This window comes from Pseudorhodoplanes sp. (assembly GCF_059499825.1).
In genome coordinates this window covers 1-56,604 of the sequence record NZ_JCABZI010000013.1, presented here as the reverse complement: position 1 = coordinate 56,604, position 56,604 = coordinate 1, and the positions used below count along the sequence as shown (strand labels likewise).

The following is a 56,604-nucleotide window of genomic DNA, read 5'->3' as shown; positions in this document are numbered from 1 at the left end:
CGCCATTCTGTTCTTTAAACTGAAGGGGATCGGTCACGGTCCCCTTCCCATCTTGTTTTCTGTTCGGCCTAATCGAGATTCGCGGCAATACGCGTTCTGAGCGCCGCGATATCGATCTGCCGCACACTGCCTTGCCCCGCCAGATCCAGGGCATGTGCCGCTGCCGCCCCCATCGCGATACACGGTCCCATCACCCGGACGCTGGACAAGGCGGCGCTATCGCCGTCGATGCAACGGCCGGCGGCCACCACGTTGTCTGCCTCCTCCGGGATGAGCGAGCCCAACGGCACAGTATGCAGGTGATCGTCGTCGAATGGCTCCCAGGCCGTGCCATCGGCCCGGTCGTGCAGCTCGATCTGCCAGCCAGTGCGCGCAACGGCATCGGCAAACCGGGTGCCGGCGCGCACGTCGTCGACGGTGAGGTGTTGCCGACCCTTGATCCAGCGGGTCTGGCGGATACCGGGAAAGCCATAGGCGCGCACGCGCGCCTTGGAAAAAGTGTCGGGATATTCGGCCCTGAGAAATCGAACGACGTCGTCCGCCATTGCCTTGCCAAGGAGCGCGTTGTGGGATGCTGCGATCGGTTCCAGCGGGGTTTCCACATGCGTCAGGTTGATCAGCGAAATCCCACGGCCGGGAAAGACGAACGAAAATCCATCCCGCCGGACCAGACCATATTTCCCGCCCTTTTCTTTCAGGCGCGCGATCATCTCCGGACGCGCCGGATGGTTGGCCTCATCGATGCCTTCCAGCACTACCATCTGGCTGCCATAGAGCGGACCGTCCGCATTCTCCCGACAGGCGAAGCCGGCTTCAAAGGTCAGCGCCGCATCGCCGCTGGCATCGACAAATCCCGTCGCGGCGACCGTGACATCACCGTACCGCGTCGCAAATTCGATCGAACGGACGCGGCCACCATCCCGCACGACGTGGCGCATGACCGCCCCGAGCAGGACCGTGATATCGGCCTTGCGGACCGCCTCTTCGATCCAGCGCGACAGCGCGATCTCGTCATACATAACGACGGTGGTGTTGGAGGGACCGCCGCGCAGGTAGTGCAGCGCACCCTGCGCGCCGAGATCGCGGAGAATGCCGTCAGCGATGCCGTGGGTTATCTGGCGGCCATTATAGCCATTGGCGAACAGACCGCAGAACGTGCCGATGATCGAATTCACCGCCTGCCCGCCGAGCGCCGGCAGGCTATCTGCGAGTACGACCTTGCGGCCGAGAGCCGCCGCCTCCAGTGCCGCAGATACGCCGGCGATCCCCGCACCAACCACGCAGATGTCGGCTGTGACGGCTTGCGCACTTCGGCCGCTACTGCGCACGATCCGGGTTGCGGTCGAAAAGTCACGATTGGCTGCCATGGCATACTCCCCGGCACGCGTTCTAGATCACCGCGCCCGGCATTGGAACGCCGATACCGGCGCGGGCTTAAGGGACGTCGCCAAGCCCAGCCTCGAGAGCGGGCACAGCGAGCGGAGCTTGGCGCTACCGGCGCCGCGGGCAGTTCCTGCGTTAACCGCCCGTTATCCTCAATCGGCGATTAATATCGCTTGCCCATCGCGTATGACGCGTCCGGCGCCGACGCCTCGAGTGACTATCGTGCAAGCCGCTGAACCAAAGTCACGATCACTGAAGACCGCCTCGGTCAACCTGCGCGACCTCACGATCCTGATTGCGGATCCGGGCACCTATACCCGACGGGTTGTCTACGGGATGCTGCGCGGCTTTGGCGCCAATCGTATTCTCGAGGCTGCAGATGCGGCGGACGTTCTCTCCGCATTAATGCAGCAAAAGATCGATATTCTGATCCTCGATGCCAAGCTCCCGCCCCAGGACGGCCTCGCCGTCACGCTGGCGATCCGCCGTAATCCGGATAACGAAAATCGAACGCTGCCGATCCTGATCATGACCAGCGACGCCCAGCAATCGACGGTGAAAGAGGCTCGTGACGCCGGCGCCAGCATGGTGGTAGCCAAGCCGATGTCGCCGACGACGCTTTATGACCGCCTGGTCTGGATCGCATTCGACCGGCGCCAATTCATCGATTGTCCGACCTATTTTGGGCCCGATCGGCGCTTCAAGATCGAAGGCTATCCCACCGGCGTCGGCCGCCGGGCCAGCGACAAGACGATCGAGGTCTCGGACGCGACCGAACCCAACCTAGAACAGGACGACATCGATAGTCTGTTTCAGGCCGCGCGCGCGGGACAGAACGAATGACCGACAAAACCCCGACGAATGTGCGCATTTTTGCGGTCAAGACCCGATTTCAGGAACTGGCGCAGCGTCCGGGCGGCGTCCCGCGCGAGGTTGCGATCCAACAGGCCGATTCGCAGATCGAGGACTTCAGAACCGAGTATGTGGATTGGGTCGAGCACGAAGTGCAGGAACTGATGAAAGCGCTCCACGCCGTGGAGGGCGGGCAAGCGGACCAGGGGCAGGTCGAGGTGATTTATCGGCGCTGCCGTCAGTTGCGTGACACCGGCACAACCATGGGTCTCAGCCTGGTCAGCTTCATTTCCGACAATCTGTGCAGGGTACTCGACACCGTGAAAAACGGCGCGCCCTACGACGCCGAAGTGATCCAGTGCCACATGGATGCGCTCCTGCTTGCCAGGCAGGACGCCTATCGCAAGCTGGGACCCGAGCAGGTGCCGGAGATGACCAGCGGACTTCACCGCATGCTGGAACGCGCAAATCGCAGCCTGGCAGGGAAAAGCGGATAAAGCGAAGCTGACGTTTGGCTCGACTTCCTAGAAGATGATGTCGACCTCGAGCTCGGATTCCGACGGCTCCGGCAACGGCTGGAATACCGTTCCGAGCCCGTTTTCCAGCCGGTCCAGAAAGCGCTCCTTCAGGTCGGCCAACGTGATGTCGTGAATGACATCGCGACCGAACGGGACGCGCGGTCCATCGCCTGCCGCGGGAAGCAAGTTGGTCGAATCCGCATACCGCGCCAGCGCGCCGCTCAAGGCCTCGAACTCCTGCTTCAGCCGATCGAAGCTTTGCAGCGTCACGATCAACTCGCGATCGGGCCTTCCGTCGCGCGTGACGATATCGGTCACGCGGGCGACCGTGTCCTCCAACTCGCGAACGTTATCCAGAAACAGCGTCGCGAGGACGCCGAGCAAAGCTGCGATTTCCGATAGCGCGCCATCCGGCGCGGCGGTATCCGCCGGCTGGACATCCGGCTCGATACCCAACGCAGCACCGGCATTCATTTACGACAGCTTTCCCATAACCTGTTCGATTTTCTGACGCAGCACCTGAGCGGTAAAGGGCTTGATCAGATAGTTGTTGACCCCGGCCTGCGCAGCCTTGACCACGAGCTCGCGATCGCCGCGGCCGGTCAGCAGAATAAACGGCACACGCCGCACAACCGGATGCCCGCGCACGGCGCGCAGGAGGTCGAGTCCGTCCATCTCGTCCATGTAATAGTCCGACAGGATCAGGTCGATCGGTTGCAGCGAGGCGATTTCCATCGCCTTTTTCCCGTTCTCGGCTTCATGGATGAGACGGATGCCGATCTGCTCCAGGATCATCGCCGTCATCTTCCTCACGCTTTCCTGATCGTCGACCACCAGGACCTTAAGCGCCACCGCATTTGGCATTTTTCATTCTCCTCAACTCGACGGACGACACTGGGTCGGCCCTGCTCGTAGCCCAATGTCATGCAACTTTAGCGAATGTATTTCCCTTTTGCGCAGCGGCCGGCGAAGACGTCTCTACCGCAAGATCGGAGAGCTTCTCGACGTCGAGAATCAGCGCAACACTTCCATTGCCGAGGATGGTGGCTGCTGCGACCCCAGGCACCGGGCCGTAGCTTTCCTCGATGCTCTTGACCACGACCTGTTGATGTCCGCACAGCTCGTCGGCCACCAGTCCCAGCCTGGTGCCGTCGCCGGCATCCGTGATGATCACAACGCACTCACCAGACAGATCGGCGGAGGAGCCGATATGCAGCAGGTCGCCGAGATAGACCAGCGGCACAAGATCGCCACGCAGTTGCAGCATGCCGCGTGTCCCGACCAGATTGTTGATGCTGGAGCGCGGCGGCCGCAGACATTCCACAATCATCGACATCGGCATGACATAGGTTTCGCGACCGACCTTGATGACCATGCCGTCCATCACCGCAAGGGTCAGCGGCAACGAGAACTGGATGGTCGTGCCCTTGCCGCGAACCGACTGCATCGAAAGACGCCCGCCGATCTCCTGGATGTTGGTCTTCACCACGTCCATGCCAACGCCACGGCCGGATATGTCGGAGACGACATCGGCGGTCGAGAACCCCGGCATCATGATCAGATTGTTGATCTCGTCATCGGTGAGCGCTGCGTCCGCGCTCACCAAGCCCTTCTCGCGGGCTTTCTGCAGAACCTTCTCCGTGTTGATGCCGCCGCCGTCGTCACTCACTTCGATCACGATCCGGCCACCACGATGGTCGGCGGAGAGGCGGATCAGCCCTTCCTCGTTCTTTCCGGCGGCGACGCGGACCTCCGGCAGTTCAATGCCGTGGTCGACCGAGTTGCGAATGATATGGGTCAACGGGTCGGTCAGCCGCTCGATGATCGAGCGGTCCACCTCGGTCGTCTCGCCGGACAGCTCGAGCCGAATCTTCTTGCCCACCTTCTGCGCGGTTTCACGCACAAGCCGCGGCATCCGCTGGAAGACGGTGCCGACCGCTTGCGCGCGCATCGACATCAGTCCGTCCTTCAGCTCGCGGGTGTGATGAACCACCTCGTCCAGAATTTGGGAGAGCCGGTCGCTTACGCCCTCAGGCAGATCGTGAACGATCTGGCCGAGCATCGCCTGCGCGATGACAAGTTCGCCGACCATGTTGACCACGCGGTCGATCTTTTCGAGTTCGATACGTGTCGTGGTCGCCGCAGGTTTGCCAGGCCGCGCTGATCTTTCCGCAGGCGCGGCTGGTGAGGCCGACGCGCGGTCGGCCGGTGCGGGAGCCGCCTCTTGGGTCGGCTGCGGTTTCGGATCAGCCGCAGGGCGTAAAGCCTGAACAGGCACCGGCGCCGGCGTCGCAGCCGGCACCACCGGCGGGGCAACCTCCAGCACCGGAAGCGATTCAGCCGGCGCGGCCGAGCTTTCGGCAGCTACGGACTCGGCGGCGACTGCGCCGATTTCAGTGATGGCAATCTCGCAGTCGCCCACGAAATCGAAAATGTCGCTGAGCTGTTCGCGCGTCGCATCGGTGCGCAGCGTCCCGTTCCAGCTGAGATAGGCGATTTCCGGCCGCAACGATGTCAGATCCGGCAGCCGCTCGCAGTTTGCCGAGATTTCGAGGTGCCCGAGCTGGCGCAATTGCCGCATGACGAGCAGCGGATCGCTGCCATTCTTGAGCATGTCGGCATTGGGAGAGAATGCGATTTCGAACGACCGCGAGACCGGCTCTTCGGACGCAAGGTCTGCCATCACCGGCGTGAAGTCGATGCCATCGAAATCCGACATTTCGTCGGATCCGGCGTTCTCGCCATCCACCCGCACCGGAACGAAATCCAGGCCGTCGAAGTCCGCTGGGGCTTCCTCTTCACCCGAGGAATGATTGCCGAGCAAGCCCTCGAGCGACGCGCGGCAATCCTGGCCAAAACCTTCGGGAATAGTGTCGCCAGCGCGCGAAATCTGCACCAGATCGGAGAGGACGTCGCTTGATGCCAGCATGACGTCGATCACTTCGGTGGTGGCGACAAGGTCGCCGCGCCGGACCGCGTCCAATGTGGTTTCGAAGACATGGGCGAAACCAACCAGCGCCTCAAAACCGAAAATACCGGCACCACCCTTCACCGAATGCACCGCGCGGAACACGGCGTTGACGGTATCGTCGGAGCCGAGGCCTTCGCGCATATCGCTCAGGCCCTGCTCTATCAGTTGCATCCCTTCCGCGCATTCGTCGAAAAAGGTCTGCTTGAGTTGATCGAAACTCGCCATCGGCGTCGTCCTTTCCTAGCAGGCCACCTTGCGAACCGTGGCGATCAACCGCTCCGGATCGAACGGCTTCACCAACCAGCCCGTGGCGCCCGCTGCGCGTGCGATATTCTTCTTTTCGGCCTCGCTTTCGGTGGTGAGGACGAGAATCGGAGTTGTCTTGTGCTCGGGGCGCGCACGCAGCTGGCGCACGACCTCGTATCCGTCCATGCGGGGCATGTTGATGTCGGTGATGACGACGTCGACATTCTCGCGCTCGAGCATGTCGATGCCATCCTTGCCGTCGACGGCCTGAATCACGTCGAACCCGGCATCCACCAGGGTGAGCATCAGCATGTCGCGCATGGTCTTGGAATCGTCGATCGTCAGAATCCGCAGGTTGCCGATCGCAGACGCTGACTCTTCGATGATATCCATGGCCGAAGCATTCCCCTCGTCATGCGGCATCGACGCCTCCACCGGCGTTTCAGCGGCAGGTTCAGGTACTTCCTGCATGCCGAGGCTCCACTCGAGCCCGAGATCGGCGAAAGTCTGGATGAAGGCGTCCGATGGCTGATCGATCCAGACCTTGGTGTCCCGCTTGGCAGCCAGCAATATCTGGAGACATGGCAGCGTCAGCACCTCAACCTCGGACGCGTCCACCCGCACGCCGCCCACAGCCTGTGCTTCCCGTAGAATCTCTTCATGGAGCGTAATGGCGGCGGCCAGATCGAGCACCTTCGGCAGTTTCATAACCGTCCCCTCAATTCATCTCTAAAATCGTCATTGCAAATGGTCCGTCTCAACCCGCCTGTGCCATGCGCTGCGAGGCTGGCGATCCCATCTTGCCCTCGTAGGCGTCGAGAATTGCGTCAGCGACCTGGTTCAACGAACATTGGCGCATTACGGCACCGCGTTCGAATGCCACCTGCGGCATTCCGTAAATCAGCGATGATGCCTCGTCCTGGCCGATCGTCAGTCCGCCGGCCTTGCGCAATTCGAGCAGGCCATCGGCGCCGTCTTTGCCCATGCCGGTCAGAATAACGCCGATCGCGGATCGCCCGACGACACGTGCGACCGACCGGAACAGTACGTCGACCGACGGCCGGTGACCGCTTGTCGGCGGTCCGTCATCGAGTGCACAGCGATAGCCGGCTCCGGCCTTGACGACCTGCAGATGGTGGGAGCCCGGCGCAATGTAGACATGGCCCTGCTCGATCACGTCACCATCCACCGCCTCGGAGACCGCCATTGGACATTCGCGGTTGAGGCGCTGTGCGAACGCGGCGGTGAAACGTGGCGGCATATGCTGGGTGATTACGATGGGCGGGCAGTCCGACGGCAGGTTCATCAAGACCGTTTTCAGCGCCTCGACCCCGCCTGTCGATGCACCGATCGCTACGATCTTGCCGTTATGTCGCACCGTGCGAGCGGCTTTCTTGACCGCAGGAGCAGTCATGGCAGCTCGTGCGGACATGCGCGTGCGAGCGGCGGCCTTAATCTTGGCCTGCAACTCACTTGCCAGCGCCGGCAATGCGTGGGCAGCGTCGGCGGATGGCTTCGCGATGAAATCCACCGCTCCAATTTCGAGCGCTTCGAGCGTGATGTCAGCACCGGCCTGGGTCAACGTCGAAACCATGATCACGGGCATCGGCCGCAAGGTCATGATCTTGCGCAGGAACGTGATGCCATCCATGTGCGGCATCTCTACATCGAGCGTCACCACATCAGGGTTGAGTGCCTTGATGCGATCACGCGCAGCGTACGGATCGTCCGCAGTCCCGACCACTTCAATCTCGGGGTCGGAGGACAGCAAGGTGGTCAGCAGCTGCCGAATCAATGCTGAATCGTCGACGATCAAAACTCGTACCGGCTTACCCATCACCCGCCCCTAATTGTCAAAAAGCTCGATCTCGCCGGCAGGCGCCCGCGTCGACAGACGCTTTGAGTGCTCCAGCTCGTCCCGCGCAACAGCGCCGGTCGCGTCGCGGCCGAGAAGGCGTCGCACCACGCGGCCTGTGGCCGGCGAATAGTGAATTCGGCGAGGGAAACGCCCGCCTAGATCCTGAGCGACACACCGCAGTCTTTCAGCTTCGAGGTAACGCAGCGCAAACTGCGCGTTGTCGCTTCCAACCGCGATGTTGCTCTCGGTTACGTTGCCGCCACCGAACACCTTGATTTCAAGGTTCTCGCGCGAACATCCCATCTTCATCAGTTCATTGATGAGTTTTTCCATCGCGAAATTGCCGAAGCGGGTCGACTCGGGATCGCGGCCCCAGCCGCCGGTGCGTCCCTGTGGCAGCATAAAATGGTTCATGCCGCCGATCCCAAGACGCGGATCGCGAATGCACGCCGCCACGCATGAGCCCAGCACCGTAACCAGCGTCTCGTCGGCGTCCCCGGTCACGTAGAACTCTCCCGGAAAAACCTTAACCATCCATGTTCCGGCGGACGCGTCGTAAAATCGGCGCGTGCCCGCGGCCCCCGCCTCATTCCGTCCACTAGCGACCGCTCGGGCCGCTACCGCCGCGCTCATGCCTTCCTCCGGTAGGTCGTGCGGCCGATAAGCTGCAGCTCGGGATGCGTCCCGTGAAACGATTCCGAATGGCCGATGTAAAGAAAGCCACCCGGCTTGATGCTTTGGATAAACCTGTCGATCAACGCAGTCTTGGTCGCATTGTCGAAATAGATCATCACGTTGCGGCAGAAGATCGCGTCGAACTTTCCATGAAAGGGCCAGGGATCCATCAGATTGAGCCGGCGGAATGCAATCAGCGAACGGAGATCTTCGCTCGCCATCAGACTGTCCGCATTGCGGCCTTCATTCGCCGGCTCGAAATAATCGCGGTAGACGCGCGGGACACTTTCGAAGCCGGAGCTCGGGTAGATTCCTCGTGCAGCTTTGGCGAGCACATCGGTGTCGATGTCGGTCGCGAGAATGCGGATATCGTGACGTGCCCCCTTCGGCATTTCATGCCGCACCACGGATGCGATCGTATAGGGCTCCTCGCCTGTCGAGCAGCCCGCCGACCAAATCCGGAAGCGTCCATCGCCTCGATGGCCGCCTTTCAGGAACGGTTGAACGACCTGGCTGCGAAGATGATCGAAGTGATGCGACTCGCGGAAGAATTTCGTGAGGTTCGTGGAGATCGCGTTGATGAAGCTTTCCAGCTCGGCATTGTTCTCCGCGAGATAGTCGCGGTATTGCCTGAAGGCCGTAAAACCCAGGGCGCGCAATCTGCGCGAAACCCGCGTGTAGACGAGATTGCGCTTGCTGTCGGACAGCGCGATCCCGGCATGCTCGCGGGCCAGTGCCACGAGGCTGCGGAAATCCGCGTCCGAGAAGACGAACTCCCGCGGCGCGTCCGGAATGGCGACTTCCATCGATCCGATCGCGACCGCGGCGTTGTGAGGTTTCCGCACCATGATCGTCCTAGAACTCTTCCCATTCCTGTTCGGGTGACTTCGCGAGCGCGGTGTTGCCGCGGGTCATTGCGGCGGCCGGACGTGCCGCCGGCCGTTGGCCCGATTTCGAAACATGTCCACGCGAGGCGCCGGCCGACATGCGCGCGCTTGGCTGGGGCATGTCATTTCCGACCCGGAACTTGCTGACGCTCTCGGTCATCATCTGTGACTGCTCTTCCAGAGCCTTGGCGGCGGATGCATTCTGTTCCACCAGCGCGGAGTTCTGCTGTGTCACCTCGTCCATCTGGCTGAGCGCAATATTGACCTGCCCGATTCCGGTCGACTGCTCGCCGCTTGCGACAGCGATGTCCGAGACGATCTCGGCGACCTGCCGGATCGACGCGACGATCTCCGCCAGGGCGGCGCCGGCCCGGTTCACCAGATCGACGCCTTCCTGCACCTGGCTCGAAGAGTTGCCGATCAGATCCTTGATGTCCTTGGCTGCCTGCGACGACCGCTGTGCAAGGCTGCGGACTTCGGACGCCACCACCGCAAATCCGCGGCCGGCCTCGCCTGCTCGTGCGGCTTCCACCGCAGCATTCAAGGCCAGCAGGTTGGTCTGCCGCGCGATTTCGTCGATGACGCCAATGATGTCGGAAATCTGCTTCGAGCTTTCCTCGATCCGCGCCATCGCATCCACGGCCTGCGCCACCACGGCGCTGCCGCGATCGGCGACATCCTGTGTTCCAATCGCAAACTGATTGGCCTGCTGTGCGTTCTCTGCGTTCTTCTTCACCGTGGTGGAGATTTCCTCCATCGAGGCCGAAGTCTGTTCCAGGCTCGCCGCCTGCTCTTCAGTGCGCTGAGACAGATCCGCGGTCGAGGTTGCGATTTCCGTCGCGGTGTTGGTGACGTCGCGGGTCGACGCGGAAATAACGCGCATCGTGTCCTGCAATTGCGCGACGGTCGTATTGAAGTCGTCCCGAAGCTGCAGATAGCTTTCAGTGAAGCCCTCGTTCAGTCGAACCGTCAGATCGCCGGACGCGACCTGTCCGAGACCGCCTGCGAGCGCTCGGACGACGCCCGCCTGCTCTTCGGCAATGCGTTCCTGCTCGCGGGCATTGCGTTCGCGTTCGCTTTCGCTCTGCTGCCGCTGTTGCTCGCTGACAGCCTCCAGCCGACGCTTTTCGATCTCGGCGTCGCGGAAGACCAGAACCGCGCGTGCCATCTTGCCGATCTCATCGGCGCGAGCTTCATCGGGAACCACGATATCCACCTTGCCCTGGGCGAGTTCGCCCATGGTACCGACCAGACGGTTAAGCGGTCCAACGACGCCACGCCAGATTGTGAAGATGCCAAAGGCCGCGATCAGCAATCCGAGCAGGCCCAGCACCGCCATCAGGATGGTCGTGCGATACATGTCCGCTTCGATCATCTCATGGCCACGCGCGGCGGTCTGCGCATAGATTCGCGCAAGAGCTTCCATATCCTTGTTCAGGGCCGTCCGCACTTCGCGGTTCGCGTCGTTGTCGCCGTATTCGCGTGCCGCTGCAGGATTTATTTCGACGCCACGTCTAACCGTCTCCCGACGGAATTCCTGAAACTGGGCAATTCGCTTCGCAAAAGCGTCGAACTGCTCACGATCGTCGGCGCCGACGAGCGTCTGCCACTCCTTGACGATGGTCCCGATCTCATCGGTAAACTTGAGAAGACCCGCGCCGAATCTTTTCGCGGTTGCGGCATCCGGCGACATATAGATGCCTCGGGATTCCATCACCACGGCGTAGATCAGGCTGTTGACCCGTTCGACGTTGCGCGCACCGATCGATGCGGTCTCGATCTCGCGCTCGCGTTCCATGAACGAGCGCGAGTTGAAGACCGAGATGAAAGCCAGCGTCGCAATGATCAGCGTCATCGCGGTGAACAAGCCGTACAGCTTGGTTGAGATCGAGAGTTGCTTGAACATGGGGAGCCAGCCTAGTTTGCCTGCGGCCGTTCGGAATCGCCGACGGGAACAGAGAGAAGATTGTGAAGATCGATAAGCGCGATCATGGCGCTTTCGAAGGTGACCAGTCCGGAGAGAAAATCGATACGCGATGCCTGTGCGATCTTCGGGACAGGCTGAACCTGCCCCTGATCGAATGAAACGATGTCGAGGACACGATCGGCGAGCAGTCCGACCTGACGCACGCCAACCTGCACGATGATGACCACATGGATCGGTGAGGCTTCGGTCAGTCCCTGACCGAAGCGGCAGCGCAGGTCGATGATGGGAACGATGGCACCGCGCAGATTGAGTACACCGCGCACCGCATCAGGCTGACGCGGCAGGTGCGTGATCTCGGACCAGCCCTTGATCTCGCGTACCGCCATAATGTCGACGCCATACTGGTCGTTGCCGATGGCGAAACTGATGATCTGGGTCGGTACCACCGCGGCGCGCGCGGGAACAGTGTTCTGCCAGTCTCCCGTTACGGGCATTTCGGTCTGCGCTTCCTGCGCAGTCGCATTCAAGGTCATTGCAAGATTCCGCTGCTCGCCCTCTTTCTGAGGCCAATCGACAAAGTCCGACGGGGGAGAGCCAACGAGAACCGGAACAACCGCTGGGCTCAGAAGGAGGAAACCGCTTTATTTCCATGTGAAAATGCATCAAAAGCTTTATGAAACAGTTAACTACGGCCCTTGGTTGCGCGCCTCCGAAGGCCCGGATTTCGGTGATTGGCGCCGCCATCAGCACAAGCCGAAATTGCCAACGAATGGCACATTGGTTCCGACATAGAACCAATATGTTGGCAATCTAACTATTTGAAACTCCAGGGGGATCAATAAATCTCGCATCGAAGCGAGCACGCCGGCAACCGGCGCCTCAGCGCATTTGGAGGGCTTGGCCATGACCAGCAGCAGACACGGCATCCATCACGTCACGGCGATCGCCGGACCCGCTCGTCGCAATCTCGACTTCTACACCGGCACGCTGGGGCTTCGCCTCGTGAAGAAGACCGTGAACTTCGACGATCCCGGCACCTATCATTTCTATTTCGGTGACGAGGCCGGCTCGCCCGGCACCATTCTCACCTTCTTTCCGTGGGAGCATGTCGCACCGGGACGGCTCGGTATCGGCGAGACACAGGAGACGGTCTTCCGGGTACCGGAAGGCGCGATCGGCTACTGGATGCATCGCTTTGTCGACAAGGGCGTGGCCCATGACGCACCGGCGCGACGCTTCGGTGAGACCATCGCCTCGTTCCGAGACCCCGATGGAATGCGGCTCGCATTGATCGGCGTGCCGGGTATCGAGGGCGAGCCTCACTGGGGCGGCAGCGGCGTTCCTTCGGACGCGGCGATCCGTGGCTTTCACAGCGTAAACCTGCTGCTGAAGGAGGCCGCACCGACCGGCGCGATCCTGACCGATGTGCTCGGCTTCAGCGAGATCGGACGCGAAGGTCAACTCGTTCGATACAAGGCCGGCGACACCGCGATCGGCGGCATCGTCGACATCCATGAGGCCGGCGCGTTCCTGCCGGGCCGCATGGGCGGCGGCTCGGTTCATCATATCGCGTTCCGTGCCGCAGACGACGCCGAAGAACTCGCGATGGCGAAGAAGTTGGTCGAAAATCACGGCCTGCAACCGACCGAGCAGAAGGATCGCAATTACTTCCGCTCGATCTACTTCCGCGAGCCCGGACATGTGTTGTTCGAGATCGCCACCGATGTGCCCGGCTTCGCCATCGAGGAGCCGGTGGCAGCGCTCGGGCAATCGCTCAAGCTGCCCGGTGTCTATGAGAAACGCCGCAGCGAGATCGAGAAAGTTCTGCCCGCGCTTGCCTGACACACATTGCTCCTCCCGTCATCCGTGACGGGAGGAGGACCCTGTGATGTAAGAGGTTTCGTGATGACCAAACCCGCAACCGGACTTTCCTTCATCCACCGCTTCGAGCCCGGCGGGGACCGCGACATCCCACCACTGCTGTTGCTGCATGGCACCGGCGGCGACGAGAATGACCTGATCAATCTTGGCCACATGGTCGCGCCGGAAGCGTCGCTGCTATCGCCGCGTGGCAAAGTATTGGAAGGCGGCATGCCGCGTTTTTTCCGCAGGCTGGCAGAAGGCATATTTGACGAGGATGACGTGAAGCGGCGCGCCAACGAGCTTGCCGACTTCGTCCAGGAGGCGCGCAGCGCCTACGGTCTCACCGCGCCGATCGCCCTCGGCTTCTCGAACGGCGCCAATATCGCGGCGGCGACCTTGCTGCTGCGTCCGGAGGCGCTTGCCGGAGCAGTGCTGATCCGCGCCATGGTGCCGCTGTCGCAACCGCCCGTGTCTGATCTCGTGGGCAAGCCGGTGCTGATCCTGTCGGGATCGATGGATTCAATGGTTTCGGCTGACAATGCCGGGCAGTTGGCCACGCAATTGGGCAATGCGGGAGCCCAAGTGCAGCATCGCACCCTGCCCGCCGGTCACGGCCTGTCGCAGGCCGATGTCGCGCTCACGCGAGAATTTCTGGCGCACGCGGCCGGCGCGATTGTCAGCGCTGCCTAAGACCGGGTACCCTCCCGATAACAAAAAGCGTTATCGGGAGGACTGCCAGATGCTGCGGATAACTGCCGCCCTGCTCGGGGCGATATTTGCGTTCGGCTCAGCCTGGGCTCAGGATTATCCGACGAGACCGATCCGCTTCCTGCAAGGCTTCGCACCGGGCGGCAATGCCGACACGATCTCGCGCGTGCTGGCGGAAGAGATGTCGAAGACCTTCAAAAGCGGGATGGTGAACGAGGCCAAGGTCGGAGCCGGCGGCAACATCGCCTCGGATGCCGTCGCCAAGGCCGATCCCGACGGTTATTCGATCGTTCTCTTCACCACCGGCCACGTCATATCGCCAGCGCTTAACAAGTCGCTCGGCTTCGATCCGGTCGAGGATTTCTCCTTCGTCTCGACCGTGTCCGAATTTCCGTTCTTCATCGTGGTGGGAGCCGACTCGCGGTTCAAATCGGTTGCCGATCTGGTGAAGGAAGCGCGTGAGAAGCCGGGAACGCTGACGGTCGGAACTGCCGGCGTCGGCACCGGTCAGCATATGTGCTCTGAATTGTTCGGCGTATCGTTCAACAGCAAGTTCGTCCACGTCCCGTATCGCGGCGACGCCGGATCGGTGACGGCGCTGCTGTCGAACAACGTCGATTTCATCATCGCGCCAGGAACTGCCATATTCGGGCAGATCGAGGCAGGAAAATTCCGCGCGCTCGCCGTCTCCGGTAAAGAGCGCTGGCCGTCGCTGCCGAATGTTCCCACCGTTGCGGAAAGCGGCGCGCCCGGGTTCGAGGTGCTAGCCTGGACCGGAATCGCGACAACGAAAGGCGTCGCCAAGCCGATCGTCGACAAGCTGAATGCCGAAATCCGCCGCGCCATCGCAGTGCCGACGGTCTCCGAAAAACTGAAAAGTCTCGGCAGCGTACCCGTCTCAAGCACGCCCGCCGAGGTGACCGACAAGGTTCGCAACCAGGTCAAGTTGTGGAAAGAAGTCGCGGAAAAGGCCGGTCTGGAAAAACGATAACAACCCTCACGTCAGGACTATCAATGGCACATCTTGAACCGGCAGCAGCAAGCCGCGCGGACCAGACTTGGCAGACCGTCAAGATCGATCACGACGACGGCATCGCCTGGGTGACGCTGAATCGCCCGGAGAAGAAGAACGCGCTTAGCCCAACTCTTAACCGCGAAATGCTTCAGGTCCTCGACGCGCTCGAACTCGACGATCGCTGCAAGGTGATGGTGCTGACCGGTGCAGGAGAGTCGTTCTCGTCGGGGATGGATCTGAAAGAATATTTCAAGGAGGTCGACAAGGCGACGCCGGTCGAGGTGATGCGGGTGCGGCGCGACTCGATGGCGTGGCAGTGGCGGCGCCTCCAGACCTTCCCCAAGCCAACCATTGCGATGGTGAACGGATGGTGCTTCGGCGGCGCGTTCACGCCGCTTGTCTCTTGCGATCTTGCCATTTGCGCCGACGAAGCCGTGTTTGGATTATCAGAAATCAACTGGGGCATCATTCCGGCAGGCAATGTTGCAAAGGCCTTTGCCGAGAAGGTCAGCCCGGCCGATGCGGCCTATTACATGATGACGGGCGATACCTTCGACGGACAGAGAGCCAGCGCAATGCGCCTGGTCAATGATAGCGTGCCACGAGCGCAATTGCGCGAACATACGCAGGCACTGGCGCGCAAGCTGATGCAGAAAAATCCACACGTCCTGTGGGCCGTCAAGGACGCCGCCCGAAGACTTAAATCGATGTCTTGGGATGAGGCGGAAGAGTATCTCTACGCCAAGGCGCAGGCGACCTATTCGACCGACCCCGAGCAGGGCCGCAAGAAGGGCATGGATCAGTTTCTGGAAGAGAAATCCTACCGGCCAGGACTGAACAATTACCGTCGGGAGTGACAGTTTCGCGAACGGACGCGATGGGTCTCTCCTAGACCAGAAAGCCGGACGACTGTAGCCACGCGAAAGCTGCCGCCATCGCGACAACAATGGCGCCGGTCGCGAGGGCAAGCAGCAAGGCGGTCATTCTGCGCATACCAGCTCCTAGACCAGCTCGAAGATTTCGGTCTGGATCCGCCAGACCGGCACGCCGAGTTCACGTAAGGCCTGTTCTGCGGCTTTGGTCATCGGCGGCGGTCCGCACAGAAAATAGTGCAGATCACGCATATCCGCCTCCGGAAGATGTCGCGCCAGCACGTCGCGATCGACAAAGCCTTCCTCACCGGTCCATCCGGGCGGCGGCTTCTCCAACACATGGATGAGCGTCAATTCAAGACGATGCTGAAGCCTTTCAATCTCCTCACCATAAACGATCCCGTCCCAGGCCTTGTTGGCGTAGAACAAAAAGATCGGCCGCTTGCCCCCCCGCTCGGCCATGCTGCGCATCATGCTCATCAACGGTGTGATGCCGATCCCGCCGACAATGCCGACAAAGCCCGGAGCATCGGGGTTGCGATCAATCGAGAACATGCCGTGCGGCGCATCGAGATAGACAGGTTCGCCCGTCTTCACGCTTCCGATGCTACCAGTGAAATCGCCAAGCTCTTTGATGCCGAATTCGATGCGCGGCAGCATCTCGGGCGACGAAGCAATGGTGAAAGGATGCTCCCGCAGGCTGAAAGGGGAGCTCCGCAAAGTCAGCCAGGCGAACTGGCCGGGCTGAAAGCGCTTCAGCCCTTTATGCCCGTCCGGCTCCAGCGCGAGAGTCCAGGTGTTACTGCGCTCAGGGCGCACCTCGACAACGCGATAGGGTTTGCGCAATTGGCTCAGCGGCTTAAGGACGCGCATCCATACGACGGACAGCAGAAAGATCAGGGTGACGGCCAGCCACAGTGTCCGCTTGCCGGGCGCTTCGGTGTAGTAGCCGACGCCAACGATATGGCCGACCGCCGCAGCGAACCCAAGCGTAGCAAAGACCACATGCGCGTAACGCCACAACCCGTATTCGATCCGAAGAAGCTTGCGAAATTCCGAGGTTAGGATCGCCAGCAAGAACAGCACAAGCGCTGCCCGGCCGAGCGTCAACTCGAAACGTGCTTTGCGCGGGTCGAGCTCACCCAGCGCGTCCTGGTAAAAGAACCAGAGGATCAGAAAATGGGCGAGGACAAGCGTGACGGCGATAAGCGCAAGATAACGGTGAAACAGATAGATGATATCCAGCCCGAACGGCGCGCTGGCGCGTCTGTACCGGGAGGTGAGGAGAAACTGGACCGCAATCATGGCAATGCCGGCAAAGCCCAGCGCCATGGAAAAATCCCAAAGAAAGGCCTTTCCCGGCGGCATGCGTCCCACGATGAGAATCGCGAGCGGTGCCAGCACGAGAGCAAGATAGATAGCAATCCAGAGAGCAGCTCTTCCCGCCACACCACCTCCGCCAAAAAGCGGACGCCAACGTGCGCTGGCGTGGAAGGTTCAGACGAGAGCCGGCGGCACAGCGTCGCGGGAGCGATCCATCAGATCATCGCATGCCGGACCTTGGCGGAGACCCATTCGCTGACCAGCACGGTCGCGAGGATCACCAGCAGCAAAAGGCTCACCTGTGTCCAGGCCAGTGTGGACAGCGACGCCTCGAGGTTGAGTCCGATTCCGCCGGCGCCCACAAGTCCCACCACGGACGACTCGCGGATGTTTATATCCCAGCGAAACACGCTGATGCCGGCGAAGGCCGGCATGATCTGCGGCACGATCCCGTAATCCATGACTTGGGCAGGCGATGCCCCGGTCGCCTCGATCGCCTCGACCTGCGACACGTCGATCTCCTCGATCGCTTCATACAGAAGCTTCGCGATGAATCCGATCGAGCGCAGACCGATCGCGACAATCCCGGCGAGTACACCGGGGCCGAGCACCGTTACCAACAGTAGTGCCCAGATGAGGGAATTGATCGAGCGCGACGACACGATGATCAGGAGCGCAACCGGGCGCACAAGCAATGCGCTCGGCGTTGTGTTGCGCGCCGCCATGAAAGCAACCGGCACCGCAACCAGAATCGCCAGCAAGGTGCCGAGGGTCGCGATCGCCAGCGTATCCCAGAGCGGCCTCCACAATTCGTTCAGGTAGGACCAGCGCGGCGGAACCATGCGCGACCCGATATCGGCCGCCTGCTTTGGTGCATCGAGAACGAAGGCCCAGATCGTATCCCTGGTCATCACCTGCCAGCAGAACACAAACAGCGCGACCAGCAGCAGCCAGCCGAACCATCGCACAAGATCCTGCCACGGCGTGGTGCGACGCCATTCCGGAAGCCCTGCGCTGTCGCGGGTGACCGGCATTACTGGATCGCCTTGCGAATGAGGCCGGAAGAATACTCGCAGGCCATCACGATCGCGATGATGATGATCAGGATGGCGGCCGCGGTGTCGTATTCGTAACGGCTGAGCGAGGTGTTGAGCGTGGCGCCGATGCCGCCTGCACCGACGATGCCGACCACCGCGGATTCGCGGAAGTTGATGTCGATGCGATAGAGCGACAGTCCGATCAGCCGCGGCATGACCTGCGGCTGCACCGCATAATTGACGACTTGCGCCCAGGACGCGCCCGTGGCGCGAATCGCTTCGGCCTGCGATGGGTCAATGTCCTCGATATCCTCCGCCAGGAGCTTGGCCAGAAAACCGATGGTCGCGAATGAGAGCGTCAGAAATCCGGCGAATGGCCCGAATCCCACCATCGCAACGAACAGGATCGCGATGATGACTTCCTGGAAGCTGCGCGAGACCGCGATGATTGCGCGGCATGCGAGATAGACCGGCATAGGCGACAGGTTGCGCGCCGCCCCGATTCCGATCGGGATCGAGATCAGGATGCCGGCCACCGTGGACGTCACGGTCATGGTCAGGCTTTCCTGCATCCCTTGGGCAATGTCGCTCCAACGGCTGGTGAAATTCGGCTGGAGGAAACCTGACAGAAGACGCGCCCCGCGCACCGCGCCTTCCGACAGCCGCGCCCAGTTCACATCGATCGCGCCAATCGAGATAACGACATACAGCAATGCACCGCCATAGATCGCCCAGCGCAACACGCCATTGGCGATGAATGGCGGCTTCCGCCAGACCGACGGATAACGCGCCGCATTTGTGAGATCGGTCATCGCCACTCAGACCGCGACGGGCAGCTTGACGGACACGGGACCGACGTCGTCATCCTCATCCTGCGCCGCGGTCGCGGTCCAGTCCTCCTCGCCGTAGATCGTGGTGAGAACGTCCGGCGTCAGTCCATCCGCCGGACCGTCATAGACGATGGAGCCTGAGCGGAGGCCGACGATGCGCGGCAGGAACATCTGCGCCAGCGCCACGTCGTGAATGTTGACCACCGCGGCGAGATTGCGTTCGGCGCAAATTTCGCCGATCAGCCGCATGATCTGGCGCGAGGTTTTGGGATCGAGGCTCGCGGTCGGCTCGTCGATCAGCAGCAGTTCGGGATCCTGCTGCAGCGCGCGCGCAATCCCGACGCGCTGGCGCTGGCCGCCGGACAGAGCATCCGCACGTTTGTCGACATGGTCAAGCAGACCAACGCGATCCAGCGTCGCGAACGCGTTGCGCACATCCTGCGGCGGATAGCGGCGCAGGAAACTCCGCCAGAACGGCACGTATCCGAGCCGCCCCGAGAGCACGTTTTCCATAACCGTGAGGCGTTCGACCAGCGCGAATTCCTGGAAGATCATGCCCATGCGGCGGCGCATTCTGCGAAGTTCTGCCCGACCGAGGCCAGTGATCTGCCGTTCGCCGAGAAAGATCTGGCCGTTCGTCGGTTCGACCAGCCGGTTGATGCAGCGGATGAGCGTCGACTTGCCCGCACCGGAGGGGCCAATCAGACCGATCACCTGACCGGCCGGAACCACCAGATCGACGCCCTTCAGCGCCATGTCACCGGTCTTGTAGCGTTTGACCAGCCCCTCGATGCGCAGCATGAGCTTCAACTAGCCCTTGCAGTCGTATTTCACGCCGACCGCCTCGTCGCTCTCGCGGATCGGCAGCCAATGCTCCTTGTAGGTGATCGGGAGGAATTTCTGCATCGGCGGCGTCGTGGACGCGAATTCCTTGGCAAGCTCGGAGCCCTCCCACGGGTAGGTAAAGAAGGCTTCCTTCACCTTGGCCGCAAGCTCGGGCTTGAGGTTATAGGCCATGCCGTAACCGGTGGTGGGATAGGTCTTCGACTTGTAAATGGTGACGATCTGATCCTTCTTCACCACGCCGCGATCGATGATGCGGTGCATGACCTCGTTCGCCACAGCCGCAGCGGGATAGTCCTTGTTCGCTACGCCAATTACAGAATTGTCGTGCTTGCCGGAAAACACCGGCTCATAGTCCTTGCCGGCTTCCAGGCCATAGGTGTTCTTCAGCAAGGCCGACGGCACGCGGAACCCGGAATTCGACGTCTGCGCCGTGAAGGCCATCTTCTTGCCCTTGATGTCTTCCATCTTGGTCACACCGCTGCCGGGAAAGGTGATGACCTCCATCTCGTACCCGTATTGGCCGTCTTTCGACGCCATCAGCGTGAACGGCACGAAACCCGCGCAATTGACCGCAAGCGGAACCGCACCGCTGTTGAATCCCGCAACATGCAGACGGCCGGCGCGCATGGCCTCGAGTTGCGCAGCATTGGACTGGACCGGAAAAAACTGAACGCGCTTGCCGGTGGTCTTCTCGAGATGCTTGATGAAGCCGTCCCAGACCTTGGCATACATCGCCGGATCCTCGACCGGCGTGTAGGAGAATACCAGCACCGACGGATCGACCCATTGTTTCGGGTCTTTCGGCGCGTCGGCAACCATGTCGCCGTCGGCATCGGTAAAGCGCTGATCCATGGCAGAGACGGATGCCGGCATGGCCGCCAGCATCAATGCGGCGACGATGCCGCCGAGAATACGGAAACGCATGGTTTGACCTCCCATCGCTGAGCCGCTCGGCGGAACCGAGGTTACGCCCGAAGCGGTCCCCGCCAGCCTGAATGAACGTGCTCAGCTAGGTACCGATCATTACAGATTTGTGACACGCCGCAAGAGCCCGATTCCATCTTGAAACCGCGATTGCGTCGTGCCAGCCCGGCCCCTTGCCGTCAGCCTTTGCAATCGTATTTGACGCCCATCGCACCATCGATGTCGCGCACCACCTGCCAGTGGTCCTTGTAGGTAATCGGCATGAATTTCTGCTGCGGCGGCTCGGAACTCTCGAACTCCTTCAGCAAGTCGGATCCGTCCCATTTGAAGCTGAAGAAGGCCTCCTTCACCTTGGCGGCCAGTTCCGGCTTCAGGTTGTAGACATAGCCGTAGCCCGTGGTCGGAAAAGTCTGCGACTTGTAGATGGTGACGATCTGATCCTTATTGACCACGCCCCGCGCCATCATGCGATTCATGACGGAGTTGGCGACGGCCGCGGCCGGATAATCCCTGTTCGCGACACCGACGATCGAATTGTCGTGCTTGCCGGAAAACACCGGCTCGTAGTCCTTGCCGGCCTCGAGCCCGAATTTTTCCTTCAGCAACGCCGACGGCGCCTTGAAGCCGGAATTCGAGGTCTGTGAAGTGAAGGCCATCTTCTTGCCCTTGATGTCCTCGACCTTGCGCACGCCGCTGCCGGCAAAGGTGATGATCTCCATCTCATAGCCATAGGCGTTGTCGCGCGACGCCATCATCGCGAACGGCACGAAGCCCGCGCAATTCACCGCCAGCGGATTCGACCCGGTATTGAACCCGGAAACATGCAGGCGACCGGCGCGCATCGCCTCGAGTTGCGCGGCGTTGGACTGAACCGGGAAGAACTGCACCTTCTTGCCGGTCACGGTCTCGAGATGCTTGACGAAGCCGTCCCAGACCTTGGCGTAGACCGCGGGGTCTTCGACCGGCGTGTAGGAGAACACCAGAACCGGCGGATCGACGAAGTGTTTCGGGTCCTTCGGTGCGTCGGCGACAAGATCGCCATCGGCATCGGTAAAGCGCTTGTCGAGCGCGTGAGCAGGAGCCGCAGCGGCGGCAGCAAGACTTGTGACGATTGCAACCGTGGCAAGGATTATGGAGCGCATGGATCACGACCCTCCAAGGAGCGAGGACGAGGCTAGCACTCAGCTAGGGTTGCGCAATGACAGCCATGTGACGGGGTTCACCGAACCGGCATCAGCCTTTCGCCAGACGTGACACCGTGCTGCGGTATTTTTGTGCAATCGCATCCCGTGCGTGATGGCGCCCTTCGCGAACCACGACTTTGCCGCCCGCGAGCACGGTTTGGATCAGATCGCGGCCTGCAGAAAAGATCAGGATGTCGATAACCATGTCGTCGCTCGACGCACCCGCGAGATCGGGGTGATCCGCATCCAGCACCACGATGTCCGCGCGATGTCCCGCCGCCAGCGCGCCGATCGGCTGCGCCAGCGCCTGTGCACCGCCCGTCAACGCCCGCGTGTATAGCGAGCGGCCGGTCGAATCCCCCTCCTTGGCGGTCATCACATTGCGGGCGCGCGCCTTCAGACGCTGCGAATATTCGAGTTGGCGCAACTCCGCCGGGGCATCGATCTGAATATTGGAATCCGTGCCGATGCCGAAGCGGCCATCGCTCGCGAGAAACGTCTCGGCATTGAAGATGCCGTCACCAAGGCTGCCCTCCGTCAAAGGACACAGGCCCGCGACCGCCCCTGACTTGGCAAGACGCTGCGTCTCGTCGTCGGTCATGTGCGTGGCATGGATCAGGCACCAGCGCTGGTCGATCCCCATCTCGTCGAGCAGCCATTGCACCGGCCGCGCACCGAGACTGGCGACGCAATCGTCGACCTCCTTGGTCTGCTCGGCGGCATGAATATGAACCGGACCGTCAGGGAAGATCGCGGCAACCTCGCGCAATTGCTCCGGCGACACCGCGCGCAGCGAATGCGGCGAAATGCCGATGGCGGCACCGGGCAGCGTCGCAACGATGTCGCGCGAGCGAGCCATCAGGGTGACGAAGCGGTCGGTCGGATTGATGAAGCGGATCTGTCCTGCATTTGGAGCGGCACCGCCGAAGCCACCGTAGGTATAAAGCGTTGGCAGCAGGGTCAGGCCAATTCCGGTGAAAGCGCTCGCCGCGGCAATCCGCGCGGCCATCTCACCGATATCCCCATACGGCTGGCCGGCCGGATCGTGATGGAGATAATGGAATTCGCCGACCGTGGTGAACCCGGCCTCCAGCATTTCCAGATAGGCATAAGCCGCGATCGCCTCGACATCGTCCGGCGTGAGCTGGGCCAGGAACCGGTACATCACCTCCCGCCAGGTCCAGAAGCTGTCGCCGGCGGGGCCGCGCCGCTCGCCGAGACCGGCCATGCCCTTCTGGAACGCGTGGCAATGCAGGTTCGGCATCCCGGGAAGGGCGATGCCCGCCACCCGCTCCGCACCATCCGGCGCGCTGCCGGGCGTAACCCGCGCGATCAACCCGCCGTCGTCGACCTCAACGCCGACATCATCCGCCCAGCCGGACGGAAGAAGGGCTTTTTTGAATTGATATGCGCGCAAAACCGGTCTCGCTCGACATGCCGTATCGGACATCTATATCGTCATTTCGGGCCGCGCGCGAAATGAGCGGCCCCGGATAGGCCACAGGATAACGTATGCGTTTCGACACAATCTGGCGCGACGCCCGGATTGCCACCCTCGCCCCGCAGGCCGCCTGCCTCGGCGAGGTGAGCGGCGCGGTCGCGTCCAGGGACGGGCGGATCGCCTTTGTCGGGCCCGAAAGCGGACTGCCGACCGGCTGGGACGCGGCAAAGACAGTCAAGCTCGACGGCCGCTGGATCACGCCCGGCCTGATCGATTGCCACACCCACATTGTCTATGGCGGCGACCGCGCCCATGAATTCGAGCTGCGGCTCAAGGGCGCGAGCTACGAGGAGATCGCCCGTGCCGGAGGTGGCATCGTCTCCACCGTGAAGGCCACGCGCGCGGCGTCCGAGGATCAACTTGTCGCGCAATCGCTCAAGCGCCTCGATGCGCTTCTGGCGGAAGGCGTCACCACCATCGAGATCAAGTCCGGCTACGGCCTCGACCTTGTGACCGAGACCAAGATGCTGCGCGCGGCGCGCCGGCTCGGCCGCGAGCGCGATGTCGGGGTGACAACGACCTTTCTCGGCGCGCATGCCATGCCGCCCGAAGCACACGACAAGGATGCCTTTATCGCGAAGGTCTGTGCCATGATCCCGCAGATCAAGCAGGCCGGCCTCGCTGATACCGTCGACGCCTTCTGCGAAGGCATCGCCTTCTCTCCCGAACAGACTGCCCGCGTCTTCGAGGCGGCAAAGGCGAGCGGACTGCGTGTCAAGCTGCATGCCGACCAGCTCTCGAACCTGCATGGCGCCGCGCTGGCGGCCCGCTACGACGCGCTGTCGGCCGATCATCTCGAATACACCGACGAGACCGGCGTTGCCGCGATGGCGCAGGCCGGCACGGTCGCGGTGCTGCTGCCCGGCGCGTTCTATGTGCTGCGCGAGAAGCAGTTGCCGCCGGTGGAGGCCTTCCGGCGTCACAAGGTGCCGATCGCGATTGCAACCGATTGCAATCCCGGCACCTCGCCGATCACCTCGCTGCTGCTCACCATGAACATGGCTTCGACGCTGTTCCGCCTCACCGTGGAGGAGGCGATTGCCGGAGTCACCCGTGAAGCGGCGCGCGCGCTCGGCAAGCTGAATGAGATCGGCACCATTGAAACCGGCAAAGCCTGCGACCTGGCGATCTGGGATATCGAGCGCCCTGCCGAACTGGTTTACCGGCTGGGGCTCAACCCGCTGCATACGCGGGTGCGGAACGGACAATAAATGACAGACATCACATTCACCGGCGACGCTCTGCCGTTGTCCGCATGGCGCGCCCTCGCACGCGGTGCGAGCCTTTCGCTTTCCTCCGAGGTCTATGCGCGTGTCGACAAAGGCGCAGCAATCGTCGCCGCGATCGTCAAGAAGGGCGACGCCGTCTACGGCATCAATACCGGCTTCGGCAAGCTGGCCAATGTGCGGATCGCCGACCGCGACCTCGAAACGCTGCAGCGCAATCTGGTGCTCTCACATGCGGCCGGCGTCGGCGATCTTGTGCCGTCCCGCATCGCGCGGCTGATGATGGCGCTGAAGCTCGTCAGTCTTGGCCGCGGCGCATCCGGCGTGCGGCGGGAGACGATGCAGCTGCTGCACGGCATGCTTTCCGGCAACGTGATCCCGGCGATCCCGGCGCAAGGATCGGTCGGCGCGTCCGGCGATCTGGCACCGCTGGCGCATCTCGCCGCCACGATGATCGGCGAAGGCGACGCCTTCTACGGCGGCGAGCGCATGCCCGCGGTCTACGCGCTCGGCCGCGCGGGACTGGAGCCGGTGGTGCTCGGCCCGAAGGAGGGGCTGGCGCTGCTCAACGGCACGCAATTCTCCACCGCGCATGCGCTGGCAGCATTGTTCGACATCGAGCGGGTGTTCCAGAGCGCGCTGATCACCGGTGCGCTGTCGACCGACGCGGCGCGCGGCTCGGATACGCCGTTCGATGCGCGCATCCAGGCGTTGCGCGGCCATCGCGGACAGATCGATGTCGCGGCCGCTCTGCGCACGCTGATGGACGGAAGCGGCATCCGCGCCTCGCATCGCAATATCGACGACCGCATCCAGGATCCGTATTGCCTGCGCTGCCAGCCGCAGGTGATGGGCGCCGCGCTCGACGTGATGCGGCAGGCGGCGGCGACGCTGGTGACGGAAGCCAACGGCGTGTCGGACAATCCGCTGGTCATGACCGATACCGGCGACGTCATTTCGGGCGGCAATTTCCACGCCGAACCGGTGGCGTTCGCCGCCGACATGCTGGCGCTCGCGGTCTGCGAAATCGGCTCGCTGGCCGAACGCCGCATCGCCATGCTGACCGATCCGGTGCTGTCCGGGCTGCCCGCATTTCTCACCCCGCAACCCGGACTGAATTCGGGCTTCATGATCGCGCAGGTGACGGCGGCGGCGCTGGTGTCCGAGAACAAGCAGAAGGCGTATCCGGCGAGCGTCGACTCGATCCCGACTTCGGCCAACCAGGAGGACCACGTCTCGATGGCGGCGCATGGCGCGCGGCGTCTGATCGGCATGGCGCAGAACGCGGCGCATATCGCGGGGATTGAACTGCTGACCGCGGCGCAGGGCTGCGACTTCCACGTGCCGCTGACATCCAGTCCGGCGCTGGAGCGCGCACGCGTGCTGTTGCGCCGCCATGTTCCGAAGCTCGATGCCGACCGCAAGATGGCGCCGGATATCGAAACTGCGACCGAGCTGGTGACATCCGGTGCATTGATCGACACGGTGCGACCGGCCACACTGCCTGCACTCGACGACTGAAGGCTCATCCATGAACAAACGCCTCGACAACGACCGCATCATCCGCGCCCCCCGCGGGCCGGTGATGTCCTGCAAGAGCTGGCAGACCGAAGCGCCGCTGCGCATGCTCATGAACAATCTCGATCCGGATGTCGCCGAGAAACCGCACGAGCTGGTGGTCTATGGCGGCATCGGCCGCGCCGCGCGCGACTGGGAGAGCTATGACCGCATCGTCTCGTCGCTCAAGAAGCTGGAGGGCGACGAGACCCTGTTGGTGCAATCCGGCAAGCCGGTCGGCGTGTTCCGCACCCACGCCGATGCGCCGCGCGTGCTGATCGCCAACTCCAACATCGTGCCGCACTGGGCGACGCTCGATTATTTCAACGAGCTCGATCGCAAGGGCCTGATGATGTACGGCCAGATGACTGCGGGCTCGTGGATCTATATCGGCTCGCAGGGCATCGTGCAGGGCACCTACGAAACCTTCGTCGAAGTGGGTCGCCAGCATTTCGGCGGCAGCCTCGCGGGCAAATGGATCCTCACCGCCGGCCTCGGCGGCATGGGCGGCGCACAGCCGCTGGCCGCCACCATGGCCGGCGCCTCGATGCTGGCGATCGAATGCCAGCCGTCGCGGATCGAGATGCGGCTGCGCACCGGTTACGTCGACATGCAGGCGAAAGATCTCGACGAGGCGCTGACCATTCTCGAACGCGCCGGCAAGGAGAAGAAGGCGATCTCGGTCGCGCTGCTCGGCAATGCCGCCGAGATCTATCCCGAGCTGGTGCGACGCGGCGTGAAGCCGGACGTGGTCACCGACCAGACCTCGGCGCATGATCCGATCAACGGCTATCTCCCGGCTGGCTGGTCTCTCAACGAATGGCAGGAGAAGCGCGAGCGCGATCCGAAGGCGGTGGAGAAGGCCGCCAAGGAAAGCATGGCCGTGCATGTGCGCGCGATGCTGGATTTCTGGAAGCAGGGCATCCCGACGCTCGATTACGGCAACAACATCCGCCAGCGCGCGCTCGATATGGGCGTCAAGGATGCGTTCGATTTTCCGGGCTTCGTGCCGGCTTACATTCGTCCGCTGTTCTGCCGCGGCGTGGGGCCGTTCCGCTGGGCGGCGCTCTCGGGCGATCCGGAAGACATCTACAAGACCGACGCCAAGGTGAAGGAGCTGATGCCGCACGACACGCATCTGCATCACTGGCTCGACATGGCGCGGCAGCGCATTCACTTCCAGGGCCTGCCGGCGCGCATCTGCTGGGTGGGGCTGGGCGACCGCCATCGCATCGGCATGGCCTTCAACGAGATGGTGGCGAAGGGCGAACTCAAAGGCCCGCTGGTGATCGGGCGCGACCATCTCGATTCCGGGTCGGTCGCCTCTCCCAACCGCGAGACCGAGGCGATGAAGGATGGCTCGGACGCGGTGTCGGACTGGCCGCTGCTCAACGCACTGCTGAATTGCGCCAGCGGTGCGACATGGGTGTCGATCCATCACGGCGGCGGTGTCGGCATCGGCTATTCGCAGCATGCCGGCATGGTGATCGTCTGCGACGGCACGCCGGAAGCGACACGGCGGCTCGAGCGCGTGTTGTGGAACGATCCGGCGAGCGGCGTGATGCGCCACGCCGATGCGGGCTATGACGAGGCGATCGACTGGGCGAAGCAGCAGGGATTGAACCTGCCGAGTCTCTGAGTGGTCACCCCCGCGAAAGCGGAGGCCCGTAACCACCGCTCTGGTATATCGGTCCCCGCCTCGCGGGGACTACCGAAGAGAGAATGCGCCGGTCCATACTGGCGTGCAGCAGAGAGGCGACAAGTGACCGACGACCTGCCTTCCCGTTTCCCGGAGACCGCCCCCGAGCGCACCGCCACCATCGCCGGCGTGCCCATCACCATCGCGGCGATGTTCGCGGTCGCGATGATTGTGCTGGCCTTGATCGGCGCCGGAGCGACACTCGCGAATGTGTCATGGGCTGAACGATACTGGCTCTGGCTGGTACCGATCTTCGGCGTCATCTGTACGCTGGCAGCCTGGATGCGCACCGGAACGCTGGACCGGACGGTAATCCGTCAGGTGCTGCACTGGCTCGCCGTCGGCGTGACGATCGCGATCGACTTCAGCTTTTTCCGCCGGAGCGGCGAGCAAACGTCGATCACCACGAGCCTGAGTTCGATGCTGATCCTCGCGCTCGGCTGCCTGCTCGCCGGCATCCATCTGGAATGGAGCTTCGCGCTGGTCGGCCTGCTGCTGCTCGCGACCGCTGTCATTGTCGCGGTTGCGCAGGAATATATGGCGCTGGTGATCGTACTGGGGCTGCTGCTGATCGCCATCGTGCTGATCGGCCAGCATCTGATGAGGAAGTGGATGGCGTGAGCCGTACGACCCCTTGATTCAGCCGTATCCGCGGCGATAGGTGCTATCGTCGATTCTCAACGGGCAAGACTTCGCATTACAATGGACATTACGACATTATTTCCGATCGGCCGGGCACTCCTGTGCGCTGCCGTGGCATTGGCTCCGCTCCCGGCCGCGTCGCAGTCCGCCAGCTATACCGCGCGCGGACAGGAGCCAGGCTGGAGCCTGACCATCACCGACCGGACCATCGCGCTCGCCACGATGGCCGGCGAGCGCTTCGAGGCCGCCAACCCGAACCATGGCTATGCCCAGAGCGAGCTCTACGACGTCACACTCAACGGCAAGCCGGTCCGGATCGCGATCGAGCACCAGATCTGCCGCGACACCATGAGCGGCATGCCGTATCCGGATCGCGTCACCATCACCGGACTGAACGGCGTGCTGAATGGCTGCGGCGGGACGCCGCGCGCGCTGCTCGGAACGGGGGAATGGAACATCACCGAGGTCGGATCGGCCGCCGTCATGGGCAGCACCGCTCCGACCATCGCCTTTCTCGACGACAATGCCGTGGCCGGAAGCGGGTCCTGCAACCGGTTTCGCGGCGGCTTCAAGCTCACCGGTGAGGCCCTGACGATCGAGCAACTCGCCACCACCATGATGGGCTGCCCCGATCAGGTCATGCAGCAGGAGCAGGCGATCATTCGTCAACTGGAGGCGACGCGCAGCTTCGACATCCGCGCCGACGGCGCGTTGATCCTGAAGGATGCGAAGGGCGGCACTTTGGTTGCGGTCAAGGCGACGAAGTAGCCGGTAGCCCGCATGAGCGCATCGAGATCCGCCCGCGGTCCCGGATCTCGCTGACGCTCATCCGGGCTACCTGCCTTCATGGGCGACGCCTTACGTCAATGCACCTCGGCCGCCAGCACGGCCTCGGCGCGGATTTCTTCCGTCAACCGCGCCTTCAGTTCGGAAAACTCCGGTGAGGTCTTGATCGTGTAGTGGCGCGGATGCGGCAGCGTCACCTCCAGGTCAGCCTTGATGCGGCCGGGCCGCGCAGACATCACCAGCACGCGCGAGGCGAGGAAGATCGATTCCTCGATATCGTGGGTGACGAACAACACGGTCTTGCGCTCGCGCTCCCAGATGCCGAGCAGCAATTCCTGCATCAGCGCGCGCGTCTGATTGTCGAGCGCACCGAACGGCTCGTCGAGCAGGAGGATTTCCGGGCCGTTGGCCAGCGCGCGCGCGATCGCGGTGCGCTGCTGCATGCCACCGGAGAGCTGCTTGGGATAATGCCGCGCGAAACTCTGCAGGCCGACCCGCTCCAGCCACTCTCCAACGATCGCGTTACGCTCGCCGGCCGGCACACCCTTCTCGCGCAGACCGAAGCCGACATTCTCCGAAATCGTCAGCCATGGAAACAGCGTGTAGGACTGAAACACCATGCCACGGTCGGGTCCCGGCCGCGTCACGGGCTTGCCATCCAGCAGGATCGTGCCGGTCGTCGGCGTATCGAGCCCGGCGACCAGACGCAGCAAGGTCGACTTGCCGCAGCCGGATGGCCCGAGGATGGTGACGAAGTCGTTGTCGGCGACGTCGAGATTGGTCGGCTCCAGCGCGCGCGTCGGCGGCCCACCATGCAGGCCGGGAAACACGCGGGATACGTTTTCGATGCGGAGCTTGGTCATATCTGGCTCCACGGAAAGAGCCAGCGATTGGCGGCCTTGAACAGATAATCCGAGATCAATCCAATAATGCCGATCACGATGATGCCGAAGATGATCTGGCCGGTCGCGAGCAAGGCCTGGCTGTCGATGATCATGTGACCGATGCCGGACGACGAGCCAATCAGCTCTGCGACGATCACGTATGTCCAGGCCCAGCCCAGCACGAGCCGGAGAATTTCGGCAATGTCCGGCGCCGAGGACGGGATCAGCACTCGACCGAGGATGCCCCGGTCGCGGGCGCCGAGCGTGAGCGCCGCCTCGACCAGATCCCGCCGCGTACTCGCAACGGTGACCGCGACCATCAGGATGATCTGAAACACACAGCCGATGAAGATGACGAGCAGTTTCTGCATTTCGCCGATGCCGGCCCACAGGATCAGCAGCGGAATGAAGGCGGATGCCGGGAGATAGCGCGCGAACGACACGAACGGTTCGAGGAACGCCTCGATCGGCTTGTACGCCCCCATCAGGATGCCGAGCGGGACCGCGACCAAGGCCGCGATCACGAAGCCGCCGACCACGCGCCAGATGGTCATGCCGATGTCGAAGGCAAAATTGTACTTGACGAGAAGATCCCAGCCATCCCGCACCATCGTGATCGGATCGGCGAGGAAGGTGCGCGACACGTAGCCGCCATGGGTCGCGAACGCCCAGGCCGCGACGAACAGGACGAAGAACGACACACCCAGCAGAATGCGGGCGGTATTCGATATCGGTGCGAGGGGGCGCATGAGGATCTTCTTTCCCTCTCCCCGTTCTTACGGGGAGAGGGTGGCGAGCATCGAGTGAAGCGAGATGCGAGACGGGTGAGGGGCAATCTGCATTTGGGTAGAGCCCCTCACCCGCCTCACTCGCAAAACGCTCGCTCGGCACCCTCTCCCCGTTTCACGGGGAGAGGGAAAAGAAAAATTACTGCACGAAACGCGGATCGGCGAGCTTCGACAGATCGGGGATTTGCTTGATCACGCCGATCTCCAGCAGCAGGTCGGCGGCTTCCTTGGAGAAGGTGTTGAAATCACCCGCGAAGAACGCCTTGTTGGCAGCCTGGTCCTGCCAGCGCAGATACTTGGCGGAATTCCCGAATTTCTCGGCATCCTGCTTCACGTCCGCGCCCATGATCTCATAGGCCTTCTTCTCGTCCTTCTTGATCATGTCGAGCGCTTCGAAATAGCTCTTCACCAGCGCCTTCACCGCGCCTTCGTTCTTGGCGATGAAGTCCGGGGTGCAGCCGAAGGTGTCCATCACCATCGGGTAGTCGAGCGTGGTGGCGATGATCTTGCCGGCTTCGGGCTTGTCGCGCACCGCCGAGAGATACGGCTCGTAGGTCATGGCCACGTCATTCTGACCGGCAATGAAGGCCTGCGCGGCCGGCCCAGGCTCCATGTTCACCACCTTGACGTCCTTCACCGACAGGCCGTTCTTCTTCAGGAACCACGCCAGCGTGAAATAAGGCGCCGTGCCGGGCGCCGAGGCCGCGACCGTCTTGCCCTTGATGTCCTTGATCGACTTGACGTCATTGCGCACGACCATGCCGTCGGCGCCGTAGGACTTGTCGAGCTGGAACAGCTGCGTGGTCGGCACGCCGTTTGCGTTCCAGACAATCCAGGTCTCGACGGTCGTCGCCGCGCACTGGATATCGCCGGAGGCGATCGCCAGATGGCGGCTGGCCTGCGGGATCTTCTTGATGGTGACGTCGAGGCCGTTCTTCGCGAAGATCCCGGCCTCCTTGGCGAGCGTCAGCGGCGCAAAGCCGGTCCAACCGGAAATGCCGATATTGACCTTGGTCTGGGCGGACGCGGGCGCAGCCAGCATGGCAAGGCCGGCCGCGGCCAGGATGAGCTTGAACTTCATAGAACCCTCCGGTTGGAAAACAGAGCCAGAAACCCGGCTTTGAGACCATGGCAACACGCTGCCGAACCGAGAGTCAATTATGCAAAACACAGCATGTGGCTGCGGCCGGAGACGGCCAAACCGTTTGCGCTCAGGCGGCCGCAGCGACGACGCCGACACGAAGCCCAGTTATTGAGCCACGATCCTGAACACCTGCGTTCAATTGGCCCAAGGCGCGACCGCTCACGGGACGTCCAGGCACGGGCCGCGCGGGGGCTCCGGGAGAACGGTGGCCTGTACCGCATGGTGGTCCAGATGAACCACTGGACGGTTACGCCCGGTCGCTTTACTCCAGGGGACGACAAGAAGTGCGATAGAGGCGTATCGCCCGAGGGAACGATTAAGGAGCCGCCATGAGCGACCGCAGGCTGAATCCGATTTCCGATGCCGAACTCGAGCGTCGCTGGAAAGCCGCCCGCGCGATGATGCGCGAGCGCGGTCTCGATGCGCTGCTGATGCAGAACAACAACGACTGGCTCGGCGGCTACGTGAAATGGTTCACGGATTTTCCGGCCTATAACGGCTATCCGCGAACGGTGATCTTCCATGCCGACGACCCGATGACCGTGGTCGATATGGGACCGTCCGGCGCAACCCGCTCGTTCGGCGGCGCGCACAAGATTCACCGGGGCGTCGGCGACCTGCTCACCACGCCGGCCTTCACCTCCATCGCCTATACCGACGGCTACCAGGGCGAGCTTGCGCTCGGCGAGTTGAAGCGCCGCGCCTACAAGCGCATCGGCATCCTCGGCCGCGGCGCGATGCCGTTTCGTTTCGTGACGCAGATCGAGCAGGGACTTGCCGGCAAGACCGAGATCGTCGACGCGACCGAGGAGATCGACGCGATCAAGGCGATCAAGAGCGAGGAGGAAATGATCCTGGTCCGGCGCTGCGCCGAGATGCAGGACGAGATCTTCGCGCGCGTAGCTAAGAAGATCAAACCCGGCATGCGCGACAACGACGTCACCGCGCTGGCGCAATATGAAGGCCGGCTGCTCGGTTCCGAACAGGGGCTGTTTCTCGGATCGTCGGCACCGCTTGGCGAAGCCTCGAACTTCGTCGACCGGTATCTGCAGGGCCGCGTGCTGAAGGACGGCGAGCATTTCTCGCTGCTGATCGAGAATGCCGGCCCCGGCGGCATGTATACCGAGATCGCGCGAACCATGGTGTTCGGCAAGGCCTCGAACGAAGTCATCGACGGGTTCGAGACCGTGAAAGAGGCGCAGGTCCACACGCTGTCGAAGATCAAGCCGGGCGTGCCGGCGCGCGACATCGCCGCCTCGCATGATGCGTTCATGACCGCGCGCGGCTTCGGCGCCGAGAAGCGGCTCTATGCTCATGGCCAGGGCTACGATCTGGTCGAGCGGCCGCTGATCCGCGCCGACGAGACCATGACCATACAGGCCGGGATGAATCTTGCGGTGCATCCGGGCTATGAATCGCCGGCGCTGTTCGCGGTCATCTGCGACAATTATCTGGTCGGCAAGGACGGTCCGGGCGAGTGCCTGCACAAGACACCGAAGCAGGTGTTCGAACTGTGAGACAAGAGTCGCAAGGCGCGTCACATCAATCGATTCAAGGCATACAAGAATGAAGCCGGACATCCTGTATTTCGGAAAATTCCCGGACGACACCGTCGCCGAGCTCAACCGGCGCTACAACGTCCATCACTATTTCAAGATGCCGCTGCCCGACGAGATTCCGTCCGATGTCGCCGCGCGCATCGTTGGTGTTGCAACCGAGGCCAATCGCGGCATCAGCCGTGCGATGCTCGACAGGCTGCCGAAGCTCCAGGCGGTGTCGGTGTTCGGCGTCGGGCTCGATTTAGTGGATGTGAAAGCAATTCAGGACCGCGGCATCCCGCTTGGCAACACGCCGGACATCATCGGGCCGGAAGTGGCCGATCTCGCCATCGGCATGATGCTCGCCTCGGCTCGGCAGATTATTTTCGCCGACCATTATGCACGAAGCGGACAATGGGCCGAAAAGGGACCGATCCCGCTGGGCCGGAGCGTCGCCAACAAAACCTGCGGCGTGATCGGGCTTGGCGGCATTGGCCGCGCCATCGCGGATCGCGCCGTCGCTTTCCGTATGCAGGTTCTCTATTTCGGCACGCGCGAAAAGAAGGATGTGCCCTATCAGTATGTCGGCGATGTCGTGGAACTGGCGCGGCAGAGCGATTACCTGATGGTCGCCTGCAAGGGCGGTCCGGAGACGCGGCATCTTGTGTCGGGCGCCGTGATCGATGCGCTCGGGCCGCAAGGCACGCTGATCAATGTCGCGCGCGGTTCCGTGGTGGATGAGGAAGCGCTATTCGATGCGCTCGCCAACAAGCGGCTGGGCTGGGCGGCGCTGGATGTGTTCGAGAACTCGCCCAATTTCGACAAGCGGTTTCTCGATTTCCCGAATGTCATCCTTCAGCCGCATCATGGCACGGCCGCGATCGAGACGCGCCTTGAGATGGGTCAGCTGATGATCGACAATCTGGCGGCCGGGCTGGAGAAACGCCCGCTGAAGACGCCGGTGGTGGCTTAACGTCGCTGCTCCCCTCCCCCCGCGAGCGCAGCGAGTGGTGGGGAGGGGTCGGGGGTGGGGGGCGAAACAAGCGTGCATCGAAATTACCCCCCACCCCGGTTCGCCTCGCTACGCGACGCGAACCGACCCTCCCCACCGCTTCGCGGGGGGAGGGAAAGAAAGGAAAGGTCGCGCCATTACTCCGCCGCCTGAGCCTTCGCACCGATCGCGGCATTGACCTTCGGCATCACCTTCTCGGCCAGCAGCGTCATCGAACGCTTGCCGAGGGCGGGATCGGCCCAATCCTTGCCGGCATAGAGCAGCGTCCCGAAATCGCCGACCTTGTCGCGGAAAGCCAGGATCTCGTCGGCGACCTTGTTGGGCGAGCCGTAGATGATGAGCTGATCCACGATCTTGTCGAGCGTGACCTCGTCGTCCGGCTGATCGCGGTGGGTCTTGAACAGCTCGATCCGCCCGTTCGCCTTCAGCTTGGTGAAGAGCTGCTGATAGTAGAAGCGATACGGCGAGTTTGGATCGGTCGCGTAGGCGCGCGCGGTCTTGTCGTCATCCGCGACAAGGATGCTCTTGGCCACGCGCCAGTTTGCCGGGTCGGCCGGACGCCCGGCGCGCTCACAGCCTTCGGCATATTTCGGCCAGTGGCTCTTCACCCATTGCGGCATCAGGAAGTTCGCCGAGATCGGCTCCCAGCCGCGAGCCGCGGCTTCGGTGACGCCCTTGGAGAACGGCGCAACCGCCGTTACCACGATCGGCGGGTGCGGACGCTGCAGCGGCTTCGGCAGAAATCCCTGTCCGATCTTGGGCAGGAAATGACGCTCGCTGACGACCGTCCAGTATTTGCCGCGCAGATTATACGGCGGCTCGCCGGCCCAGATCGCCAGCACCTGGTTGATGCACTCGAGGAACATCTCGTTGCGGTTGGCGTCGAGATTGCCGAAAACTTCGGCGTCGGAGAGAAGGCCGCCCGGCGAGATGCCGAAGATGAAGCGGCCGTCAAGCATGTGGTCGAGCATCGCGATCTCGGCGGCGACCGCGGCGGGATGGCTGTTCGGCATGTTGACGGTGCCGGTGCCGAGCTTGATCTGTTTGGTGCTGTGAATGAGCGAGGCAATGAAGATCGTGCAGGAGGTGATGTTCTCGGCCTGATCGGTCGCGTGTTCGCCGACGTAAGCCTCGGAGAAACCCAGTTCGTCGGCCAGAATGAAGGCCTCGCGGTCCTCGCGCAGCGATGTTCGCCAGTCCTTGCCGAGCGCATGGATCGGCATCGTGAAAAACCCGAGCTTCATCGGCGGTCTCCTCCGGTGCGCGCAAATCTAGCTGCGCCGCGGCTCCAAATGAAATAATATGGCCTGACGCAAGCCATTAGGTTTCCTGATGCCGTCCCCGGTCACGCTCCGCCAGATCCAGGCCATCATCGCAGTCTGCGAGGAAGGCTCCTTCACCCGCGCCGCCGCGCGGGAGAACGCCACGCAATCAGGCCTGTCCCAGCATGTTTCGGCGGTGGAGAAGCTGCTGGGCGTGCGGCTTTTCGACCGCTCGGCAACCGGCGTGACCCCGACCCCGGCCGGCCAGCGCTATTACCGCCGCTGCATCGACGCGATCGGGATGCTGGAACTGGCGAAGGAGGAAGCACGCGGCCGCGCCGACATTGTGAGCGGAACGCTGCGCATCGGATTGATGCCGACCTTCACCCGAGCGGCGCTGGCCCCGACGCTGGAGCATTTCGTGCTGGCGCACCCGGATGTGCAGGTGCGTGTCGTCGAAGCCTATAGCGGCATGCTGACCGATCAGGTGCTGAGCGACCAGCTCGATTTCGCGATCGTGCCGGCCTTCGAGGGGCGAACCGGATTGAAGTCGCGGCTGATCCTGCGCGACCGCGAGGTGCTGATTTCAGGACGCGGCAGCCCGTTCAAGCCGCTCGCACCGGTGCGGCTGTCGGATTGCGCGCCGCTGAAGATCGTGGCGCCGGGCCCCGACAACATCCGGCGGCGCAATCTCGAAATCTATGTCCAGAGCCATAACGTGGCGATCGAAACCATGATCGAGATGGACGCGATGATGGCGACGTTCGATTTCGTCGCGCGCACCGATTTTGTCACCGTGCTGCCCGGCCTGATCTGCGTGAACGACATCGGCAAGGGCGAGTTCACCATCAACCCGATCGATCCGCCACTGTATGCGGAGTTCATTGTCATCACGCCCGCACGCCGCACGCTGTCGACGCCGGCGCGGCTGTTCCTGGAGCGGTTCGAGGTCGACCTGGCGGAGATGGGGAAGAGACTGAAGGGGTTGTTGCACAATGAAGCAAAACGATAGCGGCGCGCTCGGTCGAGCTCCCTCCCCCTGAAAGGGGGAGGGTTGGGGTGGGGGTCACTTGTCGGACGAATGAATTTGACCCCCACCCGACTGCCTTCGCACGCGAAGGCAGTCGACCTCCCCCTTTAAGGGGGAGGTAAAGAAAACGAATTTACACCGCTGCCGGTGCGCCGGGCTGCTTCAACGGATGCGCCTTGGCGAACGCGTCTTCCTTCATGCAGGTCTCGACGATCCGCCGGACCGTCGGATAAGGCGCGAGATCGTATTTGAAGAAGTTGCAGCCGGTGGCGTGGCTGACCAGGCAAATATCCGCCATCGTCACGCTGTCACCCTGGCAAAAGGTGCCGGTCTCCTTGCTGGTCGCGAGATTGGTCTCCAGCGCCTTCATGCCTTCGCCCAGCCAGTGATGGATCCATTTCATGCGCGCAGGCTCGTCGAGCTTCAATTCGTGTTCGAGATAATCGCGCACCCGCGGCACCACCATCGGATGCGCGTCGGAGGCAACGATGCCGGACAACGCTCGCACCCGCGCACGCGCCAGCGCTTCCGACGGGATCAGGTTCGGATGCGGATGCACGTCATCCAGATATTCCATGATCGCCATCGACTGGAACAGCACTGTGCCCTCATCGGTGACCAGCGCCGGCAGCAGCATCTGCGGGTTGACCTTGCGATACGCTTCGTTGCGCTGCTCGCCCTTCATCAGGTCGACATTGATCACCTCGGGCGACAGCCCCTTGATGTTGAGCGCGATCCGCACGCGGAACGATGCGAGCGAACGCCAGTAAGAGAAGAATTGCATGTTTGCCTCCACTCGCGCTGTCTGCTCCCCTCCCCCCGCGAAGCGGTGGGGAGGGGTCGGGGGTGGGGGCGCTTGTCCTTCAAACGATGAAAGCCCCCCACCCGGCTCGCGCTACGCGCTCGCCACCCTCCCCGCCTCTCGCTTCGCTCTTGGGGGAGGGAAAGAAACAGACTCATGTCTTGCTGCCACCCGGATCGGCCTTAAGACCCGCAGCAGCGATCCCGGCGATCGCGCAGAGTTCGTCATTGTCCGAGGTGTCGCCGGAAATTCCCACCGCACCGACGACATCGCCGGCCGCGTCGCGGATCAGCACGCCGCCCGGATTGGTGACGACGCGCCCGCCGCTCGCCGCGGCCAGCGTGGTGAAAAACATCGGCGTCTTCTCGGCGCGCTCGAACAAGGTGCGCGAGCCGAGCCCCATGCCGAGCGCACCCCAGGCCTTTCCGAACGCAATATCGAACCGCAGGATGCCGGACTTGTCCTCGCGCTTGAACGCCACGAGATGGCCGCCGGCATCCAGCACGGCAACCGAAAGCGGCTGGAAGGTCTTGTCGCGCGCGGTCTTCAGCGCCGTATCGAGAATGGTCGAGGCCTGCGCCAGCGTCAGATTGCCCATGTCTGCTCCTTCACTCCTTGCCGCGCCGCGACCAGTACACCGCCTGCCCCGACCCGTCGCCCTGTCCGTAGCCCGCCGCGCTGGCTTCATCGAAGCAGGCCAGCGTGCGCTCGATCAGCGGCAGCTCGACGCCGCATGCCTTGCCCTGCGCGATCATGGTGCGGATGTCTTTGCGCGCGTCGTCGAGATTGAAGGTGACCGCACCGAAATCGCCGCCGCTGAGCCACGCCGCGATATTGGGTCCACGGTTCTTCACAGCAGTCGAGGCGCCGGAGGTGTCGGCGATGATGTCCATCACGCGGGCGGGATCGAGCTTGAGGTGACGGCTGAGCGCCAATGCCTCGCCGAGCGCCTGCCAGTAGATCATCAGCGGCAGGTTGATCGCGAGCTTCATCCCCGCGCCCGCCCCGACCTCGCCGACGTGTTCGACCCGCCGGCACAGTTGATCGAGTAGCGGCCTGGCCCGCGCCACATCCGCATCGCTGCCGCCAGCAAAGCCGAACAGCTTGCCCTGCCGCGCCGGCCCCGTGGTGCCGCCGACCGGACATTCGACAAAGGCCGCACCCTTGCCGCGCACAATGTCCGCGAGCGCGACCTCGGTCTCCGGCTGCACCGTGCTCATCTCGATGAAAAGCTTGCCGGTCACGTCGCCCGACAGCAGACCGGAAGCGCCGCGATACACCGCATCGATCGCACCGGCGTCGGTGAGAATGGTGACAATCGCCTCCGCCTGCGCAGCGAGATCGGCCGGCGACGACGCCACGATGGCACCGGCATCGGCCAGCGGTTTCGCCTTGTCGGCCGAGCGATTCCAGACGATCACCTCATGTCCGCATTCCATCAGCCTTGCGGCGATCGCGGCGCCCATTTTGCCGAGTCCTGCTACCCCGACGCGCATGCGTGACCCTCCCTGCTCCGCTCCCGGAAGCTTCCAACATTGTTAGCGCGTCCCGATCGCACTTGGCAAAAGCTTCGGTCTGTGTCGTCATTCGCCGCCGCTTGCCAAGCCGGTAAGCCCGAAATTTCACGACATGGAAGTTCGCATATGACAGCCTGGAACAAGTACGAGCCGACCGCAGCGCGCAAACACGGCAAGCCCGGCCGCGAAGCCCGGCCGCAGAGCGTCACCATCGACATCCACTCGCATGTCGCGGTGACGGCGGCCGGCGCCTATGTTGCGCAGCAAAATGCGCGCATCAGTCCCGGACTGCATACCTTCCAGTCACCGGAAACCGCCGCGGTAAACGCCAAGCAGGACGGCGACCTGAAATCCCGCATGGTCGAACTGGAGCCGCGGCTGCGCAATCTCGATGCCATGGGCATCGACATGCAGGTGATCAAGCCGCCGCCCGGTCAATGCTATTACACGCTGCCGGCCGACCTCGGCGTCAAGGCGGCGCAGCTCGTCAATGACGGCATCGCCGAGTACTGCGCGAAGCAGCCCGACCGGCTGATCCCGTTCGGCACCGTGCCGCTGCCTCATGGCGACGAAGCCGCGAAAGAGCTGGAGCGGATCGCCAAGCTCGGGTTCAGGGGCGTGCAGATCCTGACCAATATCGACGGCAAGGAATTGTCCGATCCCGTGGCCGCGCCGTTCTGGAAAAAGGCGGAGGAACTCGGGCTGCTGGTCGTCATCCATCCCAACGGCTTCACCCATGGCGAACGGCTGAAGCGCTTCTATTTCAACAACGTGATCGGCAATCCGCTCGAGACCACGATCGCGCTGCACTACCTGATTTTCGACGGAGTGCTGGAGCGCCACCCGCAGTTGAAACTTCTGGCCGTACATGGCGGCGGCTATCTCGGCGGCTATTACGGCCGCATCGACCATGTCTGGGGCGCGCGATCGGACGCGCATGCAGACCTGCCAAAACCGCCGACCAGCTATCTGAAGCAGATATATGTCGACACCGTCGTGTTCTCCGAGGGGCAGTTAAAGGCGCTGGTAGAGACCTTTGGCGCGGATCATGTGGTGATGGGGACCGACTATCCCTTCGACATGGCCGACTACGATCCGGTCGGTCATGTGACTTCCATTGGCGCTTTCGATTCTGCTACGGTGGGCAAAATCGTGGGCGGCAATACGAAGCGGATCCTCGGCCTGTAGGATTTGTGGCTTCGCCGACTGGAGCGGCATGAGCTGGATCGATAATTCACCCCTGACCATCTGGGGCGTAGAACCCTACGAGGGCGTCGTGGCAGACCCGGACCAGTTCCGGGAAGCCATGAGCCGGCTGGGAGCCGCGGTTCACATCATCACCACCAACGGCAGCGCGGGGAAGGCGGGCTTCACCGCCACCGCGGTCGCGTCGGTCTCGGACTCACCGCCGACCATCCTGGTCTGTCTCAATCGCAAGAGCCAGATCACCCCGATCATGCGCGAGAACAAGGTGTTCTGCGTCAACACGCTGGCTTCCAGCGACGAGGACCTCGCGAATGTGTTCGCGGGCCGGCAGGGCCATTTCATGGCCGACCGCTTCAAGTTCGGCGACTGGACTGCGCTCGAAACCGGCGCACCGGCGCTGACCCAGGCGATCGCCGCACTCGATTGCCGGGTGCTGGAAATGAAATCGGTCGCGACCCATGACATCTATTTCGGTGAGGTCGCGGCGATCCGGCTCGCCAATGCCGAGAAGGCGCTGGTCTATCACGCGCGGGCCTACAAGCACGTGTGACACTTTCTTATCCCTCCCCTGAAAGGGGAGGGTCGCCGAACGAAGTGAGGCGGGGAGGGGTCGAGCTACACGCATTGGCTCACAATGAGACCCCCACCCGCTCGCCTTCGGCGATCGACCTCCCCCTTTCAGGGGGAGGTGAAGGAAGAGCTTCAAATATCCTGCCCGATCCACTCGCGCTGGACATCGTCGCACCAATTGCCGACATTCCATTGTCCCCACGCGCCGAGGCCTGCGAGTTCGTCCGGTCCGGCATAGACCGGCACATGCACGACCGAAAGGCCGTCATGCGCATGCGCCTGTTTCAGCGCCGCGCGCAACTCATCCGCACTGAACCCGCCCTGCAATGCGCGCACGCCCCGCACCGCGCCAGCAAGCTGCACATAATCGACCGGCACGGTATCGTTGGTGCGGAATTCCCGTCCGTATTGTGCGAGCTGCAAGCCGGTGATCGCGGCCATGCGTCGATTGTCGAAAATCACAATGGTGCCGCGCAGCTTGTGCTCGACACCGTCTATCAGCGCCTGCGGGTTCATCATGAACGAGCCGTCGCCGGTGAAAGCGATGCCATAACGCGGCGCGCCGGCCATCGCGGAGGCCAAGAGCCCGCTCACCGCGAAGCCCATATACGACGCACCGGTCTCGGTGAAGGTATCGCCGGTGCGGTCGTCCTCCACGATCTGGAAGCCGTTGGCCTGCACGTCGCCGGCATCGAAATATTTCGCCGCGCCGATCGCCTTGGCAAAATCCGCCACCACCTTGATCGCCGCGGGCTGATAGAGAACCGCACGTTGCCAGACCGGATCGAAGGCCGGTGCCGCATCGAACCGCGCTGTCTTGAATGCGGTCCATTCCGCTTTCTTCGCCGCGCAAGCCTTCAACCATTCGCCCTTGTTGGCGCTGGCGCCGTCGAGATGCACGCACAGCCGCTCGATCACCGCGCCGATATCGCCCGCAAGCGCGGTCGTGTTGTTGTAATGCAGCGCATCGGCAAGATCGCCGTTGATGTTGATGACGTGCTTTGCCGCCTTGTAGCCGATGCCGGAGCAATCGGCCTGGCAGACGCCGCGCGAGCCAATCACGATGACAAGCTCGGCATGGGCCATCGCGAAATTGCCGCTGATCGACCCTTTCGAGCCGCCGACATGCATGTTCTGCGGATGCGCGTCCGGCAGAACGCCGGTCGAGCCGGGCGACAACACCACGGCCGCGCCCGCCCTCTCGGCAAGCCTGCGCACGGCCGCATCATGGCCGCGGGTGCCGCCACCGGCCTTGATCGCGATGCTTTTCGCCTGCGCGATCAGCCGCGCGGCCTGTGCATACGCCTTGTCGTCGACCGGTGCGAGCTTTGGCAGATCGGGGCGGTCCGGCAGGGCCGCGAGATTGAGCGTCGCGCGCTGTGGCTGCGTGTTGAGTGGCAGCAGCAGATAGAACGGCCCCGCGCGATAGGGATGATTGACCGCAAGGGAGCCGCGGCGCAGCGCATCGCGCAACGCTTCCGGGGTATGCAGTACGTAGGAGCCGCCCATCAGCGCCGTCATGCGGCCGAACAGGCTCTGCTCCTCCTTAGGCACCTGCTGCATGTTATAGCCTTCGCCGAAGGTCGTCTCGTCGCCGTAGATGTGGTAGACGCCGACCCCGTTCGATGCGGCCGCGAGCGAACCGGCCAAAGCCTGAAGCGCACCGGGCCCGATCGAGGTCACGACCGCGGGTGTTTCGCCGTATTGCCAGCGCAATGCGGTCGCGGCATGCGCCATCTCGACCTCGTTGCGGAAATTGAAGGTGCGGGTGACGCCCTCCTCCTCATAGATACGCAGCACGTCGCCGAGATCGGTCGAGCCGTGACCGAAGATCGCGAAATATTTCGAGACGCCCTGCTTCAGCAGGCCGAGCACCAGCGCTTCCGACAGCGTGGCGTCGACGAGCTTCGGCAGCGCGCCGCTCGCCAGCGCCTCCGCGAGCGAGCCTGATTCATTGATGGCACGCGCACGCACGCGCATCGCGTCGCGCTGTTCGCCTTCGGAGGGTCGTGTAAGCATGAGACATTCTAACCGTTAAAGCGTAGGGCGGGTTAGCCGGAGGCGTAACCCGCCGCTCCTGCACGAGTGTTGCGGATTACGCTTTGCTAACCCGCCTTACAAGATAAGTGTACTTAGTTGCTCTTTGCTGCCGGGGGAGCCGCCTTCTCCAGGATCGGCTTCCAGCGTACGATTTCCGCTTTCACCAGCTTGTCGAACTTCGTCGGATCGCGCTCGGTCTTGACCGGAATCGAGCCGCCGAGTTCGGTCAGCCGCTTGACCACGCTCGGATCGTCGAGCGCCTTGTCGAGCGCAGACGCGAGTTTGCCGATTGCTTCCTTCGACGTGCCCTTGGGCGCGAAAATGCCGGACCAGACGCTCATCTGGAAATTCACGCCGCCGTCCTTCGCGGCCGGCACCTGCGGCAACGCCTCGATCTTGCCCATGCTCGAGACACCGAAAGCCTTGACGGATCCGCCGCGCACCTGACTGGCAACGCTGACCGACTGCTCGCAGAGGAAATCGACATGGCCGCCGAGCAGATCGTTCATCGCAGGTCCGGTGCCCTTGTACGCGACCGGCGTCGGCTTCAGTCCGGCTTCGGCGTTGAACAGGAGACACGCCATATGCGACGAGGAGCCGACGCCGCCATGCGCCTGTTTCACCTTGTCGCCGTTCGCCTTCACGTAGGCCACGAATTCCTTCATGTTGTTGGCCGGAAAATCCTTGCGCGCCACGATCACCGCCGGCGCATCCGCGGTGATGCCGATCGGGATGAAGTCGCGTTCGGAATCGTAGCGGACATTCGGGGTCAGAACCGGCGCCGCGACATGCGAACCCATCGATCCCGCGAGCAGCGTGTAGCCGTCGGCCTCCGCGCTCGCGACGCGGCCGGAGCCAAGCGTGCCGCCGGCGCCGCCGACATTCTCGATCACCATGGTCTGGCCGAGATGTTTCGACATGCCATCGGCGACGATGCGCGCAACGACGTCGCTAGGACCGCCGGCGGGAAACGGCACGACCACCGTGATCGGGCGCGTCGGATAACTTTGCGCGTGCCCGAGTGCCGGCAGCATCAAAGCCGCCGCGAATGCGAGGATTGCCTTGGAAGCGTATCTTGCCGTCATCATTCTCCCCTTCATCGTTATGGTGCGGTCCTTGTCGGACCTTCGTTCGGGTCAGACCCTGAGACTCCCGCCGACCGCACCGCCACCGACCAATCGATCGAGAAGCTCGCCGTCATGCGTGACTAAAATGTGGAGATCGGGTTCGTCTTGCATGAGCTGATTAAGCCACCGCAATTGCGCAATGACGGCCGGCCCATCCTCCTTTACCCATGGCGCGGCCTTTCCTTTCACATGACGAATGTTTGCCTCATTCCAGGCCGCATCGATCGAATGCAGGTATTCCCGCCCGCTCTGCAGGCGGAGGTAAATCATCTGCATATCGGGCGAATGGCCCGGTGCCTTGATCAGCACCATGCCGGGCGCAACCGGATGATAGCGGCCGTAGCTCAGGCAGATGAATTGCTCGGCGCGGCGTTCGGGTAATTTCAGATGCGGGCGATGCGGCTGGTTCATCATCAGCGACAGCGTCTCGGCGCTCGCGATGGTCTTGTGCGCAAGCGCATCGACATCATCCGCAGTCACGACGCCGCCGACATGGTCGGCGTGATAATGCGTCAGCACGATCATGCGCGCGGCGCGCAGCGCGGCCATCACCTGCGCGAAGGCGTTCTCGTCATAAGGCTCGCCTTCGCCGAACGAGTCATGCGTGGCCTTGTCCATGCCGGCATCGATCATCACGCTGCCATCGGGATAGACCACCTGGCAGGCCGTGCGCGGCATGGTCACCGGCGTCTCGTCCCCGCCTTCGATGACGAATTTCCGCGGACGGATCGACGCTGCGAACTTCACCGCATTGAGGGCAACCGGCAGCGGACCCGGCACCACATGCGCCAAGGCCCGGATCGCCGAGAGATCGGCATCGAACACCTGCGCTGCGGAAGCGGGCCTGTCGAGCATTATTCGGCGGCCTCCGAATGGATGCGTCGTTCGCGTTCTGCGCGTTCCTTCTCGCGAATGGCGAGCAGCACTTTTTCCGGCGATGCGGGAAGGGACGTGATGCGCACGCCGACCGCGTCATAGATCGCGTTCATCACCGCGGGGATGGTCGGCACCATGGCCGGCTCGCCGATACCCTTCACGCCCAGCGGCCCGATCGGATCGGGGTCCTCGACGATGATCGAGGTGATGTGCGGCACATCGAGCGAGGTCGGCAGGATGTATTTGGCAAAGCCCGGCGTCGTGGTGTGGCCGCCCTCGAGCTTGTAATCCTCCATCAGCGCCTGCCCGAGTGCCTGGACGATGCCGCCCTCGATCTGACCTTCGACGCCTTTCGGATTCACCGCGCGGCCGACGTCATGCGCCGCCCACATGCCGAGCACCTGCACTTCGCCGGTGATGGTGTCGACTTCGACTTCCGCGACCTGACAGCCGAACACATAGGCCTGCCACGGCCGGCCGGCGCCATCGACCGGATGAAGCCCGGTGGTGTCGGTGCCGAAGCTCGCGGAGCCAAGCGGCACCACCCCGCGGCCTTTGGCCAGATGCACCGCCTTGTCCATTGTCGTGCGATGGTTGGTGCCCGCGGCCCAGATCTCGCCGGATGCGGCCTCGATCGTCTCCGGCGGCACGCCCCATTCATTCGCCATCACCTGCGCCAGCTTGCCGAAGGCTTCGCGCGAGGCCAGCGCCACCACATTGCCGATCATGTAGGTCTGACGCGTGGCACCGGCATGCGCCGCTTCCGGCGAGCGCGCGGTGTCGTTGTCGCCGATGGTCACGTCCTCCGGCCGCACGCCGAGTTCTTGTGCCGCGATCTGCGCCAGCACCGTGAGAATGCCTTCGCCGATTTCGGTCACACCGGTGACGACCTTGGCCGAGCCACCGTCATCGATTTCGACCCACGCTCCGGCACGATCCACCGTCGCGGTGCGGGCGATCCCGTACCAGCAGCCGGCCATGCCGCGTCCGCGCTTGCGTGCCATTATTCCGCTGCCTCCAGCTTGCCGTCTTTGCTTCCGTCGGCAGCAAATCGCGCGCCCAGCGTGCACGCCTCGCGCACACCATCACCGGAGAGATCGGAACGCGTGTCGCCGCGCGAGACCGGCACGCCCTTTTCCCAGCGCGAGCCTTTTTCGGCGGCTTCCAGTACACGCAGATAGCTCACGGACTTGAGCTGCTGCTTGGTATGGGTTTCGGCGCCGTCTCGCATTGCATTGATGCGCCGAATTTCGAACGGGTCGAGACCGAGCCGTTCGGCACAGATATCGAGATGGGACTCGGTCGCGAATTGCGTCTGCAGCGCACCGAAAGAGCGGAAGGCGCCGGAGGGCGTGTTGTTGGTGTAGATGCCGTAGGTATCGACCTGCAAATTCGGAATCGCATAGGGGCCGGCGCCGAGGATCGCCGCCTTGCGCATCACGCCCTCGGTCGAGAGGCCATAGGCACCGCCGTCGCAGATCATCTTCAGCGCCACCGCCTGGATACGACCGTCACGTGTCAGGCCCATCCGGAGCGTAGTGCGTGACGGATGGCGCTTCGCGGTCACCGCGATCGATTCCTCGCGGGTGAACACGAGCCGCACCGGCCGCCCGGTCTTCATCGCCATCAGGGCCAGCATGCCCTGATAGATCATGTCTTCCTTGCCGCCGAAGCCGCCGCCGACCGGCGACATGATGAAGCGGACCTTGCTGATCGGCTTCTTGATGATCTTCGCCAGCATGTGGCGGTGATGGGTGATGTTCTGGCTCGGCGAAACGATGGTGACGACACCGTCGTGGTCCACATATCCGAGGCCCGCTTCCGGCTCCAGATAGGCGTGCTCGATCGCCTGGGTCTCGTAATCCTGCTCGACCACGAGGTCGGATTGCGCAAAACCCTTCTCGATGTCGCCCTTGCGGATCGGGATATGCTTGGTGACGTTGTCCTGCGCGTAATCGTGAACCACCGGCGCGCCCGGCTGCATCGCCGCGAAGGCATCGAACACCGCGGGCAGCGGCTTGTAGACCACCTTGATCTTCGCCAGCGCGCGCTTCGCGGTGACGACATCCTCCGCCGCGACCGCAGCCACGGCTTCGCCGACATAGCGCACCTTGCCGCGCGCCATCACCGGCTGATCGTGGACGAACACGCCGAAGCCATCCTCGCCCGGCACGTCGGCGGCGGTGATGACACCCTCGACGCCCTCCATGGCTTCGGCTTCCGAGGTATCGATCGATTCGATCAGCGCATGCGGATACGGCGAGCGCAGCACCTGCAGATGCAGCATGTGCGGCATGGTCATGTCGCCGGCATATTTCAGTGCGCCCGAGACCTTGCCCGGCGCGTCGAGGCGGCGAACATTGGCGCCGATGAACTTGCCGTCGGCGACCTCGGTCTCGGCCAGCGCGGTGACCGGCAGCCGGCCGTTCTGGACGTCGCGCGCCAGTTCCACAGCGTCGAAAATCTTCTGGTAGCCGGTGCAGCGGCAGATATTGCCACCGAGCCGCTCCTTGATCTCTTCACGATCGGCGAACGGATTGACCCGCAGCGCCGCGGTCGCCGCCATCACCATGCCGGGAATGCAATAGCCGCACTGGCTGGCGCCGGTCTTGTGGAAGGCCTTTTGGAGGAGCGACAATTCGCCCTTCTGCGCCAGGCCCTCGACGGTGTCGATCTTCGATCCCTGCGCCTTGCCGACGGGCATCAGGCAGGACTTCATCAGCACGCCATCGACAAACACCGAACAAGCACCACATTCGCCGGCGCCGCAGCCATCCTTGGTGCCGGTGAGGTGCAGGTCCTCGCGCAGAAAATCGAGCAGCCGCTGATAGGGCTGCGCGCTCCGCGTAACCTTGCGGCCATTGACGACAGCTTCGATGCGAAGCTCAGGCACAGGCAGCCTCCATATCGGGCGTCAGCACATCGGGACCGGCCCCGGCGCGCTGCGCGGCGTTGAACAGGCCCCGCAGCATGAAACCGCGGACCACGTCGCGGCGGTATTCCTGCCGCGAGCGCGAGCGCACCAGCGATACCGGCATCTCCGCCGCCCGTTCGAGCCGGCTCGCCGTGAGCGGACCGGATTTCAGAAACGCTTCCACCTCAAGCAGGCGATCCGGCACCGGACCGATACCGCCGATGCAAAGGCGGACATCCTCGAAATTGCGGCCGGACGCGTCGAGTTTCACCATGGCGGCAAGGCATATGGTGGAGATCACCAGCGAGCGGCGATGGCCGACCTTTTCGAAACTGCCGCCATAGCCGGGCAGAGCAACACATTCGATCGCGGTAAGGATTTCGTCGTCGGCGAGCGTCGTTCTGCCGGGACCGGCGATGAAATCGTGGATCGGTACGCGGCGGGTTTCGATCTTGCCGCCGCGGCGGCTGGCCAGTTCGACGATCGCGTCCTGCGCGACCAATGGCGGGACGCCGTCGGCCGCGGGCGAGGCATTGACGATGTTGCCGCCGATGGTCGCGGATTCGCGCAATTGATCGTCGGCGAACCAGATCGCGCAGCGCGGCATCGACGGCATGACGCGGCCAAGCACCGGATCGTCGAGAAAGCGCTGAAGCGGAGTCGCGGCACCGAGACGGACCAGCGCATCGGTTACTGTACGCTCTCGCAGTTCGGGAATGCGTGCGACATCAATGAGTACCGGAATATGCACGTCGCCGGCGCGGCCTTCGCGCGCCCAGGGCAGCAGATCGGTCGCCCCCGCAATGAGCCGATAGCGGCCGCGATGCGTTTCCATCAGATGGAATGCCTCATCGAGCGTGGTCGCCGTCAGATATTCGTCGCAGAGAAGCATTGGGTTCGTCTTGCTCCGTTTCTCCCGCTCCCCGTTCTCACGGAGTGAGGGGTGGGGTGAGGGGCAACCACATCGCATCATGTCGAAGCGGCCCCTCACCCGGCTCGCTTCGCTCGCCACCCTCTCCCCGCAGGCGGGGAGAGGGAAAGAAGAGCGGGTACGCTCTCCCTCGAAGGGCGACGGCCCGTCATCCCTTCGAGGCCCGACGCAAACGCGTCGGGCACCTCTGGATGACGGCTCTCTCTACTCTCTACTCCGCCGCGATTTTCTGCGCGGCGCCGGGCTTCATCTTCACCACCACCTTGATCGCATCTTCCACGCGATCCTTGGCATAGCGGATCGCCGTCGGCAGATCCTCCAGCGGGAACGTATGGGTGTGGATCTTGGTGGCGTCGAAACGCTTCTGCTTCATGAAGGCTTCGGCGCGGTGGGTTGCGGTCTTGCCTTCACCGCGGATGCCGTAGATGTAGATGTTGTTACGCACGATATGCGCGATATCGACCGGCGCCTCGCCATGCGGAAACGCCGCGAGACAGACCTTGCCGCCGCGATTGACCATCTTGATGGCCTCGTTCATCGCGCTCGGTGCCGCCGAGCATTCGACCACGTAGTCGACGCCCTTGCCGCCGTTGAGGTCCTTTACTGCCTGCACCACGTCATTCACCTTGCGGATATTGACGACGTGATCGGCGCCGAGCTCCTTGCCGATCTGCAGACGGTTGTCGCGCGTACCGGTGAGGATGACCGGCTGTGCGCCCATCGCCTTCGCAACCGCGACCCCGAGCAGGCCGATCGGACCGGGGCCGGTCACCACCACGCTTTCGCCCGCCACCAGTCCACCGAGTTCGGTCAGGCCGTACATCGCGGTGCCGGCAGTCACGACCAGCGTCGCCTCCTCGTCGGTCATGTCGTCGGGGATCGCGACCAGGGTGTTGATGTGATTGACCTGGTATTCGCAGAAGCCGCCGTCGGTGGTGAAGCCGTTGGCGCGATGGCCCTTGTCCACCTCACCGTAATTCAGGCCGTAGTTATGGCACGAGGTATACATGCCCTCGCGGCAGCGCTTGCATTGCCCACATCCGGCATGAATCTCGACCGTGATGCGCTGGCCGATCTTGTATTCGTCGACGCCCGGTCCGAGCGCGACCACCGTGCCCATATACTCATGGCCCGGCGTGAAGTTCTTGTTGTGCGGCATGCCGCCCTGAATCATCGCCGGCGGACCGTGATAGATGATCTCGAGATCGGTCGCGCAGATCGCGACCGCATCGATGCGCACCAGCACCTCGGCCTTCTTCGGCACCGGCACGGCCTTGTCGATCAGCTTGAGTTCGCCGGGATCACCCAGCACCCAGGCCTTCATGTTGTCTGGGATCGGGAAATCCTTGCTGGTTTTCACCCCTGCAGGTGCGTACATCGCCCACTCTCCGTTGAAAAAAATGTCCTAAGCGTCCGTGACGATCGGCTGCATCGCGCCGGGTTCGCCCAGTTCGGCCGACAGCGCGCTCGTTGCGCCGATCACTTCCCTTTTCATCAGCGCGAGATGTTCTTCGGTCGCGCGCATTGCCGGCGCCGATGCGGAAATGGCGCCGACCACAGCGCCCGCATGATCGCGAATCGCCGAGCCGATGCAGATCACGCCGGGCTGAAACTCCTCGCGGTCGATCGCAACGCCGTTGCGGCGGACGTGCCGCAGTTCTTCGATCAGGGTGTCGAAGTCGACGATGGTATTGTCCGTGAACCGCTTCAGGTCTGCTGGCAGCATCCGCCGGATCTGGTCTTCCGGCAGCCAGGCAATCATCGCCTTGCCGGTCGCGGTCGCATGCGGTGCATCGCTCCGTCCGAGCATGCCGGAATCGACACGCACGGCATGCCGCGCTTCGCGCTTGACCAGCGTGATGATGTTGTCGGCCTGCAGCACCGCGAGATGGACACTCTCGCCGGTCGCCTGATTGATCCGGTCCATATAGACCTGCGAGCGGCGCGGAAGATCCACCTGCCGCAGGCAGGCATGCCCGAGATAGAGCACGCGCGCGCCCAGTGCATAGGACCGCCGGCCGGGCACTTTCGCGACATAGCCCCAGTTGACCAGCGTCGAGAGCAGGTGGTGGCAGGTCGACACGTTGAGATGAGTCCACCGCGACAGGTCCGTAAGCGAGGCTTCGCCGCCAGCTTCGGCCAGTGATTCCAGCAGCGACAGCGCGCGATCGACGGATTGAATCGAGCCGCGATGCGGCGACTTCACGCTCCCGTTGGACGCCTTCGCGCTCCCGTTTGTCGTGACGGGGGCAAGCGGAATTGGGGTGACGGCGGTATCGGACACGGCGTTTCCCTCTGGCAGCTTGTTATTGTTCTTGAAAGAAAACGGCGCGTGGGCAGCGGAGTCAAGGCATTTTCGAGATGGTAAAGTCGACTTTCGTGATGTGAAAGAAATTCCTTACCGGCCCACCTGTTTCAGCATGTCGCGACCATAGGTCTCACCGGCCTCAGCCATCATCGACCTCACCGCATGCGCGAAGGCCTCATGTTCGGCCGCGGTCAATTCCTCGATCCGGCAGCCTTGCGCCTCGATCGCGCGCCGTGCCTCCAGCTCTTCCTGCACCGCAAGATCGCGCTGGAACGTGACGGCATCCGCCGCGGCGCGTCGCATCGCGTCCTGCAGCGGCATCGGCCATGAATCGAATTGCGCGCGGCAGATGAAGATCGGCCGCGAGATGTAGAAGTGGCCGGTCAGCGTGTGGAAGGGATGATACTTGTGCGCGCCATAGGTGACTGTGTTGGCGAGCGGATTTTCCTGCGCATCGATGGTGCCGGCGACGATCATCTCCAGCGCCTCGGTCAGATCAAGACGCTGCGGGACGGCACCAAGCAGCGCGAAGGTGCGTTTCTGGATCTCACTCGGCAACACGCGGATGGTCATCCCGGCAAGATCGGCAGGACTGCGCACCGGACGAAGGCGGTTGGAGATATGACGGAAGCCGTTCTCGAACCAGCCGACGATGCGGTAATTCACCTTGTCCTCGATCGCCTGCGCAAGCCTCGCGCCCAGCGCGCCGTCCATAGCGCCGCGCGCCTGCTCCTTGCTGGAAAACAGGAACGGCAGATCGACGAAGCCCAGCTCCGGCACGCGATCGGTCAGGTAGCTCGACGATTGATACCCGAGCGAGAGAACGCCGCTTTCGACCAGCCAGAGGATGTCCTCCGAGCGATAGCCGAAATCCATGATGTTCCAGACATACTTGACGTCGATCCGGCCGCCGAATTCCGCGATCAGCCGGTCGCCGATGAATTTCAGCGCCTTGCTGAAGCCGGTGGTGGCCGGGCCGTAGCCGCCCATGCGGATCTGGATGACGTTCGATTTGCTCATGACGGGGGTGCCTGACGTGTTACTTCATGGGTAACCTTTGCAGGTTACCTCTACCAACCGCAATCGAACGCTCCGTATCTGCAATCATGGCAACACCGCAACCCTTCAAAATGGCCGGCGTGATCGGATGGCCTGTCGCGCAATCGCGCTCACCGGTGCTGCATGGGCACTGGCTGAAGCAGTACGGCGTGGCCGGAACGTATCTGCCGCTGCCGGTTCAGCCGGACCTATTGGCTGACGCGATCCGCGGTTTGCGCGCGCTCGGCTTTTCCGGCTGCAATGTCACCATCCCGCACAAGCGCGGCGTGCTTGAACTGATCGACCGGGTCGATCCGGTGGCGGCGCGGATCGGCGCGGTCAATACCGTCGTCGTCCAGGATGACGGCACGCTGTCGGGCTTCAACACCGATGCCTATGGTTTCCTGGCGAGCCTGCGCGACGTGCAATCAGACTTCAAAGCGAGCGCCGGGCCGATCGTCATTCTCGGAGCCGGCGGCGCCGCGCGGGCCGTCGTGGTTGCCCTGCTCGATGATGGCGCCGACGACATCCGGGTGGCCAATCGCACGCTGGAACGGGCGCAGGACCTGGCACGCATCGATGCATCGCGCATTCGTGTGGTGTCATGGGAGCAGCGCAACGATGCGCTCGACGGCGCCGCGCTTGTCGTCAACACCACGAGCCAGGGAATGGTCGGCTATCCGCCGCTCGATCTCTCGCTCGACGCGCTGCCGAAGGCGGCGATGGTTGCGGACATTGTCTACAATCCGCTGGAGACCCCGCTGCTCGCCGCGTCACGCAAACGCGGCAACATCGCCGTCGACGGGCTCGGCATGCTGCTGCACCAGGCGGTCCCGGCATTCGAGGCGTTCTACGGCGTGCGCCCGCATGTCTCGAACGAATTGCGGCGCGCGGTGGAAGCGACGTTGTAAATTCTTGCGTCCCGGGCGCAGCGCAGCGTGAAACGGTGCGCTGCAGAACCGGGACCCATAAAGTCTCTGTAATGGGTCCCGGATCAGCAGCGCATCACTGCGCTATGCTTGTGCTGCGCAGCATCCGGGACACGAGACCTCGTCGTATCAAGCCGCTGCCGCGGTCTTGTTCCGCCGCCGCTTCCACCACGCGCGCAGCTTCGCCAGCCTGGCGATCCGCCACTCCGCGCCATTCGCGATCAGCATCAGCGCCGCCGGTGTCACGATCAGCGTCAGGATGGTGGCGAAGCTCAAGCCGAACACGATCGCGGTCGACAGCGAAATCCACCATTGGGTCGCCGGCGCGCCGACCGTGACCTCGCGCAGGATGAAGTCGAGATTGACGCCGAATGCGATCGGCAGCACGCCGAGAATCGCGGTCACCGCCGTTAGCAGCACCGGCCGCACACGCTCGCGGCAGGTTTCCATGATCGCCTCATACGCCGCCATGCCCTCGCTTCGTAGCCGGTCATAAGTATCGATCAGCACGATGTTGTTGTTCACGATCACGCCGGCATTGGCGATGACGCCGATGCCGGTCATCACCACGCCGAAGGGCTGGCCCATGATCATCAGGCCCAGTAGCACGCCGATGGTGGACAGGATGACCGCGCTGAGCACCAGCAGAACCGAAGTCACGCGATTGAACTGCGCCAGCAGGATCGCGAAAATCAGGAACATGGCGGTGCCGAACGCCTTCATCAGGAAGGCGCCGGCCTTCTCGCGTTCCTCGTCCTCGCCCTTCATGCGGAAGGTAACGCCCGCGCCGAGATCGGCTTTCGCCAGTTCGGCGGCGATCTCCTGCTGCACCTTGGCGCTCTGCACGCCTTCCGCCACGTTCGACGACACCGTGATCACGCGGTTGCCGCCGACCCGGTTGATGTAGCCGACGCGCTGCACCGGCACACGCTGGACGAAATTACCGATCGGCACCTGGCCGGATTGCGTCTGCACCCGCAATTCGTCGATCTGATCGAGGCTCCTCCGATCGTTGGGGAAGCGCACCAGAATATCGACCGCCTTGTCGCTTTCGGACGGACGATATTCGGTGACCTTCACGCCGTTGGTCACAAGCTGCACGGCGGTGCCGACGGTGTTCGGACTGGCCTGATATTTCGCAGCCTCGGCCTTGTCGACGTCGATCTTCCAGTCGATGCCGGGCAGCGGCAAGCCGTCATCGAGATCGCGGATATCCTTGTGCTGCGCCAGGATACCGGCCACTTTCTTGGCCACGGCCGGCAGCACCTCCGGGTTGAGCGCGCCGATCTGCACCTGGACCGGCTTGCCGGTCGGCGGCCCCGCACGCGGCGCCGTCACCTCCACCAGGATGCCCGGAATATCCGCGGTCTTCGCCCGGATTGCATCCATGATCTTGTTGGCGGGATCGCGAGTCTGCCAGTCGCCGAACTCGAACTGGATCACGCCGACGGTGTCTTCGCTGATCTCGCTCATGCCGCGCGGCTGCTCGCCGACGCGGGTATAGACCGTCTTAAGCCCCTTGAATGCGAGCACGCGCTTTTCGACTTCCGCCAGCATGCGGTCCTTCTCGTCGAGCGAGATGTTGCCGCGCGCATGCACGATGACCTGGCCGTAATCCGGCTCGACACTCGGGAAGAATTCGACGCCCTTGCCGAATTTCCCATAGGCAACGATCACCACCACCAGCAGGGCGAAAGCGGTGGCTAGCGTGCCGCCCGGATAGCGCAGGGCGAATTTCACCGTGCGCATGTAGGGCCCGCGATCGGACACCCGCTCGTCATGCGGAATCAGCGACGCTTTGCCGAGCAGCGCGCCGAGCGTCGGCGTGAAGAACAGCGCCACCACCAGCGACGCAGATAGCGTCGCGATCAGCGTGATCGGCATGTACTTCATGAATTCGCCGACCACACCGGGCCAGAACAACAGCGGCGAGAATGCGGCGACGCGGGTCGCGGTCGCAGCGATCACCGGACCTGACATTCGCCGGGCCGCCAGCGAATAGGCCTCCTTCGGCGGCATGCCTTCCGACATGCGGCGCTCGGCAAATTCGGAGACGATGATGGCATCGTCGACCAGCATGCCGACGGCAAGGATCAGCGAGAACAGCACCACGATGTTGATCGTGAGTCCCGCAAGCTGAAGCCCCAGCACGCCCGCGAGGAACGACGCTGGAATTGCGATGCCGATGAACAGCGAGGCCCGGAAGCCCAGTGCGAACAGGATGATGACGGCAACCAGCAACACGCCGGTCGCAACCGAATTCTGCAGGTCCGCCAGCATCTGGCGGATCACTTTCGACTTGTCCTGGGTGAAGGTGACCTCGACCGAGCTGGGCCAGGTGCCCTTCATCTTCTCCACCGCAGCCTTCACGCCGTCGACGGTTTCGATCAGGTTCGCGCCGGTGCGTTTCGAGACCTCGATGGTCATGGCGGAGCGGCCGTTGACCCGCGTGATCGAGGTCGCATCCTTGAAGGTCGGCTTGACCTGCGCGACGTCACCCACGGTGATCGTCGCACCCGCGGTTGCCGCCACCGGTACTTTCAGCACGTCCTGCGGCTTCTCGATCAGCCCCGGCACTTTCACGGCGAACCGGCCGGTGCCGCCCTCGAGCGCGCCGGCCGCGATCAGGCTGTTGGAGGCGTTGACCGTCGAAATCAGCTGATCGAGTGAGACACCGTAACTCTTAAGCAGCATCGGCTCGACGATGATCTCCACCGCCTCGTCGCGCGTGCCGCGTAATTCGGCCGACAGCACGCCCGGCACCTGTTCGATGATGTTCTTGGCGTTGCGGGCGATGCGCAGCATCGAGCGCTCCGGCACATCGCCGGACAACGCGACCACGAGGACCGGATAGAGCGAGAGATTGACCTCGGTTACGACAGGCTCGTCGGCGTCGCGCGGCAGGTCGCGCTTGGCCTGATCGACCTTGGCGCGCACATCGGCGAGCGCCGATTTGGAATCGAAGCCGGCCTCGAATTCCAGCAGCACATAGCCGCCACCCTCATAGGAGGTCGAGCGCATCTCTTTGACGTTGCCGACCGACTTGAGTTGCGTCTCGACCGGGCGCAACAAAAGCCGCTCCGCATCTTCCGGCGAGATGCCGCGCTGCGTGAGCTGCGTATAGATGATCGGAATCTTGACGTCCGGCTCGGCCTCCTTGGGGATCGTGCGATAGGACACGAACCCGGCGACCAGGAGGAAGATCAGTGTCGCGATCGTCAGCCGGGAGTGGCTGATGGCATAATCGATGAGCTTGAACATCAGTCCGTTCCCAAACAATCCGCGCTCGCCGCAACGTCCCTTTCCCCGCTTGCGGGGAGAGGGTGGCGAGCATCGAAGATGCGAGCCGGGTGAGGGG

The 56,604-nt window shown here is 63.1% G+C and carries 51 protein-coding genes; 17 read left to right on the top strand and 34 right to left on the bottom strand.

Annotated features, from left to right (window positions below; translation table 11 throughout):
* Positions 1 to 68: 68 nt before the first annotated feature.
* Positions 69 to 1,367, bottom strand: a complete 1,299-nt coding sequence (locus AC5I5I_RS18600; protein ID WP_495975417.1) for an FAD-dependent oxidoreductase — start codon at positions 1,365 to 1,367, stop codon at positions 69 to 71.
* Here AC5I5I_RS18600 and AC5I5I_RS18595 point away from each other — a divergent pair.
* Together AC5I5I_RS18595 and AC5I5I_RS18590 are read left to right on the top strand one after the other, a co-directional pair.
* Complete coding sequence (locus tag AC5I5I_RS18595) at positions 1,366 to 2,226, top strand: response regulator (RefSeq protein WP_495975416.1); 861 nt, start codon at positions 1,366 to 1,368, stop codon at positions 2,224 to 2,226. The genes AC5I5I_RS18600 and AC5I5I_RS18595 overlap by 2 nt on opposite strands.
* Positions 2,223 to 2,732 carry a hypothetical protein gene (locus AC5I5I_RS18590; protein WP_495975415.1) on the top strand — a complete coding sequence of 170 codons (510 nt, stop codon included), beginning with the start codon at positions 2,223 to 2,225 and terminating at the stop codon, positions 2,730 to 2,732. The genes AC5I5I_RS18595 and AC5I5I_RS18590 overlap by 4 nt, the downstream gene beginning before the upstream one ends.
* Positions 2,733 to 2,759: 27 nt before the next feature.
* On the opposite strand, the gene AC5I5I_RS18585 is transcribed toward AC5I5I_RS18590, so the two are convergent.
* The 9 genes from AC5I5I_RS18585 to AC5I5I_RS18545 all read right to left on the bottom strand — a co-directional run bounded on the left by AC5I5I_RS18585 (position 2,760) and on the right by AC5I5I_RS18545 (position 11,850).
* Positions 2,760 to 3,227: a hypothetical protein gene (locus AC5I5I_RS18585; protein WP_495975414.1), complete on the bottom strand. Its 468-nt coding sequence runs from the start codon at positions 3,225 to 3,227 to the stop codon at positions 2,760 to 2,762.
* Positions 3,228 to 3,617 (bottom strand): response regulator, encoded by a 390-nt coding sequence (locus AC5I5I_RS18580; protein ID WP_495975413.1) that lies wholly within the window; start codon positions 3,615 to 3,617, stop codon positions 3,228 to 3,230.
* A gap of 58 nt (positions 3,618 to 3,675) precedes the next feature.
* Positions 3,676 to 5,949 carry a chemotaxis protein CheA gene (locus AC5I5I_RS18575; RefSeq protein WP_495975412.1) on the bottom strand — a complete coding sequence of 758 codons (2,274 nt, stop codon included), beginning with the start codon at positions 5,947 to 5,949 and terminating at the stop codon, positions 3,676 to 3,678.
* Positions 5,950 to 5,964: 15 nt separating this feature from the next.
* Positions 5,965 to 6,363 (bottom strand): response regulator, encoded by a 399-nt coding sequence (locus tag AC5I5I_RS18570; RefSeq protein ID WP_495975808.1) that lies wholly within the window; start codon positions 6,361 to 6,363, stop codon positions 5,965 to 5,967.
* A 364-nt stretch (positions 6,364 to 6,727) separates the two neighbouring features.
* Positions 6,728 to 7,807, bottom strand: coding sequence for a protein-glutamate methylesterase/protein-glutamine glutaminase (locus AC5I5I_RS18565; protein WP_495975806.1), 1,080 nt, complete (start codon positions 7,805 to 7,807; stop codon positions 6,728 to 6,730).
* 9 nt (positions 7,808 to 7,816) lie between these two features.
* Entirely contained in the window at positions 7,817 to 8,461 is a 645-nt protein-coding gene (locus AC5I5I_RS18560; RefSeq protein ID WP_495975411.1) for a chemoreceptor glutamine deamidase CheD, read from the bottom strand.
* Positions 8,458 to 9,348: a CheR family methyltransferase gene (locus tag AC5I5I_RS18555; RefSeq protein ID WP_495975410.1), complete on the bottom strand. Its 891-nt coding sequence runs from the start codon at positions 9,346 to 9,348 to the stop codon at positions 8,458 to 8,460. The genes AC5I5I_RS18560 and AC5I5I_RS18555 overlap by 4 nt, the downstream gene beginning before the upstream one ends.
* 10 nt (positions 9,349 to 9,358) lie before the next feature.
* On the bottom strand, positions 9,359 to 11,296 hold the full coding sequence (locus AC5I5I_RS18550) for a methyl-accepting chemotaxis protein (RefSeq protein ID WP_495975409.1): 1,938 nt from the start codon (positions 11,294 to 11,296) through the stop codon (positions 9,359 to 9,361).
* 11 nt (positions 11,297 to 11,307) lie between these two features.
* Complete coding sequence (locus tag AC5I5I_RS18545; protein WP_495975408.1) at positions 11,308 to 11,850, bottom strand: chemotaxis protein CheW; 543 nt, start codon at positions 11,848 to 11,850, stop codon at positions 11,308 to 11,310.
* Positions 11,851 to 12,220: 370 nt separating this feature from the next.
* On the opposite strand from AC5I5I_RS18545, the gene AC5I5I_RS18540 reads away from it, so the two are divergent.
* The 4 genes from AC5I5I_RS18540 to AC5I5I_RS18525 all read left to right on the top strand — a co-directional run bounded on the left by AC5I5I_RS18540 (position 12,221) and on the right by AC5I5I_RS18525 (position 15,760).
* A complete protein-coding gene (locus tag AC5I5I_RS18540; protein WP_495975407.1) occupies positions 12,221 to 13,159 on the top strand; it encodes a ring-cleaving dioxygenase in 939 nt (312 codons plus the stop codon).
* A gap of 63 nt (positions 13,160 to 13,222) precedes the next feature.
* Positions 13,223 to 13,870 carry an alpha/beta hydrolase gene (locus tag AC5I5I_RS18535; RefSeq protein ID WP_495975406.1) on the top strand — a complete coding sequence of 216 codons (648 nt, stop codon included), beginning with the start codon at positions 13,223 to 13,225 and terminating at the stop codon, positions 13,868 to 13,870.
* Between the two features lie 49 nt (positions 13,871 to 13,919).
* Entirely contained in the window at positions 13,920 to 14,879 is a 960-nt protein-coding gene (locus AC5I5I_RS18530) for a Bug family tripartite tricarboxylate transporter substrate binding protein (RefSeq protein ID WP_495975405.1), read from the top strand.
* A gap of 23 nt (positions 14,880 to 14,902) precedes the next feature.
* Complete coding sequence (locus AC5I5I_RS18525) at positions 14,903 to 15,760, top strand: p-hydroxycinnamoyl CoA hydratase/lyase (RefSeq protein ID WP_495975804.1); 858 nt, start codon at positions 14,903 to 14,905, stop codon at positions 15,758 to 15,760.
* A 144-nt stretch (positions 15,761 to 15,904) separates the two neighbouring features.
* On the opposite strand, the gene AC5I5I_RS18520 is transcribed toward AC5I5I_RS18525, so the two are convergent.
* The 7 genes from AC5I5I_RS18520 to AC5I5I_RS18490 all read right to left on the bottom strand — a co-directional run bounded on the left by AC5I5I_RS18520 (position 15,905) and on the right by AC5I5I_RS18490 (position 23,336).
* Positions 15,905 to 17,179: a ferredoxin reductase family protein gene (locus AC5I5I_RS18520; RefSeq protein WP_495975404.1), complete on the bottom strand. Its 1,275-nt coding sequence runs from the start codon at positions 17,177 to 17,179 to the stop codon at positions 15,905 to 15,907.
* A gap of 134 nt (positions 17,180 to 17,313) precedes the next feature.
* The gene (phnE, locus tag AC5I5I_RS18515; protein WP_495975403.1) at positions 17,314 to 18,132 is read right to left on the bottom strand and encodes a phosphonate ABC transporter, permease protein PhnE; all 819 of its coding nucleotides are present in this window, start codon (positions 18,130 to 18,132) and stop codon (positions 17,314 to 17,316) included.
* Entirely contained in the window at positions 18,132 to 18,947 is an 816-nt protein-coding gene (gene phnE / locus AC5I5I_RS18510) for a phosphonate ABC transporter, permease protein PhnE (RefSeq protein ID WP_495975402.1), read from the bottom strand. Before phnE (AC5I5I_RS18510) ends, phnE (AC5I5I_RS18515) begins: the two co-directional genes overlap by 1 nt.
* 6 nt (positions 18,948 to 18,953) lie before the next feature.
* Positions 18,954 to 19,766: a phosphonate ABC transporter ATP-binding protein gene (gene phnC, locus AC5I5I_RS18505; protein WP_495975401.1), complete on the bottom strand. Its 813-nt coding sequence runs from the start codon at positions 19,764 to 19,766 to the stop codon at positions 18,954 to 18,956.
* 9 nt (positions 19,767 to 19,775) lie between these two features.
* Positions 19,776 to 20,735 carry a phosphate/phosphite/phosphonate ABC transporter substrate-binding protein gene (phnD, locus tag AC5I5I_RS18500; RefSeq protein WP_495975400.1) on the bottom strand — a complete coding sequence of 320 codons (960 nt, stop codon included), beginning with the start codon at positions 20,733 to 20,735 and terminating at the stop codon, positions 19,776 to 19,778.
* Positions 20,736 to 20,914: 179 nt separating this feature from the next.
* A complete protein-coding gene (gene phnD / locus AC5I5I_RS18495; RefSeq protein WP_495975399.1) occupies positions 20,915 to 21,877 on the bottom strand; it encodes a phosphate/phosphite/phosphonate ABC transporter substrate-binding protein in 963 nt (320 codons plus the stop codon).
* 91 nt (positions 21,878 to 21,968) lie between these two features.
* Positions 21,969 to 23,336, bottom strand: a complete 1,368-nt coding sequence (locus tag AC5I5I_RS18490; RefSeq protein ID WP_495975398.1) for a formimidoylglutamate deiminase — start codon at positions 23,334 to 23,336, stop codon at positions 21,969 to 21,971.
* 95 nt (positions 23,337 to 23,431) lie between these two features.
* On the opposite strand from AC5I5I_RS18490, the gene hutI reads away from it, so the two are divergent.
* The 5 genes from hutI to AC5I5I_RS18465 all read left to right on the top strand — a co-directional run bounded on the left by hutI (position 23,432) and on the right by AC5I5I_RS18465 (position 29,312).
* The gene (hutI, locus tag AC5I5I_RS18485) at positions 23,432 to 24,631 is read left to right on the top strand and encodes an imidazolonepropionase (RefSeq protein ID WP_495975397.1); all 1,200 of its coding nucleotides are present in this window, start codon (positions 23,432 to 23,434) and stop codon (positions 24,629 to 24,631) included.
* Positions 24,632 to 26,167 carry a histidine ammonia-lyase gene (gene hutH, locus AC5I5I_RS18480; protein ID WP_495975396.1) on the top strand — a complete coding sequence of 512 codons (1,536 nt, stop codon included), beginning with the start codon at positions 24,632 to 24,634 and terminating at the stop codon, positions 26,165 to 26,167.
* A gap of 10 nt (positions 26,168 to 26,177) precedes the next feature.
* Positions 26,178 to 27,842 (top strand): urocanate hydratase, encoded by a 1,665-nt coding sequence (gene hutU / locus AC5I5I_RS18475; RefSeq protein ID WP_495975395.1) that lies wholly within the window; start codon positions 26,178 to 26,180, stop codon positions 27,840 to 27,842.
* A gap of 123 nt (positions 27,843 to 27,965) precedes the next feature.
* Positions 27,966 to 28,523, top strand: a complete 558-nt coding sequence (locus AC5I5I_RS18470) for a hypothetical protein (RefSeq protein WP_495975394.1) — start codon at positions 27,966 to 27,968, stop codon at positions 28,521 to 28,523.
* An 81-nt stretch (positions 28,524 to 28,604) separates the two neighbouring features.
* Complete coding sequence (locus tag AC5I5I_RS18465) at positions 28,605 to 29,312, top strand: META domain-containing protein (protein WP_495975393.1); 708 nt, start codon at positions 28,605 to 28,607, stop codon at positions 29,310 to 29,312.
* Between the two features lie 95 nt (positions 29,313 to 29,407).
* On the opposite strand, the gene AC5I5I_RS18460 is transcribed toward AC5I5I_RS18465, so the two are convergent.
* The 3 genes from AC5I5I_RS18460 to AC5I5I_RS18450 all read right to left on the bottom strand — a co-directional run bounded on the left by AC5I5I_RS18460 (position 29,408) and on the right by AC5I5I_RS18450 (position 32,083).
* Positions 29,408 to 30,193, bottom strand: coding sequence for an ABC transporter ATP-binding protein (locus tag AC5I5I_RS18460; RefSeq protein ID WP_495975392.1), 786 nt, complete (start codon positions 30,191 to 30,193; stop codon positions 29,408 to 29,410).
* A complete protein-coding gene (locus tag AC5I5I_RS18455; RefSeq protein WP_495975391.1) occupies positions 30,190 to 30,963 on the bottom strand; it encodes an ABC transporter permease in 774 nt (257 codons plus the stop codon). Before AC5I5I_RS18455 ends, AC5I5I_RS18460 begins: the two co-directional genes overlap by 4 nt.
* 178 nt (positions 30,964 to 31,141) lie before the next feature.
* On the bottom strand, positions 31,142 to 32,083 hold the full coding sequence (locus AC5I5I_RS18450; protein WP_495975390.1) for an ABC transporter substrate-binding protein: 942 nt from the start codon (positions 32,081 to 32,083) through the stop codon (positions 31,142 to 31,144).
* 392 nt (positions 32,084 to 32,475) lie between these two features.
* Here AC5I5I_RS18450 and AC5I5I_RS18445 point away from each other — a divergent pair, with 392 nt between their 5' ends.
* Positions 32,476 to 33,663, top strand: coding sequence for a M24 family metallopeptidase (locus AC5I5I_RS18445; RefSeq protein ID WP_495975389.1), 1,188 nt, complete (start codon positions 32,476 to 32,478; stop codon positions 33,661 to 33,663).
* 49 nt (positions 33,664 to 33,712) lie between these two features.
* A complete protein-coding gene (locus AC5I5I_RS18440; RefSeq protein ID WP_495765292.1) occupies positions 33,713 to 34,657 on the top strand; it encodes a 2-hydroxyacid dehydrogenase in 945 nt (314 codons plus the stop codon).
* Positions 34,658 to 34,833: 176 nt separating this feature from the next.
* Here the strand turns inward: AC5I5I_RS18440 and AC5I5I_RS18435 are convergent, their stop codons facing one another.
* A complete protein-coding gene (locus AC5I5I_RS18435) occupies positions 34,834 to 35,940 on the bottom strand; it encodes an LLM class flavin-dependent oxidoreductase (protein ID WP_495975388.1) in 1,107 nt (368 codons plus the stop codon).
* Positions 35,941 to 36,028: 88 nt separating this feature from the next.
* Between AC5I5I_RS18435 and AC5I5I_RS18430 the strand changes: the two genes are divergently transcribed.
* A complete protein-coding gene (locus tag AC5I5I_RS18430; protein WP_495975387.1) occupies positions 36,029 to 36,970 on the top strand; it encodes a LysR family transcriptional regulator in 942 nt (313 codons plus the stop codon).
* A gap of 151 nt (positions 36,971 to 37,121) precedes the next feature.
* Here the strand turns inward: AC5I5I_RS18430 and maiA are convergent, their stop codons facing one another.
* From maiA to AC5I5I_RS18415, 3 genes are all read right to left on the bottom strand, one after another.
* A complete protein-coding gene (maiA, locus tag AC5I5I_RS18425) occupies positions 37,122 to 37,772 on the bottom strand; it encodes a maleylacetoacetate isomerase (RefSeq protein WP_495975386.1) in 651 nt (216 codons plus the stop codon).
* Positions 37,773 to 37,944: 172 nt separating this feature from the next.
* Positions 37,945 to 38,388, bottom strand: a complete 444-nt coding sequence (locus AC5I5I_RS18420) for a GlcG/HbpS family heme-binding protein (protein ID WP_495975385.1) — start codon at positions 38,386 to 38,388, stop codon at positions 37,945 to 37,947.
* Between the two features lie 10 nt (positions 38,389 to 38,398).
* Positions 38,399 to 39,286 (bottom strand): NAD(P)-dependent oxidoreductase, encoded by an 888-nt coding sequence (locus AC5I5I_RS18415; RefSeq protein ID WP_495975384.1) that lies wholly within the window; start codon positions 39,284 to 39,286, stop codon positions 38,399 to 38,401.
* 147 nt (positions 39,287 to 39,433) lie between these two features.
* On the opposite strand from AC5I5I_RS18415, the gene AC5I5I_RS18410 reads away from it, so the two are divergent.
* Positions 39,434 to 40,495 (top strand): amidohydrolase family protein, encoded by a 1,062-nt coding sequence (locus AC5I5I_RS18410; protein ID WP_495975383.1) that lies wholly within the window; start codon positions 39,434 to 39,436, stop codon positions 40,493 to 40,495.
* 28 nt (positions 40,496 to 40,523) lie between these two features.
* On the top strand, positions 40,524 to 41,063 hold the full coding sequence (locus AC5I5I_RS18405; protein WP_495975382.1) for a flavin reductase: 540 nt from the start codon (positions 40,524 to 40,526) through the stop codon (positions 41,061 to 41,063).
* A 152-nt stretch (positions 41,064 to 41,215) separates the two neighbouring features.
* On the opposite strand, the gene AC5I5I_RS18400 is transcribed toward AC5I5I_RS18405, so the two are convergent.
* The 9 genes from AC5I5I_RS18400 to AC5I5I_RS18360 all read right to left on the bottom strand — a co-directional run bounded on the left by AC5I5I_RS18400 (position 41,216) and on the right by AC5I5I_RS18360 (position 52,299).
* The gene (locus AC5I5I_RS18400) at positions 41,216 to 43,102 is read right to left on the bottom strand and encodes a thiamine pyrophosphate-dependent enzyme (RefSeq protein ID WP_495975381.1); all 1,887 of its coding nucleotides are present in this window, start codon (positions 43,100 to 43,102) and stop codon (positions 41,216 to 41,218) included.
* A 113-nt stretch (positions 43,103 to 43,215) separates the two neighbouring features.
* Positions 43,216 to 44,208 carry a Bug family tripartite tricarboxylate transporter substrate binding protein gene (locus tag AC5I5I_RS18395; protein ID WP_495975380.1) on the bottom strand — a complete coding sequence of 331 codons (993 nt, stop codon included), beginning with the start codon at positions 44,206 to 44,208 and terminating at the stop codon, positions 43,216 to 43,218.
* 51 nt (positions 44,209 to 44,259) lie between these two features.
* Entirely contained in the window at positions 44,260 to 45,105 is an 846-nt protein-coding gene (locus tag AC5I5I_RS18390) for an MBL fold metallo-hydrolase (RefSeq protein WP_495975379.1), read from the bottom strand.
* Positions 45,105 to 46,130, bottom strand: coding sequence for a xanthine dehydrogenase family protein molybdopterin-binding subunit (locus AC5I5I_RS18385; protein WP_495975378.1), 1,026 nt, complete (start codon positions 46,128 to 46,130; stop codon positions 45,105 to 45,107). The genes AC5I5I_RS18390 and AC5I5I_RS18385 overlap by 1 nt, the downstream gene beginning before the upstream one ends.
* Positions 46,130 to 48,019: a molybdopterin-dependent oxidoreductase gene (locus AC5I5I_RS18380; protein ID WP_495975377.1), complete on the bottom strand. Its 1,890-nt coding sequence runs from the start codon at positions 48,017 to 48,019 to the stop codon at positions 46,130 to 46,132. The genes AC5I5I_RS18385 and AC5I5I_RS18380 overlap by 1 nt, the downstream gene beginning before the upstream one ends.
* Positions 48,012 to 48,932: an FAD binding domain-containing protein gene (locus tag AC5I5I_RS18375; RefSeq protein ID WP_495975376.1), complete on the bottom strand. Its 921-nt coding sequence runs from the start codon at positions 48,930 to 48,932 to the stop codon at positions 48,012 to 48,014. Before AC5I5I_RS18375 ends, AC5I5I_RS18380 begins: the two co-directional genes overlap by 8 nt.
* A 250-nt stretch (positions 48,933 to 49,182) precedes the next feature.
* The gene (locus tag AC5I5I_RS18370) at positions 49,183 to 50,349 is read right to left on the bottom strand and encodes a zinc-dependent alcohol dehydrogenase (protein WP_495975375.1); all 1,167 of its coding nucleotides are present in this window, start codon (positions 50,347 to 50,349) and stop codon (positions 49,183 to 49,185) included.
* A gap of 27 nt (positions 50,350 to 50,376) precedes the next feature.
* A complete protein-coding gene (locus tag AC5I5I_RS18365; RefSeq protein WP_495975374.1) occupies positions 50,377 to 51,255 on the bottom strand; it encodes an IclR family transcriptional regulator in 879 nt (292 codons plus the stop codon).
* A gap of 114 nt (positions 51,256 to 51,369) precedes the next feature.
* Positions 51,370 to 52,299, bottom strand: a complete 930-nt coding sequence (locus AC5I5I_RS18360) for a TRAP transporter substrate-binding protein (RefSeq protein ID WP_495975373.1) — start codon at positions 52,297 to 52,299, stop codon at positions 51,370 to 51,372.
* A gap of 86 nt (positions 52,300 to 52,385) precedes the next feature.
* Between AC5I5I_RS18360 and AC5I5I_RS18355 the strand changes: the two genes are divergently transcribed.
* A complete protein-coding gene (locus AC5I5I_RS18355; RefSeq protein ID WP_495975372.1) occupies positions 52,386 to 53,228 on the top strand; it encodes a shikimate dehydrogenase in 843 nt (280 codons plus the stop codon).
* Between the two features lie 147 nt (positions 53,229 to 53,375).
* Here AC5I5I_RS18355 and AC5I5I_RS18350 read toward each other — a convergent pair whose 3' ends face one another.
* Positions 53,376 to 56,507: an efflux RND transporter permease subunit gene (locus AC5I5I_RS18350; RefSeq protein WP_495975371.1), complete on the bottom strand. Its 3,132-nt coding sequence runs from the start codon at positions 56,505 to 56,507 to the stop codon at positions 53,376 to 53,378.
* Positions 56,508 to 56,604 lie beyond the last annotated feature (97 nt).

Excerpts from the sequence above, each read along its gene's own strand:
- AC5I5I_RS18535 (WP_495975406.1), top strand. The coding sequence starts at position 13,223 with ATGACCAAACCCGCAACCGGACTTTCCTTCATCCACCGCTTCGAGCCC.
- AC5I5I_RS18445 (WP_495975389.1), top strand. The coding sequence starts at position 32,476 with ATGAGCGACCGCAGGCTGAATCCGATTTCCGATGCCGAACTCGAGCGT.
- phnC (WP_495975401.1), bottom strand. The coding sequence starts at position 19,766 with ATGCTGCGCATCGAGGGGCTGGTCAAACGCTACAAGACCGGTGACATG.
- AC5I5I_RS18585 (WP_495975414.1), bottom strand. The coding sequence starts at position 3,227 with ATGAATGCCGGTGCTGCGTTGGGTATCGAGCCGGATGTCCAGCCGGCG.
- phnD (WP_495975399.1), bottom strand. The coding sequence starts at position 21,877 with ATGCGCTCCATAATCCTTGCCACGGTTGCAATCGTCACAAGTCTTGCT.
- AC5I5I_RS18525 (WP_495975804.1), top strand. The coding sequence starts at position 14,903 with ATGGCACATCTTGAACCGGCAGCAGCAAGCCGCGCGGACCAGACTTGG.
- AC5I5I_RS18420 (WP_495975385.1), bottom strand. The coding sequence starts at position 38,388 with ATGGGCAATCTGACGCTGGCGCAGGCCTCGACCATTCTCGATACGGCG.
- AC5I5I_RS18395 (WP_495975380.1), bottom strand. The coding sequence starts at position 44,208 with ATGACGGCAAGATACGCTTCCAAGGCAATCCTCGCATTCGCGGCGGCT.
- AC5I5I_RS18450 (WP_495975390.1), bottom strand. The coding sequence starts at position 32,083 with ATGAAGTTCAAGCTCATCCTGGCCGCGGCCGGCCTTGCCATGCTGGCT.
- AC5I5I_RS18410 (WP_495975383.1), top strand. The coding sequence starts at position 39,434 with ATGACAGCCTGGAACAAGTACGAGCCGACCGCAGCGCGCAAACACGGC.
- AC5I5I_RS18415 (WP_495975384.1), bottom strand. The coding sequence starts at position 39,286 with ATGCGCGTCGGGGTAGCAGGACTCGGCAAAATGGGCGCCGCGATCGCC.
- AC5I5I_RS18560 (WP_495975411.1), bottom strand. The coding sequence starts at position 8,461 with ATGAGCGCGGCGGTAGCGGCCCGAGCGGTCGCTAGTGGACGGAATGAG.
- AC5I5I_RS18580 (WP_495975413.1), bottom strand. The coding sequence starts at position 3,617 with ATGCCAAATGCGGTGGCGCTTAAGGTCCTGGTGGTCGACGATCAGGAA.
- AC5I5I_RS18405 (WP_495975382.1), top strand. The coding sequence starts at position 40,524 with ATGAGCTGGATCGATAATTCACCCCTGACCATCTGGGGCGTAGAACCC.
- AC5I5I_RS18355 (WP_495975372.1), top strand. The coding sequence starts at position 52,386 with ATGGCAACACCGCAACCCTTCAAAATGGCCGGCGTGATCGGATGGCCT.
- AC5I5I_RS18595 (WP_495975416.1), top strand. The coding sequence starts at position 1,366 with ATGGCATACTCCCCGGCACGCGTTCTAGATCACCGCGCCCGGCATTGG.
- AC5I5I_RS18540 (WP_495975407.1), top strand. The coding sequence starts at position 12,221 with ATGACCAGCAGCAGACACGGCATCCATCACGTCACGGCGATCGCCGGA.
- AC5I5I_RS18570 (WP_495975808.1), bottom strand. The coding sequence starts at position 6,363 with ATGGATATCATCGAAGAGTCAGCGTCTGCGATCGGCAACCTGCGGATT.
- AC5I5I_RS18390 (WP_495975379.1), bottom strand. The coding sequence starts at position 45,105 with ATGCTCGACAGGCCCGCTTCCGCAGCGCAGGTGTTCGATGCCGATCTC.
- AC5I5I_RS18360 (WP_495975373.1), bottom strand. The coding sequence starts at position 52,299 with ATGAGCAAATCGAACGTCATCCAGATCCGCATGGGCGGCTACGGCCCG.
- hutI (WP_495975397.1), top strand. The coding sequence starts at position 23,432 with ATGCGTTTCGACACAATCTGGCGCGACGCCCGGATTGCCACCCTCGCC.
- AC5I5I_RS18590 (WP_495975415.1), top strand. The coding sequence starts at position 2,223 with ATGACCGACAAAACCCCGACGAATGTGCGCATTTTTGCGGTCAAGACC.
- AC5I5I_RS18460 (WP_495975392.1), bottom strand. The coding sequence starts at position 30,193 with ATGACCAAGCTCCGCATCGAAAACGTATCCCGCGTGTTTCCCGGCCTG.
- AC5I5I_RS18575 (WP_495975412.1), bottom strand. The coding sequence starts at position 5,949 with ATGGCGAGTTTCGATCAACTCAAGCAGACCTTTTTCGACGAATGCGCG.
- AC5I5I_RS18430 (WP_495975387.1), top strand. The coding sequence starts at position 36,029 with ATGCCGTCCCCGGTCACGCTCCGCCAGATCCAGGCCATCATCGCAGTC.
- phnD (WP_495975400.1), bottom strand. The coding sequence starts at position 20,735 with ATGCGTTTCCGTATTCTCGGCGGCATCGTCGCCGCATTGATGCTGGCG.
- AC5I5I_RS18530 (WP_495975405.1), top strand. The coding sequence starts at position 13,920 with ATGCTGCGGATAACTGCCGCCCTGCTCGGGGCGATATTTGCGTTCGGC.
- hutU (WP_495975395.1), top strand. The coding sequence starts at position 26,178 with ATGAACAAACGCCTCGACAACGACCGCATCATCCGCGCCCCCCGCGGG.
- AC5I5I_RS18550 (WP_495975409.1), bottom strand. The coding sequence starts at position 11,296 with ATGTTCAAGCAACTCTCGATCTCAACCAAGCTGTACGGCTTGTTCACC.
- AC5I5I_RS18465 (WP_495975393.1), top strand. The coding sequence starts at position 28,605 with ATGGACATTACGACATTATTTCCGATCGGCCGGGCACTCCTGTGCGCT.
- AC5I5I_RS18350 (WP_495975371.1), bottom strand. The coding sequence starts at position 56,507 with ATGTTCAAGCTCATCGATTATGCCATCAGCCACTCCCGGCTGACGATC.
- phnE (WP_495975403.1), bottom strand. The coding sequence starts at position 18,132 with ATGCCGGTCACCCGCGACAGCGCAGGGCTTCCGGAATGGCGTCGCACC.
- AC5I5I_RS18435 (WP_495975388.1), bottom strand. The coding sequence starts at position 35,940 with ATGAAGCTCGGGTTTTTCACGATGCCGATCCATGCGCTCGGCAAGGAC.
- hutH (WP_495975396.1), top strand. The coding sequence starts at position 24,632 with ATGACAGACATCACATTCACCGGCGACGCTCTGCCGTTGTCCGCATGG.
- AC5I5I_RS18385 (WP_495975378.1), bottom strand. The coding sequence starts at position 46,130 with ATGGCACGCAAGCGCGGACGCGGCATGGCCGGCTGCTGGTACGGGATC.
- AC5I5I_RS18545 (WP_495975408.1), bottom strand. The coding sequence starts at position 11,850 with ATGACCTTGAATGCGACTGCGCAGGAAGCGCAGACCGAAATGCCCGTA.
- AC5I5I_RS18565 (WP_495975806.1), bottom strand. The coding sequence starts at position 7,807 with ATGGGTAAGCCGGTACGAGTTTTGATCGTCGACGATTCAGCATTGATT.
- AC5I5I_RS18440 (WP_495765292.1), top strand. The coding sequence starts at position 33,713 with ATGAAGCCGGACATCCTGTATTTCGGAAAATTCCCGGACGACACCGTC.
- maiA (WP_495975386.1), bottom strand. The coding sequence starts at position 37,772 with ATGCAATTCTTCTCTTACTGGCGTTCGCTCGCATCGTTCCGCGTGCGG.
- AC5I5I_RS18400 (WP_495975381.1), bottom strand. The coding sequence starts at position 43,102 with ATGCTTACACGACCCTCCGAAGGCGAACAGCGCGACGCGATGCGCGTG.
- AC5I5I_RS18455 (WP_495975391.1), bottom strand. The coding sequence starts at position 30,963 with ATGCGCCCCCTCGCACCGATATCGAATACCGCCCGCATTCTGCTGGGT.
- phnE (WP_495975402.1), bottom strand. The coding sequence starts at position 18,947 with ATGACCGATCTCACAAATGCGGCGCGTTATCCGTCGGTCTGGCGGAAG.
- AC5I5I_RS18370 (WP_495975375.1), bottom strand. The coding sequence starts at position 50,349 with ATGTACGCACCTGCAGGGGTGAAAACCAGCAAGGATTTCCCGATCCCA.
- AC5I5I_RS18375 (WP_495975376.1), bottom strand. The coding sequence starts at position 48,932 with ATGCTTCTCTGCGACGAATATCTGACGGCGACCACGCTCGATGAGGCA.
- AC5I5I_RS18600 (WP_495975417.1), bottom strand. The coding sequence starts at position 1,367 with ATGGCAGCCAATCGTGACTTTTCGACCGCAACCCGGATCGTGCGCAGT.